53 protein-coding genes, 2 tRNA genes and 1 other RNA gene (1 of these 56 running past the window's edge) are annotated in these 55,017 nt (G+C 69.8%); 26 read left to right on the top strand and 30 right to left on the bottom strand.

Annotation, left to right across the window (positions count from 1 at the left end):
* Nucleotides 1-190: 190 nt before the first annotated feature.
* The gene (locus ACZ6TI_RS06725; RefSeq protein WP_465343997.1) at nt 191-3,541 is read right to left on the bottom strand and encodes a DNA polymerase III subunit gamma and tau; all 3,351 of its coding nucleotides are present in this window, start codon (nt 3,539-3,541) and stop codon (nt 191-193) included.
* A 106-nt stretch (nt 3,542-3,647) separates the two neighbouring features.
* Nucleotides 3,648-3,744, bottom strand: an RNA gene (gene ffs, locus ACZ6TI_RS06720) — signal recognition particle sRNA small type.
* A gap of 82 nt (nt 3,745-3,826) precedes the next feature.
* Between ffs and ACZ6TI_RS06715 the strand changes: the two genes are divergently transcribed.
* Nucleotides 3,827-3,914 (top strand) — tRNA-Ser (locus tag ACZ6TI_RS06715).
* Nucleotides 3,915-3,997: 83 nt separating this feature from the next.
* Here the strand turns inward: ACZ6TI_RS06715 and ACZ6TI_RS06710 are convergent.
* Together ACZ6TI_RS06710 and ACZ6TI_RS06705 are read right to left on the bottom strand one after the other, a co-directional pair.
* Nucleotides 3,998-4,246, bottom strand: coding sequence for a hypothetical protein (locus ACZ6TI_RS06710; RefSeq protein ID WP_465343996.1), 249 nt, complete (start codon nt 4,244-4,246; stop codon nt 3,998-4,000).
* Nucleotides 4,243-4,758 carry a hypothetical protein gene (locus ACZ6TI_RS06705; protein WP_465343995.1) on the bottom strand — a complete coding sequence of 172 codons (516 nt, stop codon included), beginning with the start codon at nt 4,756-4,758 and terminating at the stop codon, nt 4,243-4,245. The genes ACZ6TI_RS06710 and ACZ6TI_RS06705 overlap by 4 nt, the downstream gene beginning before the upstream one ends.
* Before the next feature lie 99 nt (nt 4,759-4,857).
* Between ACZ6TI_RS06705 and ACZ6TI_RS06700 the strand changes: the two genes are divergently transcribed.
* On the top strand, nt 4,858-5,106 hold the full coding sequence (locus ACZ6TI_RS06700; RefSeq protein ID WP_465343994.1) for a hypothetical protein: 249 nt from the start codon (nt 4,858-4,860) through the stop codon (nt 5,104-5,106).
* On the opposite strand, the gene ACZ6TI_RS06695 is transcribed toward ACZ6TI_RS06700, so the two are convergent.
* Nucleotides 5,085-5,759, bottom strand: coding sequence for a TetR/AcrR family transcriptional regulator (locus tag ACZ6TI_RS06695; protein WP_465343993.1), 675 nt, complete (start codon nt 5,757-5,759; stop codon nt 5,085-5,087). The two genes, ACZ6TI_RS06700 and ACZ6TI_RS06695, sit on opposite strands and share 22 nt — an antisense overlap.
* Nucleotides 5,760-5,784: 25 nt before the next feature.
* On the opposite strand from ACZ6TI_RS06695, the gene ACZ6TI_RS06690 reads away from it, so the two are divergent.
* Nucleotides 5,785-6,618 carry an alpha/beta fold hydrolase gene (locus ACZ6TI_RS06690; RefSeq protein ID WP_465343992.1) on the top strand — a complete coding sequence of 278 codons (834 nt, stop codon included), beginning with the start codon at nt 5,785-5,787 and terminating at the stop codon, nt 6,616-6,618.
* Here ACZ6TI_RS06690 and ACZ6TI_RS06685 read toward each other — a convergent pair.
* The 7 genes from ACZ6TI_RS06685 to ACZ6TI_RS06655 form a co-directional block, all read right to left on the bottom strand.
* A complete protein-coding gene (locus ACZ6TI_RS06685) occupies nt 6,595-7,791 on the bottom strand; it encodes an MFS transporter (protein WP_465343991.1) in 1,197 nt (398 codons plus the stop codon). The two genes, ACZ6TI_RS06690 and ACZ6TI_RS06685, sit on opposite strands and share 24 nt — an antisense overlap.
* Entirely contained in the window at nt 7,788-8,363 is a 576-nt protein-coding gene (locus ACZ6TI_RS06680; protein ID WP_465343990.1) for a helix-turn-helix domain-containing protein, read from the bottom strand. Before ACZ6TI_RS06680 ends, ACZ6TI_RS06685 begins: the two co-directional genes overlap by 4 nt.
* Nucleotides 8,364-8,402: 39 nt before the next feature.
* Complete coding sequence (locus ACZ6TI_RS06675) at nt 8,403-8,744, bottom strand: STAS domain-containing protein (RefSeq protein WP_465343989.1); 342 nt, start codon at nt 8,742-8,744, stop codon at nt 8,403-8,405.
* 45 nt (nt 8,745-8,789) lie between these two features.
* Nucleotides 8,790-9,329, bottom strand: coding sequence for a DUF6886 family protein (locus tag ACZ6TI_RS06670; RefSeq protein ID WP_465343988.1), 540 nt, complete (start codon nt 9,327-9,329; stop codon nt 8,790-8,792).
* 706 nt (nt 9,330-10,035) lie between these two features.
* Complete coding sequence (locus ACZ6TI_RS06665) at nt 10,036-10,452, bottom strand: universal stress protein (RefSeq protein WP_465343987.1); 417 nt, start codon at nt 10,450-10,452, stop codon at nt 10,036-10,038.
* Nucleotides 10,449-11,678 carry an SLC13 family permease gene (locus ACZ6TI_RS06660; protein ID WP_465343986.1) on the bottom strand — a complete coding sequence of 410 codons (1,230 nt, stop codon included), beginning with the start codon at nt 11,676-11,678 and terminating at the stop codon, nt 10,449-10,451. Before ACZ6TI_RS06660 ends, ACZ6TI_RS06665 begins: the two co-directional genes overlap by 4 nt.
* Before the next feature lie 18 nt (nt 11,679-11,696).
* On the bottom strand, nt 11,697-12,164 hold the full coding sequence (locus tag ACZ6TI_RS06655) for a GNAT family N-acetyltransferase (protein WP_465343985.1): 468 nt from the start codon (nt 12,162-12,164) through the stop codon (nt 11,697-11,699).
* A gap of 329 nt (nt 12,165-12,493) precedes the next feature.
* Between ACZ6TI_RS06655 and ACZ6TI_RS06650 the strand changes: the two genes are divergently transcribed.
* Nucleotides 12,494-14,152, top strand: coding sequence for a DUF262 domain-containing protein (locus ACZ6TI_RS06650; RefSeq protein WP_465343984.1), 1,659 nt, complete (start codon nt 12,494-12,496; stop codon nt 14,150-14,152).
* A 44-nt stretch (nt 14,153-14,196) separates the two neighbouring features.
* Here the strand turns inward: ACZ6TI_RS06650 and ACZ6TI_RS06645 are convergent.
* Nucleotides 14,197-14,286 (bottom strand) — tRNA-Ser (locus ACZ6TI_RS06645).
* Nucleotides 14,287-14,386: 100 nt separating this feature from the next.
* Between ACZ6TI_RS06645 and deoD the strand changes: the two genes are divergently transcribed.
* Nucleotides 14,387-15,109, top strand: a complete 723-nt coding sequence (deoD, locus tag ACZ6TI_RS06640) for a purine-nucleoside phosphorylase (RefSeq protein ID WP_465343983.1) — start codon at nt 14,387-14,389, stop codon at nt 15,107-15,109.
* Here the strand turns inward: deoD and ACZ6TI_RS06635 are convergent.
* From ACZ6TI_RS06635 to ACZ6TI_RS06620, 4 genes are all read right to left on the bottom strand, one after another.
* Nucleotides 15,087-15,503: a nucleoside deaminase gene (locus ACZ6TI_RS06635; protein ID WP_465344299.1), complete on the bottom strand. Its 417-nt coding sequence runs from the start codon at nt 15,501-15,503 to the stop codon at nt 15,087-15,089. The genes deoD and ACZ6TI_RS06635 overlap by 23 nt on opposite strands.
* Nucleotides 15,504-15,529: 26 nt before the next feature.
* On the bottom strand, nt 15,530-16,057 hold the full coding sequence (locus tag ACZ6TI_RS06630) for a tRNA adenosine deaminase-associated protein (protein WP_465343982.1): 528 nt from the start codon (nt 16,055-16,057) through the stop codon (nt 15,530-15,532).
* Nucleotides 16,058-16,141: 84 nt separating this feature from the next.
* Nucleotides 16,142-16,312, bottom strand: coding sequence for a hypothetical protein (locus tag ACZ6TI_RS06625; RefSeq protein ID WP_465343981.1), 171 nt, complete (start codon nt 16,310-16,312; stop codon nt 16,142-16,144).
* A 103-nt stretch (nt 16,313-16,415) separates the two neighbouring features.
* Nucleotides 16,416-16,781, bottom strand: coding sequence for a hypothetical protein (locus ACZ6TI_RS06620; protein WP_465343980.1), 366 nt, complete (start codon nt 16,779-16,781; stop codon nt 16,416-16,418).
* On the opposite strand from ACZ6TI_RS06620, the gene ACZ6TI_RS06615 reads away from it, so the two are divergent.
* A complete protein-coding gene (locus tag ACZ6TI_RS06615) occupies nt 16,771-17,604 on the top strand; it encodes a M23 family metallopeptidase (RefSeq protein ID WP_465343979.1) in 834 nt (277 codons plus the stop codon). The two genes, ACZ6TI_RS06620 and ACZ6TI_RS06615, sit on opposite strands and share 11 nt — an antisense overlap.
* Before the next feature lie 82 nt (nt 17,605-17,686).
* Here ACZ6TI_RS06615 and ACZ6TI_RS06610 read toward each other — a convergent pair whose 3' ends face one another.
* Nucleotides 17,687-18,841, bottom strand: a complete 1,155-nt coding sequence (locus tag ACZ6TI_RS06610; RefSeq protein ID WP_465343978.1) for an outer membrane protein assembly factor BamB family protein — start codon at nt 18,839-18,841, stop codon at nt 17,687-17,689.
* A gap of 17 nt (nt 18,842-18,858) precedes the next feature.
* On the opposite strand from ACZ6TI_RS06610, the gene ACZ6TI_RS06605 reads away from it, so the two are divergent.
* Both ACZ6TI_RS06605 and ACZ6TI_RS06600 read left to right on the top strand, forming a co-directional pair.
* Complete coding sequence (locus ACZ6TI_RS06605) at nt 18,859-19,938, top strand: prephenate dehydrogenase (protein ID WP_465343977.1); 1,080 nt, start codon at nt 18,859-18,861, stop codon at nt 19,936-19,938.
* Between the two features lie 33 nt (nt 19,939-19,971).
* Nucleotides 19,972-20,547, top strand: coding sequence for a DinB family protein (locus ACZ6TI_RS06600; protein ID WP_465343976.1), 576 nt, complete (start codon nt 19,972-19,974; stop codon nt 20,545-20,547).
* 616 nt (nt 20,548-21,163) lie between these two features.
* Here ACZ6TI_RS06600 and mtnA read toward each other — a convergent pair.
* A complete protein-coding gene (mtnA, locus tag ACZ6TI_RS06595) occupies nt 21,164-22,129 on the bottom strand; it encodes an S-methyl-5-thioribose-1-phosphate isomerase (RefSeq protein ID WP_465343975.1) in 966 nt (321 codons plus the stop codon).
* Between the two features lie 18 nt (nt 22,130-22,147).
* Between mtnA and ACZ6TI_RS06590 the strand changes: the two genes are divergently transcribed.
* From ACZ6TI_RS06590 to ACZ6TI_RS06555, 8 genes are all read left to right on the top strand, one after another.
* Entirely contained in the window at nt 22,148-23,224 is a 1,077-nt protein-coding gene (locus ACZ6TI_RS06590; RefSeq protein WP_465343974.1) for a PHP domain-containing protein, read from the top strand.
* A 26-nt stretch (nt 23,225-23,250) separates the two neighbouring features.
* A complete protein-coding gene (locus ACZ6TI_RS06585) occupies nt 23,251-24,921 on the top strand; it encodes a DUF885 domain-containing protein (RefSeq protein WP_465343973.1) in 1,671 nt (556 codons plus the stop codon).
* Nucleotides 24,922-25,427: 506 nt separating this feature from the next.
* Nucleotides 25,428-26,519, top strand: a complete 1,092-nt coding sequence (locus ACZ6TI_RS06580) for a hypothetical protein (RefSeq protein WP_465344298.1) — start codon at nt 25,428-25,430, stop codon at nt 26,517-26,519.
* Nucleotides 26,506-29,187 carry a sensor histidine kinase gene (locus ACZ6TI_RS06575; RefSeq protein ID WP_465343972.1) on the top strand — a complete coding sequence of 894 codons (2,682 nt, stop codon included), beginning with the start codon at nt 26,506-26,508 and terminating at the stop codon, nt 29,185-29,187. Before ACZ6TI_RS06580 ends, ACZ6TI_RS06575 begins: the two co-directional genes overlap by 14 nt.
* Complete coding sequence (locus ACZ6TI_RS06570) at nt 29,184-29,654, top strand: roadblock/LC7 domain-containing protein (protein ID WP_465343971.1); 471 nt, start codon at nt 29,184-29,186, stop codon at nt 29,652-29,654. The genes ACZ6TI_RS06575 and ACZ6TI_RS06570 overlap by 4 nt, the downstream gene beginning before the upstream one ends.
* A 95-nt stretch (nt 29,655-29,749) precedes the next feature.
* Nucleotides 29,750-30,115, top strand: coding sequence for a DUF742 domain-containing protein (locus ACZ6TI_RS06565; RefSeq protein WP_465343970.1), 366 nt, complete (start codon nt 29,750-29,752; stop codon nt 30,113-30,115).
* The gene (locus tag ACZ6TI_RS06560) at nt 30,093-30,725 is read left to right on the top strand and encodes a GTP-binding protein (RefSeq protein WP_465343969.1); all 633 of its coding nucleotides are present in this window, start codon (nt 30,093-30,095) and stop codon (nt 30,723-30,725) included. Before ACZ6TI_RS06565 ends, ACZ6TI_RS06560 begins: the two co-directional genes overlap by 23 nt.
* Nucleotides 30,726-30,817: 92 nt before the next feature.
* Nucleotides 30,818-31,696: a hypothetical protein gene (locus ACZ6TI_RS06555; protein ID WP_465343968.1), complete on the top strand. Its 879-nt coding sequence runs from the start codon at nt 30,818-30,820 to the stop codon at nt 31,694-31,696.
* Between the two features lie 41 nt (nt 31,697-31,737).
* On the opposite strand, the gene ACZ6TI_RS06550 is transcribed toward ACZ6TI_RS06555, so the two are convergent.
* From ACZ6TI_RS06550 to ACZ6TI_RS06540, 3 genes are read right to left on the bottom strand one after another with little or no spacing between them, the layout of a single operon-like run.
* Nucleotides 31,738-36,594: a DNA repair ATPase gene (locus ACZ6TI_RS06550; RefSeq protein ID WP_465343967.1), complete on the bottom strand. Its 4,857-nt coding sequence runs from the start codon at nt 36,592-36,594 to the stop codon at nt 31,738-31,740.
* Nucleotides 36,591-38,549: a flotillin family protein gene (locus ACZ6TI_RS06545; RefSeq protein ID WP_465343966.1), complete on the bottom strand. Its 1,959-nt coding sequence runs from the start codon at nt 38,547-38,549 to the stop codon at nt 36,591-36,593. The genes ACZ6TI_RS06550 and ACZ6TI_RS06545 overlap by 4 nt, the downstream gene beginning before the upstream one ends.
* A gap of 9 nt (nt 38,550-38,558) precedes the next feature.
* A complete protein-coding gene (locus tag ACZ6TI_RS06540; RefSeq protein WP_465343965.1) occupies nt 38,559-39,167 on the bottom strand; it encodes a hypothetical protein in 609 nt (202 codons plus the stop codon).
* Between the two features lie 274 nt (nt 39,168-39,441).
* Between ACZ6TI_RS06540 and ACZ6TI_RS06535 the strand changes: the two genes are divergently transcribed.
* Together ACZ6TI_RS06535 and ACZ6TI_RS06530 are read left to right on the top strand one after the other, a co-directional pair.
* Nucleotides 39,442-40,050 carry a UDP-N-acetylglucosamine 2-epimerase gene (locus tag ACZ6TI_RS06535; RefSeq protein WP_465343964.1) on the top strand — a complete coding sequence of 203 codons (609 nt, stop codon included), beginning with the start codon at nt 39,442-39,444 and terminating at the stop codon, nt 40,048-40,050.
* 1 nt (nt 40,051) lies between these two features.
* Nucleotides 40,052-40,402, top strand: a complete 351-nt coding sequence (locus ACZ6TI_RS06530; RefSeq protein ID WP_465343963.1) for a hypothetical protein — start codon at nt 40,052-40,054, stop codon at nt 40,400-40,402.
* A 5-nt stretch (nt 40,403-40,407) separates the two neighbouring features.
* On the opposite strand, the gene ACZ6TI_RS06525 is transcribed toward ACZ6TI_RS06530, so the two are convergent.
* A complete protein-coding gene (locus tag ACZ6TI_RS06525) occupies nt 40,408-42,141 on the bottom strand; it encodes a hypothetical protein (RefSeq protein WP_465343962.1) in 1,734 nt (577 codons plus the stop codon).
* Between the two features lie 95 nt (nt 42,142-42,236).
* Nucleotides 42,237-42,977: a dienelactone hydrolase family protein gene (locus tag ACZ6TI_RS06520; protein WP_465343961.1), complete on the bottom strand. Its 741-nt coding sequence runs from the start codon at nt 42,975-42,977 to the stop codon at nt 42,237-42,239.
* 59 nt (nt 42,978-43,036) lie between these two features.
* On the opposite strand from ACZ6TI_RS06520, the gene ACZ6TI_RS06515 reads away from it, so the two are divergent.
* A complete protein-coding gene (locus ACZ6TI_RS06515; RefSeq protein ID WP_465343960.1) occupies nt 43,037-43,597 on the top strand; it encodes a TetR/AcrR family transcriptional regulator in 561 nt (186 codons plus the stop codon).
* 556 nt (nt 43,598-44,153) lie between these two features.
* On the opposite strand, the gene ACZ6TI_RS06510 is transcribed toward ACZ6TI_RS06515, so the two are convergent.
* The gene (locus ACZ6TI_RS06510) at nt 44,154-44,759 is read right to left on the bottom strand and encodes a TetR/AcrR family transcriptional regulator (RefSeq protein WP_465343959.1); all 606 of its coding nucleotides are present in this window, start codon (nt 44,757-44,759) and stop codon (nt 44,154-44,156) included.
* A gap of 105 nt (nt 44,760-44,864) precedes the next feature.
* Here ACZ6TI_RS06510 and ACZ6TI_RS06505 point away from each other — a divergent pair, with 105 nt between their 5' ends.
* The 3 genes from ACZ6TI_RS06505 to ACZ6TI_RS06495 all read left to right on the top strand — a co-directional run bounded on the left by ACZ6TI_RS06505 (nt 44,865) and on the right by ACZ6TI_RS06495 (nt 48,934).
* Nucleotides 44,865-45,389 carry a MarR family winged helix-turn-helix transcriptional regulator gene (locus ACZ6TI_RS06505; protein ID WP_465343958.1) on the top strand — a complete coding sequence of 175 codons (525 nt, stop codon included), beginning with the start codon at nt 44,865-44,867 and terminating at the stop codon, nt 45,387-45,389.
* Nucleotides 45,386-47,047 (top strand): MDR family MFS transporter, encoded by a 1,662-nt coding sequence (locus ACZ6TI_RS06500; RefSeq protein ID WP_465343957.1) that lies wholly within the window; start codon nt 45,386-45,388, stop codon nt 47,045-47,047. Before ACZ6TI_RS06505 ends, ACZ6TI_RS06500 begins: the two co-directional genes overlap by 4 nt.
* A gap of 282 nt (nt 47,048-47,329) precedes the next feature.
* Nucleotides 47,330-48,934 carry a tetratricopeptide repeat-containing diguanylate cyclase gene (locus tag ACZ6TI_RS06495; protein WP_465343956.1) on the top strand — a complete coding sequence of 535 codons (1,605 nt, stop codon included), beginning with the start codon at nt 47,330-47,332 and terminating at the stop codon, nt 48,932-48,934.
* A 185-nt stretch (nt 48,935-49,119) separates the two neighbouring features.
* On the opposite strand, the gene ACZ6TI_RS06490 is transcribed toward ACZ6TI_RS06495, so the two are convergent.
* Together ACZ6TI_RS06490 and ACZ6TI_RS06485 are read right to left on the bottom strand one after the other, a co-directional pair.
* Complete coding sequence (locus ACZ6TI_RS06490) at nt 49,120-49,401, bottom strand: hypothetical protein (protein WP_465343955.1); 282 nt, start codon at nt 49,399-49,401, stop codon at nt 49,120-49,122.
* A gap of 49 nt (nt 49,402-49,450) precedes the next feature.
* Complete coding sequence (locus tag ACZ6TI_RS06485; RefSeq protein WP_465343954.1) at nt 49,451-49,714, bottom strand: hypothetical protein; 264 nt, start codon at nt 49,712-49,714, stop codon at nt 49,451-49,453.
* Between the two features lie 252 nt (nt 49,715-49,966).
* Here ACZ6TI_RS06485 and ACZ6TI_RS06480 point away from each other — a divergent pair, with 252 nt between their 5' ends.
* Nucleotides 49,967-50,203 carry a DUF397 domain-containing protein gene (locus tag ACZ6TI_RS06480; RefSeq protein WP_465343953.1) on the top strand — a complete coding sequence of 79 codons (237 nt, stop codon included), beginning with the start codon at nt 49,967-49,969 and terminating at the stop codon, nt 50,201-50,203.
* 49 nt (nt 50,204-50,252) lie between these two features.
* On the opposite strand, the gene ACZ6TI_RS06475 is transcribed toward ACZ6TI_RS06480, so the two are convergent.
* Nucleotides 50,253-51,134: a helix-turn-helix domain-containing protein gene (locus tag ACZ6TI_RS06475; protein WP_465343952.1), complete on the bottom strand. Its 882-nt coding sequence runs from the start codon at nt 51,132-51,134 to the stop codon at nt 50,253-50,255.
* Nucleotides 51,135-51,412: 278 nt separating this feature from the next.
* On the opposite strand from ACZ6TI_RS06475, the gene ACZ6TI_RS06470 reads away from it, so the two are divergent.
* The 3 genes from ACZ6TI_RS06470 to ACZ6TI_RS06460 all read left to right on the top strand — a co-directional run bounded on the left by ACZ6TI_RS06470 (nt 51,413) and on the right by ACZ6TI_RS06460 (nt 52,440).
* Complete coding sequence (locus tag ACZ6TI_RS06470) at nt 51,413-51,715, top strand: hypothetical protein (protein WP_465343951.1); 303 nt, start codon at nt 51,413-51,415, stop codon at nt 51,713-51,715.
* Nucleotides 51,712-51,894 carry a hypothetical protein gene (locus ACZ6TI_RS06465; RefSeq protein ID WP_465343950.1) on the top strand — a complete coding sequence of 61 codons (183 nt, stop codon included), beginning with the start codon at nt 51,712-51,714 and terminating at the stop codon, nt 51,892-51,894. Before ACZ6TI_RS06470 ends, ACZ6TI_RS06465 begins: the two co-directional genes overlap by 4 nt.
* A gap of 213 nt (nt 51,895-52,107) precedes the next feature.
* On the top strand, nt 52,108-52,440 hold the full coding sequence (locus tag ACZ6TI_RS06460) for a CU044_2847 family protein (protein ID WP_465343949.1): 333 nt from the start codon (nt 52,108-52,110) through the stop codon (nt 52,438-52,440).
* Here ACZ6TI_RS06460 and ACZ6TI_RS06455 read toward each other — a convergent pair.
* Together ACZ6TI_RS06455 and ACZ6TI_RS06450 are read right to left on the bottom strand one after the other, a co-directional pair.
* Nucleotides 52,424-54,646: an LLM class flavin-dependent oxidoreductase gene (locus tag ACZ6TI_RS06455; RefSeq protein ID WP_465343948.1), complete on the bottom strand. Its 2,223-nt coding sequence runs from the start codon at nt 54,644-54,646 to the stop codon at nt 52,424-52,426. The two genes, ACZ6TI_RS06460 and ACZ6TI_RS06455, sit on opposite strands and share 17 nt — an antisense overlap.
* A gap of 42 nt (nt 54,647-54,688) precedes the next feature.
* On the bottom strand, nt 54,689-55,017 hold the 3' end of the coding sequence (locus tag ACZ6TI_RS06450) for a phosphoribosylaminoimidazolesuccinocarboxamide synthase (RefSeq protein WP_465343947.1). Its footprint extends 511 nt past the window's final position; only the last 329 of its 840 coding nucleotides appear in the window; its start codon lies beyond the right edge, outside the window — the gene reads right to left on this strand; the stop codon is at nt 54,689-54,691.

The raw sequence follows: 55,017 nt of genomic DNA, 5'->3' as shown, positions 1-55,017 counted from the left end.
CCGCGCCTCTGACCAAGCCCGCGCCTCTGACCAAGCCCGCGCCTCTGACCAAGCCCGCGCCTCTGACCAAGCCCGCGCCTCTGACCAAGCCCGCGCCTCTGACCAAGCCCGCGCTTCCGACCAAGCCCGCGCCCTGACCAAGCCCGCGCTTCCGACCAAGCCCGCGTCCTGACCGGGGCCCGCGTTTTGATCAGGCTTGGGTTTCGCTGATCTTCTCGGCGCCGAAAGCGTCCCGCAGCAACTGCATGGCTTGCTGCTCGCTGCTCTGCCGCGCGGTCTTCTCGTCGACAACTTCGTCGAGTGGTTCGTCGCCCGGGTCGAAGCCGTCGTAGGCCGCCTTGGCCTGCGGGGCGGGCTTGCCCGACGGCGGCCCATCGAACTCCGGGTCGTAGGGCGCCTCCTCGGGAGGCGAACCGTCCGACCACGCCTTGGCCGGCGCACCGGCCGGAGCGGCGGCTTTGGGCGCTGCCTGGCGTGCGGCACCCGCCGCAGCGGCCGCGCGTGCAGCGGCCAGGCCACGGCTGGCGGCCGGGCGCGCCTCGGCGACCGGACGTTCCTGGGCGGCTGAACGCTCCTGGGCGACCGGACGCTCCTGGGCGACCCGACGCGACTCGGCGGGCGGGCGCACCTCGGCGGGCGGGCGCACCTCGGCGGGCGGCGGCGGTGCCGGAGCCCGATCCGGCGTCGGTGGGGCCGGGACCGGGGCCGCGTTGTTCTGCGCGGCCGCGCCGCCAGGCTGAGCCGGCTGCGCTTTTCCGTCCGTGGTGGTCTCCGTTGCGGTCCCTGCTGAGCGCTCCGACCCCGTGCTGACCGGGTTGCCGCTCGGCGTCGACCCACCCGAACCGATGGAATCGGCGGCGCCGCCCCCGGGGCGAGCAGGCTCCGGCCAGTCGTCGTCGTCCGCATCGGCGGCCTGGGGCACTGCGGCGGTCGCTGAGCCGCCGGGGCGGGCCGGCTCAGGCCAATCGTCGCCGTCGTCCGAGACCGTCGAGGCCGGACGCGGCGCCGCCGCCTCGCGCTGCCGGGCCGGCGCGCCGGATGCAGTGGCCGCGGAGCCCCGCGGAGCCGCGTTCTGCGGAGACGGGCCACCACGCGGCGCGGCCGGGCCGTTGGAGCCGGCCTGAGTTGCCGGGCCAGGCGAAGCCGAACCGCCATGCGAAGCCGGGCCGCCCTGAGGTGCCGGGCCGCCATGCGAAACCGGGCCGCCGTGCGAAACCGGACCGCCGTGCGAAACCGGACCGCCGTGCGAAACCGGACCGTTCTGGGCCGCTGGGCCGCCTTGCGCAGGTGCTGGGCGGCGGGCCGGGGCTGCGGCGGCAGGCATTGAGCCGCCGGCCTCGCCGGCCACCTCGCACCGGACCGCCCACCGGCCGCCGAGCGCCTCGTAGAGCGCGTCCACGAGCAGTTGTGGCTGTTCACTGACCATCTTGGCGTGCGCCGGGAAGCGGAAGGTCAGCACCACGGTCTGCCCGTCCAGGTCACGCACGGTGGCCCCGGAGGCGAGCGCGGCGACCTTCTTGCTCTGCCGCCCGACGGCGGTGATGATCTCCGGCCAGACCTCACGCACCGCTGCGGCGGTCAGCTGTCCGGGCGCGGCCGAGACCGGCTCCACGCCATCATCCGGGGCATCGGGCAGGATCGCCCCGGGGTCCGGGCGCCTTGGCGTTTCAGCAGCCTGGGCCGGCACCGGACGCGATGGCGCCGGCTCGTAGTCATCCATCGGCGGCTCGTCCGGCCAGCCTTCGTCGTCGGGCTCGACCAGACCCACGGCCGGAGGAGATGCGGGCGCCCTTGCCGCGGCGCGGTCCTCCAACGCCTGCTCGTCCGGACCGGATCCGCCGGCCGCAGCGACACCGCTTCTCGACACCGGGGTTGTCCCCCGACCGGCAGCCGGTGCATTGCGGCCCGCGGCCTGGGCAGTGCCTGGTCCGGCAGAGGGCCGTGCCTCGACCTGAGCGCCGTCACCGGCTCGAGCCGCCGGTCGTCCCGCTGAGAGCTGCGCCTCGACCCGAGCGCCGTCACCGGCCCGAGCCGGTCGTCCCGCAATCTCAGCGTCGCCTGGGTCAACTCCACCAGCCACGGCCAGCTCCCCAGCATCGTCTGGGCCGTCACCGGCGTCCCGCTGCTCCATGGCCGCAGGCCGGTCAGCGCCCGCGCCGCCGGCCTGCGGCCCATTGGCACCCGGGCCGGCGGCGGCCGCGCCGCGCGGCGCCGCCATCCCCCCGGCCGGTGCACGTCGCCCCGCCGCGGCGGCCGCGGCCCGAGCTGCGGAGATCCCACCGCCGCCGCCTGCCACCGGGGCGTCATCGGCGGACGCCGGGGCCGATGCTGGGCGGGTGGCGACGGGAGTGCCCTCCTGGCGTACGTCGGAAAAATCGCTCAGCGTGAGCCGCCGCTCCATGCGCTCCAGACGCTGCAGCAGCGCGCCGGTGGAATCTTCCGCGCCGGGCAGCAGCATGCGTGCGGTGATCAGCTCGAGGAGCAGCCGCGGCGCGGTCGTGCCGCGCATCTCGACCAGGCCGTTGTGCACGATGTCGGCGCAGCGGGACAGCATCGCCGGGCCGAGCCGGGTGGCCTGCGCGCCCATCGCCTCGAGCTGGTCGGCCGGGCCGTCGATCAGGCCCTTGGTCACCGCGTCCGGCACCTGCTGCAGGACGATCAGGTCGCGGAAGCGCTCGAGCAGGTCGGAGGCGAACCGGCGCGGGTCGTGGCCGGCCTCGGCCACGCGGTCGATGGTCTGGTAGGCCGCCGCGCCGTCCTCGGCGGCGAGCGCGTCGCACATCTCGTCGATCAGCGCGACGTCCGTGACGCCGAGCAGCGCCACCGCTCGCGGATAACTCACCCCTTCGGGTCCGGCGCCGGCGATGAGCTGGTCGAGCACACTGAGCGAGTCGCGCGCGCTGCCGCCGCCCGCCTTGACCACCAGCGGGAGCACGGCCGGCTCGACGTGCACGCCCTCGGCCTCGGTGAGCTGCTGCAGATAGGGCCGCAGCACCGCGGGCGGGATCAGCCGGAACGGGTAGTGGTGGGTGCGCGAGCGGATGGTGCCGAGCACTTTCTCCGGCTCGGTGGTCGCGAAGATGAACTTCACGTAGTCGGGCGGCTCCTCGACCAGCTTGAGCAGGGCGTTGAAGCCGGCCGACGAGACCATGTGCGCCTCGTCGATGACATAAATCTTGAAGCGACTGCTGGCCGGCGCGAAGAACGCCTTTTCGCGCAGCTCACGGGCGTCGTCGACACCACCGTGGCTGGCCGCGTCGATCTCGATGACGTCGATCGACCCGGTGCCGTCGGTGGCCAGTGACCGGCAGGAGGCGCAGACCCCACACGGGTCGGGGGTGGGGCCCCGCTCGCAGTTCAGCGACCGGGCCAGGATGCGCGCGCTGGACGTCTTGCCGCACCCGCGCGGCCCGGAGAACAGGTATGCGTGATGCAGCCGCCCACTCCGCAGCGCCTGGGACAGCGGCTCGGTGACGTGCTCCTGCCCGATGACCTCGGCGAAGGTCCGCGGACGGTACTTGCGGTAGAGCGCGAGTGCCACGCCTGCTCCCCTCAACGAACACGGTCTCGACGACCGCGCCATTCTCCGTCGAGGGTGTGACAGAAACAAACGACGGTCCGCTCACGGGTGGGCGACGGCCCCGGACATGAAGGACCCCCCGTGCACCCGCCAGAGCTCGCTTATCCTTGCTGCCTTCCGGCCCTGGGGAGGTTCACGAGATGCACGCCGCACGAGGGGCTGTGTCGAAGCGTACCCAACCGGCACCCGCCGCGCCGCAGCCCTCCCGCGAAACCGGACCCGCGCGGGGTCTGTATCCTGTCGGACGGAGGATTCGCCTAGTGGCCTAGGGCGCACGCTTGGAAAGCGTGTTGGGTTAACACCCTCACGAGTTCGAATCTCGTATCCTCCGCCACGCTGATTGATCAGCGAAACGTCGAAGGCCGGACCGTAGGGTCCGGCCTTCCTTTGTTCAGCAAGCGCCTGGGTTGGTGAGGCTCAGTGCTCACCAAGTTCGGCGATCCCAGCGCGCGCCATCTGGCCAGCGGTTTTGAAGTAACGACCGTGGGTGCGGCGGAGGGCCTCGGCTGACTCGGCGCCAAGAATGACCACCTCGATGTCCGCAGTGGCAGCCTTGGATCTCTCCGCCTTGAAACGGGCCCTCAGCGCCGTTGCGCGGTCAGCGAACTCCTCTTGGTGCAGCACCTCACCGCGCGCTCGGTCGAAGACGACGAGATAGTGCCTCATCCGAAACCCGCCTCTCCTTCCACCTGCTCCGCAATCTCAGTCAGCCGCGCACGCAACGCTTGATCGATCTCAGCATCCTGAGCCAGATAATCGAGATACCGCGAGCGTACCTTCCGAAGCTCTTGAGGAGTCTCCTCCTCCGAGGCATCAAGATTGACACCTCGGTCACGCACGTAGGCGGCAACATCTAGAGCGGTATCGGATGCCTGCATGTCTTCGTACTTCGCCAGCAAGCTGCTGATGCTCATCATGTCGGCGACGGACTTGCTCCGTTGCGCGAACACCTCAGGATCGGCCTCATCGGCGCTTGGTGCCCCTCCGTAGCGAATCTGACGTCCCCAAACATCGCCCAGGCGTTCGAAGATCTGAGCCCAGAGGTCCTGCCAGTCGGTACGCACCTGGATCTCGGCTGGAACGTTGTCGACCTTCAGGACGACGTGAACGGCCCGGTAGCCGGCTCTCGGGTCGGCGCGTCGATCGACGATCGTCTTGCTGATCGGCAGGCCCGGCACCGATTGACCGTATCGGACGGACCGGCCGCGGGACCGGCCGCCACCAAAGCGACGGGCCGGTCCGTCGGCGGGTCTGAGGGTCGCTCTAGGGTGGGTGCCGTGACTGATATGGACATCAAGATCGAGGACGAGGTTGTCGCCGAGCCGGCGCCTGAGCTGATCGCCACGCACTACCTGGCGGGCATCGACGAGGTCGTCGAGCACATGCGGGCCGCCGACCAGCTTGGGCTCGGCGTCCGGGTCACCTCCTATCTGGTGGCCGAAGAGGACGGCGCCGGGTTTGCCAGCCGGTGGGAGCTCGAGCTGCTGACCTCGTCCCCGGTGCATCAGGAGGACGAGGCCGAGTAGGGGGCCACCAGCCGCACCGCGGCGGCCACCGCCGCCCGCGGCGCGTCCCGCCAATCCGCCGCGACCGGCCGCAACGACGTCGACCGCGGATAGCGCTCGGCCAGGTCGGGGATCTGCCGCTGGATCTCCGCGGACCGCTCCAGCCAGGCGGCCGTCCCGGCGGCGTCCATGCGCCGATAGGCCGCGTCGGTCTGCGCCGCGGCTCGCACCGTCGCATAGAGCATCGTCACCACGGAAGCGTCGGAGACGAAGCCGAGCAGGGACTCCAGCCAGTCCTGCTCGTTCGGCCCCTGGCTGGCCTGCGACCACGGCAGCTCGGTCAGCCACGGGTGCGCCAGGTAGACGTCGTAGAGCGCGAACGCCCAGTTCGAAAGAGAGGCAGGCGCGGCCTCAAAAGAAACTGCCTGGTCCTGCATCAGGGCCAGCAGCTGTTCCTTCGTGCCCACATAGGGGTACAGCGCCATGGCGGTCTTGCCGAACTGACCGGCCACCGCGCGAGTCGACACCGCCGCGAGCCCGCCCGAGTCGGCGAGTGCGATGGCCGCGGTCAGGATCGCGTCCAGATCCAACTGCTGCGGGGGGCCGCGCCGCGGGGTCGGCAGGGTCGTGCCGCGATGCCGCCACAACCGGCGGATGTGCAGGTCTTCTTCCATAGTCTATACAGTGTATAGTGTTGCCATGGACATCACCACGTTGGGCATCACCACTCTGGGCGACGGGCCCGCGATCCTGCTGCCGGTGAACACGGCCGTCCTCGAGGGCGAGGCGGCCGAGCGGATGCGCGCCTGGGGCGCCGATCCCGGTTTCGGCCACACCCTCGCCACCGCCCTCGCGGACGCCGGCTTCCAGGTCGTCGCCGCCGACTATGAGGGACACCTCGCCGCCCATCCCAAACCCGACACGCTGACCGCCGACCAGGTCGCCGCCGACCTCCTCGCGCTGGCCGACGCGGCCGGCGTCGACCGCTTCGCTTATTACGGCTATTCCTGGCTTGCGCTGGCCGGCCTGCAACTCGCCATCCGCACCGACCGCCTGACCGGCCTGGCCATGGGCGGCTTCCCGCCGCTCGGCGGCCCCTACGCGGCGATGCTCGAGGTGACGAACACGGCCCACCGGATGGCGCGGGAAAACCAGGGCAAGACGCCTCAGGAGCCGGTCCCCGGCGATTGGGACACCGTCGACGTCACCCTCGACCCCGACCAGACCAAGCAGTACGTGACGCTCTACGAGTCGCTGCGGGACTTCGACGAGCGGGCGGCCGTGCAGAAGATCGAGAAGCTGCCGACGCTGGCCTTCGCCGGCTCCGACGACAACATCACCTATGGCGCGAGCTGGGGCAACACCCGCGTCCCGATCGCCGACGGCCTCCGCGAGCACCGCGCCGAGCTGGAGAGCCGGGGCTGGCGGGTGGAGCTGATCCCGGACACCGACCACATGACCGCCATGCAGTCGGGTGCCGTCGTCGACCTGCTGGTCGACTGGATGAGATCAAGCGGCGAGCTCGAGATCTGACAGCGCGGGGATCGGCGACGGCAGCAGCCACAGCACCGCCAGCGCCCCACCCACCGCCGCGACCAGCAGCGTCGGCCGCATCCCGAGCCAGGTCCCGAGAAATCCACCGGCCACCGCACCGAGCGGGCGAGCGCCATAGTTCACGGTGCCGAACACCCCGGCCACCCGGCTGCGTTTGTCGTCGTCGATCACCGCGGTCATCACCGAGTTCAGGTTGATGTCCAACAGCATCACGCCAAACCCGGACAGCGCCTCGGCCAGCAACAACACGGTGAAACTGGCCCACTGCGGCCCACCGGCGAACGCGATCGCCGCGGTTGGCGCCGGGAAGAGCACGGCTCCGGCGACGACCATCCGGCCCACCCCGTACCGATGGGAGAGACGCGGGGCCACGACGGCGCCGAGCAGGCCACCGACGGCGCCGATGCCGAAGGCGAGGCCGATCAGGCCGGCCGAGAGACCGAGGGTGCGGCTGGCGAAGAGGATCACCAACGCCTGGCCGACGAAGCCGAAGAAGTTCACCGTGGTGACACAGGCGAGAGCCGCCCGCAGATAGGGGTGGTGGCGCACATAGGTCAGCGCGGCGAGCGGGCTCGACGACTCGGCCGGCACCGACGGCTCGACCTTGATCCGGCCGATGAACAATGCTGAGGCCAGGAAGGAGATCGCGTCCACCAGCATCGCGACCGGCGCCGTGAGGATCTGGACGAGGAAGCCGCCGAGCGCCGGACCGGCCACGAACGACGCCGATCGACTCGTGCTCAGCTTGCTGTTGGCCGCCACGTATTGATCACGATCAACCAGAGCGACGAAAAACGACGGGTACGAGGCGGAGAACAGCACCTGCCCCGCACCCGCGAGCAACGCCACCACGAAGAGCTGCGCCAGCGTCACCACCCCGACCCAGTGCGCCACCGGCAGGCTGAGCAGCACGACCGCCCGCAGCACGTCGGCGATGATCAGCAGCCGGCGGCGGTGCGCCTGCCCGTCGACCCACGATCCGACCAGGATCGAGAGCAGGTTCGGCGCCCAGACCGCGGCGGTGAGCAGGCCGACCTCGGTCGGTCCGGCGGCGAGCGTGGTGACCGCGATCAGCGGCAGGGCGAGCTCGGAGATCCGGTCGCCGAACTGGGAGACGGTCTGGCCGGCCCAGAGCTTGTTGAATCCGTTCATCGGTCGTCGCCACCGAACGGCAGGTATTGGCGCAGGATGCGGACCTCGCGGGCGCCCTCCGGAGGCGTCGGCCGGTGGAGATAGGGCGCCAGCAGTTCGTCGATCTGGTCGGCGAGCCGTTCCAATTCCTCGGGGGTCAGCGGCACCCGGGTGTTGGAGAGCCCGGACACCCGGAGCCATTCCGGCGGAAGTGTCGGTCGCGTGGTGGAGATCCACTCGTCGGCCTGCCGCCGCGCCACCGCATAGATCTCGTCGGCGAGCAGCTCGGCCGCCGGGTCCTCGCTGGATTCGAAGCGGAAACCGCGGGCCATCGCCTTCCACCACCGCTGCCGCTTGTCGCCCGGCACTTCGGCCGGGTCGGCGTCGGTGACCAGCCCGAAGCCCGCCAGGTGTCGCAGGTGCCAGCTGACCACGGAGGGTGACGCGTCCACGATCGGCGCCAGCATGGTCGCCGTCGCGGGGCTGTTGCGGTGCAGGTGGGACAGGATCGCGAGGCGCACCGGATGGGCCAGGGCACGCATCGCCTGCGGGTCGGTGATCGGCAGGTCGCCCAGCGGATTTGTGAGAGACATGTTTCGAAAGTAGTCTCTCACATATCTGAAAGCAACCTCTCAGGCTTTCGCGGCCTCGATCGCCTGGTCGACATCCGGGAAGATGGCGAAGTAGCGAGACAGTCCGACCGTCTCCATCAGGTTCAGCAGGAACGGGTTCGCGCCGGCGAAGCTCAGCCAGCCGCCGCGCGACGCGATCACCTGCTTGCTCACGATGAAGGCGCTCAGCCCCACCGAGTCGCAGAACTTGAGGTCCGACAGATCCACGACGATCTTCGGAATCGGCCGGTCGAGCAGGGCGGCCATGGTGTTGTGCAGCTTCGCGGCGGTGTCGGCGTCGAGCTCCCCGGAGAGCCGAAGCACGGCGACGTCGGAACGGTCATCGGAAATCGTGGCGTGCATGGAATCGCTTTCGATCCGGTTTGGGTGTGATTCCAGGCTAGAACGTTACAAACGGACGTCGCCGGACATGCGGTCCGTTCTGCCGCGCGCATTGCGCAGGCGAATCCCGCTGAACCGCATGGTGCTCGCCACCACGGCGTCGAAGAACGACCACACATTGTCGAGTACGCGTAACTGAATACCCGCCGCCGCATGCACGGCGAACAGATCTCCGACCTCCTCCGGCGGCCCCAGCGGCTCGACCGTGGACGTGCAGACCATGGCGTGCGGATATGGCTCGCCCAGCGGCTGGAACTGCGCGGCGTCGAAGCGGTAGGCGTAGAGCCGGACGGTGCGGATGCGCTCCAGCCACGCGTACTCCACCGCGTGCACGCGCCGGCCGCCGCCCGGTCCGGCGATCCGCTCGAGATCGGCCGTCGTCGTCTCCGGTCCTGGCCAGGCCATCGCCCGCGGGCAGTCTCTGGGAAACCAGTAGGACGGCGCGTTCTCCGCATCCACCGCCCACACGTAGGTGCTCTGCGGCGCGAAGACGCGCAGAGAAGGGTCTTCGGAGAAATGCAGGACCTGACCGGCAGCGGGGCGCATCTGGAATGTCTAAAGCAATCGGGCCGGACTCCGCAAAGGGAATCCGGCCCGATCAACGAATGCGGCCAAGCCGTGGTGGTCAGCGAATCGGCTCAGCCCGGCTCCTGGCGCCTAGAGCTTGCGCCACTGCCAGCGTGGACCACGCCACGCGTCCGCCAGGATCATGGCCGAAGCCTTTCCTGGACACTGCTGCACCTTGGATTTGCCCTGAGGGCCACCCATCTGGGCTTCCACTTCCCAGCTGTTTCCGTCGGTACGGACGTAGACGTCCCGACGTGCAAGCCGGACGTCACCATTCCACCAGTGATGCTCAACTCTCACGCCCCCAAGCCTAGGCTAGATATCGACGGATCTGCCTGATGCGAGTTGTGAAACTTTCTCACCGTGCGGGCAGCTCACCTCGTCCGATCCGGCGGATTTGGGCCACCCAACTTGCCCCGACCCCTATGTCTTAGGGCGGTCCCCAGATGGCTACGGAAGGTAGTTTCCGCAGGTCCTGGGCGAGCGACAGGATGCATCCGTGACGACGGAACGGCAGCGTCACGTCTAGGACACTTGAGCAGGCAGTTTGATCATGCTGTGTGAAGCCTGAGAACCACTCGTGCGGGTGGGGCCGCGTGATGCTTTTTTTCACAATGCGTGAGGTGAGACGTTCACCACCTCGTGGCGTAACTCAGCGCAGCGTGTTCGGGCGGTCACTGGTAGCTCAATTCGGCCAGACCAGCAGGACAGCGCACGGTGCGTGGTCGACGACGAAGCGCGGCGCGTGCCCCACGCTGCGCGGCCCCGGCCGGCCCCGATCGCCGTCCCGGGCCACCACCAGCACGTCCGTGTCGGCGGCGGCGTGCGTCACCTCGTGCTCCGGGCGGCCCCACCGCATGATCCGCTGCGCCGGTCGCCCGAGCCGGCGACCGGCCGCGTCCAGCACCTCGTTGCCCGCGTCGGCGAGCATCTGCCCGGGGGGCGGCGGACTGTTCCGCCCGAGCAACCCGACCGGCCCGCTCATCGCGGCCACCGTGTCGACGTCCACCACATAGAGCAGCGTGACCTCGCCGTCGAGCGTGCGGGCCGCATCGACGCACGCCTCCCAGGTGCCGTCGGCCAGCCACAAGAGGATCCTCACGAAGCAGACATTCGCAGACTCAGCCACAGGGCCGCCACCCCCACGACCAGGCAGGCCGGCACGGTGATCGCGCCGAGCCGCAGAAACTCGCCGATCGCCGCCGGCTGGCCGCGGCGGTGCAGGATCTGCCGCCAGAGCAGGGCGGCCAGCGACCCGACGAAGGTCAGGTTGGGCCCGATGTTGGCGCCCAGCAGCACGGCCAGCACCAGGCCCGGACTGTGCGCGGTCAGCGGCAACAGCATCAAGGTGGCCGGCAGATTGTTCAGCAGGTTCGCCAGCACCGCCGCCAGGCCGGCCATCGCCAGCAGCTGGACCAGCCCGGATCCGTGCGGCGCGAGGCGGTCGACCAGCCGCCCGAAACCACCCCGGCTCACCGCCACCACGACGATCCCCAGCCCGAAGACGAACAGGCAGAACCACGGATTGGCGGCGCCGAGAGCGGACTTCCAGGTCAACCCCTTCATGGGTACGGCCAGCACGATCGCGCCCAGCGCCGCGACCCAGGCCGGGTGGACGCCGAGGGGCGCCGCCACCACGAAACCGGCGAGCGTGGCGCCCAGCACGATCAGCGCGTAGCGCGGCGCCTCGACCTCCGGCGGCGGCTGGAGCGGGCGTGAGACGCGCAGGTCGTCGGCGAAGAACCAGCGCAGGATCACGTATTCGACCGCGACCACGGCCACCCAGGGCAGCGCCATGAGGCCGGCGAAGTGCACGAACGACAGGCCCGCGACACTCATCGCGAGCAGGTTGGTGAGGTTGGAGACGGGCAGCAGGAGGGAGGCTGAGTTTGCCAGGTGGCTGCAGGCGTACACGTGCGGTTTGGGTCTGATCCGGAGGGCCCCGGCGGTGGCGAAGACGACGGGCGTGAGCAGGACGACCGTCGCGTCCAGGCTGAGCGCGGCGGTGACCACGGCGGCGATCACGAAGACGATGCCGAGCAGGCGTTGCGGCGAGCCGTGGGACCGGCGGGCGGCGAGCGAACCGGCGTACCTGAAGACGCCGGCCCGATCGGCGAGGTGGGCGAGCAGCAGCACGGCGGCGAGGAATCCGACGGTCGGCCCGAGGCTGCGCAGTTCCCGCCCGGCGTCGGCCCACGGCACCAGCCCGGCGAGCACGGCGATCAGCGCGGCCGGCACCGCCGCGACGGCTTCCGGAAGCCCGCGCGGCCGCACCACGGCGAACCCCAGCACCCCGGCGAGCAGCAACAACGAGACCAGGGTGCCCACGTCGCCGAACGCTAGCGGCTAACCGGCCACGGCGCCCATGACGTGATCATCACCATCCTCCCCGGTGCGCACGAAGCCCAGCCGCGCATAGAGCCGCTCGGCGTCCGGGTTCCGTTTGCTGACGTGCAGCTCGACCGGTAATCCCGCCGCCCGGCCCTCCCGCAGCACCCCGGCGACGACCGAACCACCGATCCCGCGCCGCTGAAAGGCGGGGAAGATCTGGATCCCGGCGATGAAGATCCGCTCGGCGGTCCGCACCAGCCGGAGCCGCCCGACCCGCTCACCGTCGAGCTCGACGACATGGACGGTGCTGTCCGGGATCCGCTCGGAGATCTGCGCGATCGAGACGTCGAGCGCGCCCGCCATCCAGCCGGCCCGCTCGGACTCGGGAAAGTCCGGGTGCTCCTGAGAGTGATCGACAAACATGGCCGCGGTCAGAAACTCCGCGTCCCCCATCACTCCGACCCGGACCGTGACTTCGCCCATGCCCTACCGAATCACTCCTGGGCCTCGTAGACCAGGTTGAACGGAGCCTCGGCGACCAGCTGGAAGGTGCCGATGCCGGCCGCCCGGGACCGCGACCTCGATTGGAGCCTCGCCGGCCTGATTGCCCAGCGCGGCGCCGGCGGTTAGCCACGCGGCCAGCCCGTCCTAGGCCAGCACGCGGGCAGGCAGAACGACCGAACGCTACGTCCGTCAACCGCCACCCGATCCGGCCAATGCTCAGGTTCTTGAACTAAGTGGACGGTCGGCTATTCACGAATATGCGATGACCAGCTAGTATCCGCGCCCAAGCGATATTTTGGGGGTTATGGATGACCAAAAGGCTGGATAGCGCGATGCTCCCGTTAGGGCGGCTCTTCTCGCAGGACTTCTTCTTCCGCATTCCCGAATATCAGCGCCCCTTCATGTGGGACCAAGAAGATTTCACGAATCTAATTGATGATCTTGCTGGCACAAATTGGGACGAGCCCTATTTCCTAGGGACGCTGGTTCTCCACAAGCAGCATGGATCAGAATATGACGTGGTTGATGGGCAGCAGCGATTGACAGCGCTGTGCATTCTGACTGCGTGCGTCCGAGATGCACTTCAGAACCGAGGCGAAGTAAAGCTGGCGCACGAGCTACACGCGAAGATTTTCCAGCCGGAGAACACACTTGAAGCGATCCCCGCGAAAAACCGTCTGCAAGTTCGCGACCAAGCCGTCTTCAATTCCATGCTCGGCACTCCAGGCGGCGCCGCAGAGCCGATTTCCGACTTCGACTCGAGCAAGCCCGCTGGAAAGCGATACGAGCTAGCACGGAAGACTTTCTGGGACGAGCTCACGAAGATGAGCGACGAGAAGCTGAAGAGCTTCGCGATATTCGTCAACAAGAACTGCACTTTGATTTACCTTGCGACCGACTCGTTCGAGGATGCGTTCCAGCTCTTCACCGTGGTGAACGACCGAGGCAAGCAGCTCCGCCGCATCGATGTGCTCAAGGCCTACAATCTCGACCCTATACGAATCCCAAACGCGGATGCTCGCGCGAAGTACGCGCATGAGTGGGAGGACATGGAAGTCCAGCTCGGCGAGTCGCGCTTCGAGGACATGTTCAACCTGCTGCGGCTGATCTACATCAAAGGAAAGCCGGTTGCGAACCTACATAGCGAGTTCGTCGACCGCATCCTCGGCCAACCCGGCCAGCCGAAACCGGGTATTGAGTTCATGGACCAACTCACCAGGTACGTCGACCTGTACGACCATCTGTTTGTCGATCGGGACTATCTCGACTGGGGCGAAGGGCAACATGTCGAATACCGGACGTTGATGGCTGCGATGGTGGAGCATTTTCCGGCTTCCGAGTGGAAGGCATGCCTTCTGCTTTTTGCGAGCAGGTTCGGAAGGGAGAACTTCTATCCGTTCACGTTGGCCCTCGAGAAGGTCTATCTCGACCAATGGGTCCAGGCGGTCCGAAAAGATGAGCGATATGGCAGCTACACCAGCATCCTGCGCGATATTGAGAACGCGGAAACCAGCGCCGAGGTGATCGAGGCCACGACCGTTGACACCGGCAAGATCAAAGAAGCGTGTCAAGCGTCGAACTTCTACGGTGCCGGCCATGCCAAGTACCTGCTGGTGCGAGCCGAGATTGTCACCAGTGAGCTGGATCATGCGCACCACTTCCAGGCTCGCTCGATCGAACATGTGATGCCGCAGAATCCCAAGCCAGGAGGCCAGTGGGACATCACATTCAGCCAAGAGGAACATGGCGAGCTGGTCAACACGGCCGGAAATCTGGTCCTGCTCAGCAAAGGCAAGAACTCGGCGGCGGGCCGACGCGAGTTCGCGGAGAAGAAGACCACCTACCTGGAGACGCGGGTGTCTGACTTTCCTCGCAGCATGCAAGTCCTGAAGTACGCCGCGTGGACACCCGAAGTCATCCGTCAGCGCACCGCCGACTTCGCCGACCATGCCTTGGGCAACCCATAACAGCAAACGGGTGGCCGGACTTCGAGAGTCCAGCCACCCGTTGGTGGCGGTGGTGAAGGGATTTGAACCCTTGGAGGGCTTGCACCCTCACACGCTTTCGAGGCGTGCTCCTTAGGCCGCTCGGACACACCACCGCGAAGTAGATTACCCGACGCCCGGATCGGCCCGCCGCCGGGTTGCCGGGGCCCGCGGCCTGGCAGGATCGGGGTGTCGGATCTAGGGAAGGGGCACGGGATGAGCGTGCACATCGGCGCCCAGCCGGGCGACATCGCCGAGCGGGTGCTGCTGCCCGGTGACCCCATGCGGGCCAAGTGGATCGCCGAGACGTTCCTCGACGATCCCAAGTGCTACACCGAGGTGCGCGGCATGCTCGGCTTCACCGGCACCTGGCAGGGCGTGCCGGTCTCGGTGCAGGGGTCCGGCATGGGCATGCCGTCGGCCTCGATCTACACCCACGAGCTGATCAACGAGTACGGCGTGCAGTCGCTGATCCGGATCGGCTCGTGCGGCGCGCTGGCGATGGACCTCGACCTGGGCGACGTGATCGCGGCGATCGGGTCGGCCACCGACTCGAATATGAACCGGGTCCGGTTCGACGGGCTGATCGACTATGCCCCGGTCGCCGACTTCGGGCTGCTGCGCACGTCCGTCGAGGTGGCCGAGCGGCGCGGTGTCGCGATGCGGGTCGGGCCGATCCTGGCCGCCGACGCGTTCTACACCGACCGCCCGGACCTGTACGACTCGCTGGCCGACTACGGCGTGCTGGCGGTCGAGATGGAGTCCGCGGCGATCTACACCATCGCCGCGCGATACAAGGCCAAGGCCTTGACCATCCTGACCGTCAGCGACCACATCAAGCGCGGTGAGGCGATGGAGTCGGCCCAGCGGGAGAAGGGCTTCAGCGCGATGGTGCAGATCGGCCTGGACACCGCGATCAGCGGAAGTAGCCCCGGATGAGCGCCGCGCACTCCTCGGCCAGCACCCCGGAGTAGACGTCCGGCCGGTGGTTCTGCCGCCGGTCCCGCACCACGTCCCAGAGCGAGCCGACCGCGCCGGTCTTCGGTTCCCACGCGCCGAAGACCAGCGTCGACACCCGGGCCAGCACCAGCGCGCCGGCGCACATCGTGCACGGCTCGAGCGTCACCACCAGCGTGCAGCCGTCCAGCCGCCAGCTTCCGGCCAGCAGAGCGGCCCGCCGCAGCACCAGGATCTCGGCGTGCGCGGTCGGGTCGCCGGTGGCCTCGCGTTCGTTGCCGGCCGCCGCGAGCTCGTTGCCCTCGGCGTCGAACACCACCGCCCCCACCGGCACGTCCTCCGGAAACGAGGACGCCACCTCGAGGGCACGGCGCATCCACTCCTCGTGGAGCGGCCGGGTGATCACGCCTCGCGCAGCTCTTCCAGCTCGTCGGCGCAACCCAGGCGCTGAGCGATCTCGGCGGTGATGTCGGCGGGCAGCATGCCTTCGAGCGCGCACAGCGTGAGCAGCCGATGCGCGGTGACCCCGAGGTCGGCCAGGATCTCCGCGTCGCCGATCGGGTCGGCATCGGGATCGGCCGGTTGCTCGTCCTCGCCGTCCCCGTCGCTCTCCTGGGCGGCGGAGGCCTCCAGGTCGTCAATCTCCAGCACCGGCGCCTCGATGTCGCCGAGCAGCAGCGCGCCGGTGCGCGACTCGTCGGCGAACACCGAGTCCGACCCGAAGATGCGCAGGTCATCGCCCTCGTCCAGGCGCAGGATCACCAGGTATTGATCGTCGGCCTCGACGAAGAGCAGGGACACTTCCGCGTCCGGCTCGGCGTCGGCCAGCCGGTCCGCCACTTCGTCGATGTCGGCGAGCCCGGTCAGCTCGAGCTCGGATGCCGTCCAACCGTTCTTGCCCCGTGCGACGGCGGCAGCGAATGTCGACACGATTCCCCCCACGCGGATGTTCTCAGCGACTGACGGTAGCCGCTGAGCGGGCATGCGCGCCGCGCCACGCCACGAAGGAGTGGCTCAGGAGACGACGCGGCGCCTGCGGTTGGCGATCAGCTCACGGAGTCGGGCGCCGCGCAGCCGCTCGGGCTGGGTCAGCTGCCGGGCGGCCTTCGCATCGGCGAGGGCCGCCAGAAGTTCGAGTCGTCGGCGGCGCCGGTCGGGGTCAAGCCGCTGTGGGGAAGAGGCCATGTCGCTGAGGCTGCCGAGCCTGCGAGAGTTCGTCAAGGCCGAGTGCGCTGCGCCACCACGACCACACCAAACGTCAATGAAAAAGGTCACCAGACCTGGACATTCACCACAGCGGCCAGTCGAGGGTCGTGATCCACCGGTACGTGACGAAGCCCATCGCCACGGACAGCCCGAGCCCCGAGACGATCGCCACCCCGACCGCCACCCCGCGGTCCCCGAGCAGTGACAGCACCAGGGCGACGACCCACGCGCTGACCGCCGCTACCACCGTCCACCAGGCATAGCTCATCAGGTTTTGGCCGATGAAGCCGAACAGCGCCAGCCAGATCGCCGCCGCGCCCATCCCGCACAGCAGCGGCGCCGCGCCGATCGGGTGCGGTTCGCGATAGACCGGCCGCGGCGGCAGCCCGGGAGGCAGCGGCATCACCGCATAACCGGGTCGCGGCCAGGGCCCGCGCATGTCCGCCATGCCGGCAAGCCTAGCCGCGCACAGCCGGGCAGCGGTGCTGGACGACTTCTGCCAGGATGGCGCGGTGCTTCGAGTCCGCATCCCCGCCGCAGCGACGGCCCTCACCGTCCTGGCGTTCTCCCTGACCGGCTGCGGCGGTTCTCCGCCCAGCGAGCCGGTCTCGGCCGACACGCCCCAGTTCATGGAGCCCAGTTCGGCCGGGCCGGCGGAGTCGGTGCTGCCCAGCGGGTCGCCGTCCGGATCACCCTCGGCGTCGCCGAGCGCCAGCGCCAAGCCGAAGCCCAAGAAGTCGACGCCGGCGCCGCCGAAGACCGACGTGAACTACGTGTTCCCGGTCAAGTCGTCAAACGTGGCCTACCACCCGACGCACGGCAAATACCCGGCCACGGACATTTTCGCCGACTGCGGTGAGCCGGTGGTGGCCACGACCGACGGCGTGATCCTCGAGATCAGCACCAAGGACACCTATGTGAAGGGTGAGCCCGACGGTCCCGCCAACGGCGGCCTCTCGGTGTCCCTGCTGGGCGACGACGGCGTCCGTTACTACGGCTCGCACCTCACCAAGGTCCAGAGCGGGATCAAGGCCGGCGTACGCGTGAAGGGCGGCCAGCGCCTCGGCGACGTGGGCCGCACCGGAAACGCCAACAACGTCTGCCACCTGCACTTCGGCATCTCGCCGCCGTGCGCGAAGACCGGCGACTGGAAGACCCGCCGCGGCGTGATCTGGCCGGCCACCTTCCTCGACTCGTGGCGCAGTGGCGGCGACAAGAGCCCGGTCGCCAAGGTGCAGGCCTGGCAGCGCGCCAACAACTGCAAGCCGTAACCGGGCACAAGGGAGGGTCGCACCCCCCGCCCGAAAGGGTGCGACCCGTGAAGAAAGCCCTTGGTGTGACTGACTGACCGAGTTAACTGAACTGGGCGACCCGCTTCACCGACTTGCCGTTGATGGTGGTGAAGGCGCCGCCCGCCGCGATGCCGCCGAAGCTCGAGTTGGTGGCCAGCGTGAGCACCCCCTCGATCCCGTTGCCGTTCGCGGTCCAGGACTGCAGGCTGCCGTCCGACGGCGACAGCGCGGCCAGCTTGATCCGCACGTCCGAGCCGTCCAGGCAGACGCCCTGGTCGCCGGTCCGCGCGGTCTTGCACGCCTTGTCGAAGTGGCCGCCGACATAGACCGTGTCGCCGTAGGAGGCGATCGCCTGGGCGTCGCCGTCGAAGGTCGCCGTCCACTTGAGCTCGCCGGCCATGGTGTAGGCGTTGGCCTTGCCGCCCTGACCGCCGTTGGCCGTGTAGATCCGGTCACCGTCCACCGCGATCGAATATGCGATCACCGGCGCCTTCGGCTTGAACCCGGTGACGATCGCACCGCTGGACGGATCGAGCGCGGCCAGCCGGTCGTACCCGGAGGTGCTGTTGACCTTGTGGAATTTGCCACCGACGTAGATCCGGCTGCTGGTCGCGGTGAGCGCCTCGACCTGATCGTCGACGGTCGGCTTCCAGGTGGTGTCGAGGGCGCCGCTGCCCAGGCTGAACGCCGCCAGCCGGCTGCGCGTCTGCCCGTCCACCGCGGTGATCGCGCCGCCGACGTAGAGCTTTCCGGAGCCCGCCGCCAGCGCATAGGGCTTGCCGCTGACGCTGTGCTTGAAGGCGGCCGAGACCGCGCCGGTGCCCGCGTCCAGGCGCACCAGGCTGTCCCGGGTCTGGCCGTTCACCTTGGCGAAGTCCCCGCCGGCATAGATCGCCGATCCGCTCACGGCCAGCGCCTTGACCCGGCCGTCCGCGGCCGGCGCCCAGCTGAGCAACTCTCCGGTGCGGGCGTCCACCGCGGCCAGCCGGTTGCGGGTCACGGTCTTGCCCTTGGCCACGACCGACGTGAAGTCCCCGCCGACGTAGAGGGTGTCGCCCGAGTACGCCACCGCCAGCACGGTCCCGTTGAAGCCGGGCAGCACGTCCGGCGTGGACGAGAAGACCGCCTGAGCGGGCGCGGCGGTTCCGGCGATGAGTGCCGCCACCACGCCCGCGCCGACGATGCCCCGATTGAGAGATTTGCCCCTGTAAGTCACGAGGCAACCGTAACGTGATGCATCTTGCCTATCTAGTGACGAAACGGCCTAAATGTGACAGCGATTCCGGTGGATCACCACCTGGCTGTAAGGATGATCAAAGTGCGTGTGCGAGAGTCAGCCGCGTGAAGGTCGCGGTGCTCGGACTCGGGCTGATCGGTGGCTCTCTGCTGCAGGCCCTGGCCGAGGCGGGACACCGCGTGGTGGGCTTCGACCGCGACCCGGCGACGCGCGGAACAGCGCGCACCGCGGCCGCGCGGGCCCGGTCCGGCGCCCGCTGGCAGGTGGCCGGCACGCAACGGGACGCGATCGCCGACGCCGAACTGGTCGTGCTGGCCGTGCCCGCCCCCGCGCTGCCCGCCGTGATCGCCGGCCTCGGCGACTTCCCGGGCCTGGTCACCGACGTGACGTCGATCAAGGGCCCGGTGCGGGCGCAGGCCGGCGGGCTGCGCTACGTCGGCGGGCACCCGATGGCCGGCAAGGAGACGTCCGGCTTCAAGGCCGCCGATCCGGCGCTGTTCCAGGACTGCGCGTGGGTGCTCTGCCTCGAGCCGGAGACCGAGACCGCGGACTGGCTGCTGCTGGCCGAGCTGATCACCGAACTGGGGGCGCGGGTGGTGCCTGCCACAGCGGCCGAGCACGATCGCGCGGTGGCCGCCGTCAGTCACGTACCCCATCTGCTGGCCGCGGCCCTGACCAGCGTGATCGCCGACGATCCGTTCGCCGCCGCCCTGGCCGCGGGGTCCTTCCGCGACGGCACGCGGGTGGCCGCGACCCGGCCCGAACTGATCGCGGCCATGTGCGGCGGCAATGCGGCCGCCGTCGGAGACTCCCTGGACGAGGTGCTCAAGACCTTGGAGGCGCTGGGCACGGCGTTGCGGGCGCCCGATCCGGTGGCCGCCCTGCGCCCGCTGCTCGCCCCCACCAGCGCCATCCGGGCCGCCTGGCCGCCGATCCCCGGCGACGAGACCGAGCTGCCGGCCCGCCGTGACGTCCTGCTGCGGCTGGGCCTGGTCGGCGGCTGGGTCACCGGCGTCGACCGAAACCGCCGAAAGGTCATCGCGATGCGGCCGGAAACTGACCGCAATAGCTCCTAGCGTTATGGGCATCCCGCGATTGAAGGAGAAACGATGCCCGGTCAGACCCGCCCGGTCCAGGACGAGCGCGACGGCCTGCTGGCCTTCCTCGAGCAGTGCCGCTACCGCCTGAAGCTCACCGGCTACGGCCTCACACCGTCGCAGCTGGCGGCCGCGCCGAGCGCCAGCGAGCACAGCGTCGGCGGCCTGATCAAGCACACCGCCTACACCGAGTCGGGCTGGATCGACACCGTGCTGCAGCGGCCCGCGACCTACCCGCAGGCGCACCCCTACGACCAGCACTTCGACGTGTCCGAGGGCGAGACCTATGAGGACATCGTGAAGTTCTACGACCAGGTGGCCGCGGAAACCGAACGGGTGATCGCCGAGATCCCCGACCTGGGCCGGCTCGTGCCGATCGACAAGAGCGTGCCGTGGAACCCGCAGGAATATGACAACTGGTCGGTGCGCTGGGTGCTGGCCCACCTGATCGAGGAGACCGCCCAGCACACCGGCCACGCCGACATCATCCGCGAAACGGTCGACGGCGCCACGCACTACAGCCTGCTCGCCGCCGCCGAAGGCTGGCCGGAGTCCGACTTCATCAAGCCCTGGAAACCGGCTTCCTGAAAATCAAGATCAGGTCGTAGCGGGGTGGTGGGTGACGGACCGTCGCTCCCGCCGGGGCGGCTCCGGGCGGCTGCACGCTCCGCTCCGCAGCCGTCCTCACCGCGACGTCCGAAGTCGGCGCGCCCCCACGCTGCGCTGGCAAACCCCGCGCCGCGCGGGGTTTTGCAGGTGCGGATCGCGTTGAACGGCAGGCCGCGCCGACCACTGCAGGTGCGGATCGCGTTGAACGCCAGGCCGCACCGGCCGATCCGGGTGCGGTGCGGGATCGTGCCGAACGGCACACCCGGGCCAGACCGCCGGCCGCGCCAGTCGATGCGGATGCAAGTCCCGCTGGACCGCGGATCGCCCTGGACGGCAGGCCGCGCCGGTCGGAGCCGGTGCGGGGCCGCGCTACACGGCAGGCCGCATCAGACCGCAGGCCGCGTTGGACGATGCGGGTGCGGATCGTGCCGGACGGCACACCCTGCCGGATCGCCACCCGCGCCGGCAATGCGAGCGGGGGGTCGCGCTGGATGGTGAGTCGCGCTTGGCGGCGGGTCGCGCTTGGCGGCGGGTCGCGCTTGGCGGCGGGTCGCGCTTGGCGGCGGGTCGCCGATGCCGCGTTGTTCGCGGGCGGTCATCGTCGCTCGGTCAAGGGTTCGCCGTTGGGGCGGATGATGCGGCGGTCCGTCACGATGGCCGTGATCAGGTCGTGTGGGGTGACGTCGAAGGCCGGGTTGGCGGCCGGGTAGCCGGTCGTCACCTCGGCGTCCGCGCGGTCCTCGATCTCGACCGCGGCACCGGTCGGTGTGTCCATGTCGATCGTGGACTCCGGGGCGACTACCAGGAACGGGAGGCCGGCGCGCTGGGCGCCCAGGGCGTGCGCGTAGGTGCCGATCTTGTTGATCGTGTCGCCGTTCGCGCAGATGCGGTCGGCGCCCACCACCACCGCGTCCACCTCGCCGCGGGCCATCAGGAACGGCCCGGCGCCGTCCACCGCCACCCGGAACGTGACGCCGGCCCGGGAGAGTTCCCATGCGGTCAGCCGGGCGCCCTGCAGCAGCGGCCGGGTTTCGCTGGCGATCACGTCCCGCAGGTCACCGCGCCGGTGCAGTTCGAGCACCACGCCGAGGCCGGTGCCGCCGGTCACCGCGGCCAGCGCGCCGGTGTTGCAATGGGTCAGGATCCGCGGTCGCGGCCCGCACAACTCGCTGATCAGGTCGGCGCCTCGGGTGGCCATCGCCGCGGAGGCCGCGATCTCCTCGTCGCGCACCTCCAAAGCCGCTTTCAACACAGCGGCCGGGCCGTCCGGGAGATGCGCGGCGGCGCGTTGGGCGCCGCGGGCCAGGTTCACGGCGGTGGGGCGGGCGCTTGCTATGTCGCGTACCGCTGACTGAAGTTGATCTTGATGGTGGAGCAGGGCCGCCAGCGCCACGCCGAGCGCGCCGGCCACACCCAGCGCGGGCGCGCCGCGCACCGCCAGCGACCGGATCGCGGCGATCAGATCGGGGACCGTGGTGAGCCGCAGGGTGCGCTCGACGCCGGGCAACGCCGTCTGATCGATGATCTCGATGGCGCCGTCCACCCAGTCGATCGTTCGCATGCCTCCTATTCTGCAGGGATGACCGCCCGAGACCCCGTCGCCGATCTGCGCCGCATCGCGTTCCTGCTGGAGCGCGCCAACGAGGCGACCTACCGTGTGCGCGCCTTCCGATCGGCGGCAGCGACCGTGGCCGCGCTCTCCCGCGACGAGCTGGCCGAGCGCGTCGAGCAGGGCACGCTGTCCAAGCTCAAGGGTGTCGGCGACGTGACCGCGCTGGCCGTGGCGGAGTCGCTGCGCGGCGAAGTGCCGGCCTATCTGCGCCGGATGGAGGCGACCGAGGGCACCGACCTGCAGGGTGCCGCGGCCAAGCTGCGCACGGCCCTGCGCGGCGACTGCCACCTGCACTCGGACTGGTCCGACGGCGGCTCGCCGATCGAGGAGATGGCGCTGGCGGCGGTCGAGCTCGGGCACGAGTACATGGTGCTCACCGACCACTCGCCGCGGCTGACCGTGGCCCGCGGCCTGACCCCGGCCCGGCTGCGCCAGCAGCTGAGCCTGGTGGCCAAGCTCAACGACGCGCTGCCGGACGGCTTCCGGATCCTCACCGGCATCGAGGTGGACATCAACGAGGACGGCACCCTCGACCAGGAGGACGAGCTGCTGGAACGACTGGACGTGGTGGTCGGCTCGGTGCACAGCAAGCTGCGTGACGAGGCGCCCCGGATGACCCGGCGGATGCTGCGTGCGATCGAGAACCCGCACCTGGACATCCTCGGCCACATGACCGGCCGCAAGGTGTCCGCGGCGACGGTCGGCGTCAAGGGCGAGGGCGATCGCGGGCACCGCCGCGGCAGCACCCGCCCGCCCAGCGACTTCGACCTGGCCAAGGTGCTGGCCGCGGCGGCCGACCACGGCAAGGCCATCGAGATCAACTCGCGGCCGGACCGGCTGGACCCGCCCAAGCGGATGCTCACCGCGGCGGTCGAGGCCGGCTGCTTGTTCAGCATCGACACCGACGCGCACGCTCCCGGGCAGCTGGACTGGCTGCGGTTCGGCTGCGAACGCGCGGCGATGTGCGGCGTGCCGGTCGAGCGGGTGGTCAACACCTGGCCCACCGAGCGCCTGCTGGAGTGGACGAATACCCACAAGCGCTGATGTCCGGCCTCCCGTAGGGTCGGCGCGTGGGAAACGTGGATGATCTTGCGAACCGGTATGTCGACGACTGGGCGCCGCTGAATCCGACCGGCGCCACCTTCATCGGCATTCCCGGCCATGACGACAAACTGGACGATCTGTCGCCGGAGGGTTACGAGGCCCGCGCCGACTTCACCCGCCGCACGATCGCCGACCTGGACGTCACCGAGCCGGAGACCGAGGCCGAGCAGGTCGCCAAGGACGCGATGCTCGAGCGGCTCGGCCTCGAACTGGCCCGGCACGACGCGGGTTACACGGCGAGCGACCTCAGCGTGATCAGCAGCGGCGTGCACGAGCTGCGGATGGTCTTCGACCTGATGCCGACCGAGGGCGAGGAGGCGGCGGCGAACATCGCGGCCCGGCTCGGCGCCTTTCCGGAAGCCGTCCGGCAATACCAGCGCACCCTGCTGGCCGAGGCCGACCAGGGCCGGATCAGCGCGCGGGCGCAGATGGTGGCGGTCGCCGGCCAGTGCGACGCCTGGACCGACCCGCAGCGCGACAACTTCTTCCACGCCCTGGCCGACCGGGTCGACGCGAGCGGCGCGCTGGACGCCACGCTGCGCCGGGGCGCGACCGCCGCCACCGCCTCGGTCGCCGAGTTCGCCGAGTTCCTGCGCACCGACCTGGCGCCCCGCGGCCGCGACAAGGAAGCGGCCGGCCCGGAGCGCTACGCCCTGGCCTCGCAGTACTTCCTCGGCGCGAAGGTGGACCAGGAGGAGACCTACGCCTGGGGCTTCGAGGAGCTGTTCCGGCTGGAGAACGAGATGCGCACGGTCGCCGCGACGATCGCCGGGCCGGGCGCGAGCATCGAGCAGGCGGTCAGCACGCTCGACGCCGACCCGGCCCGCTGGGTGCCCGGCAAGGAGAACTTCCGCGACTGGATGCAGCAGCTCGCCGAGAAGGCGATCGACGAGCTCGGCGGCACCCACTTCGAGATCGCCGAGCAGATGCGCCGGATGGAGTGCTGCCTCGCGCCGACCAGCGACGGCTCGATCTACTACACCGCGCCGAGCGAGGACTTCTCCCGGCCGGGCCGGATGTGGTGGGCGGTGCCGGAGGGCCAGACCCGGTTCTCCACCTGGCGGGAGACGTCGACCGTCTATCACGAGGGCGTGCCCGGCCATCACCTCCAGGTCGGGCAGACGCAGCTGCGCAGTGACCTGCTCAACCGCTGGCAGCGGCTGCTGGCCTGGTGCTCGGGGCACGGCGAGGGCTGGGCGCTCTATGCCGAGCGCCTGATGGACGACCTCGGCTACCTCTCCGACCCGGGCGACCGCCTGGGCATGCTGGACGGGCAGGCGCTGCGCGCGGTCCGGGTGATCGTGGACATCGGCATGCACCTCGAGCTGGAGATCCCGCGGGACAACCCGTTCGGTTTTCACCCCGGCGAGCGCTGGACGCCGGAACTCGGCTGGGAGTTCATGCGCGCGCACTGCCGGGTGGACGAGGAGGTGCTGCGGTTCGAATGGCGGCGCTATCTCGGCTGGCCGGCGCAGGCGCCGTCGTACAAGATCGGCGAGCGGATCTGGCTGCAGGCGCGTGACGACGCCAAGGCCCGCAAAGGCACCGATTTCAACCTGAAGTCCTTCCACCAGGACGCCCTCAATCTCGGCGTGCTCGGCCTGGATCCGCTGCGGCATGCCCTCGCGCGATTGTGAAATCCGTCCGCCTTTCCACATGCTGAGACAAAGTGCGGCGGACATTGTGTCCGACGCGGCACTCTCGGTAGTTTTCTGGCTCTCCGCGATCGATCGATCACCCTGAGCACGAATTGATCGTGGTAATCGATGGTTGTCCAAGGTGGAACATTTGGCGCCCGCTCACGAGGCAGCGCACCGCAAAGTTCCGGAACCGTATTGACGTGGGGCGCGAAGGCTTGAACGCTCGTTACAACTTTTGCCACCCTCGGGCGTATCCCCCGATCAGACGACTCAAGACTGACCCTCGGGAAGGGGTCGCTTGTTTGTTCTTCGGATAGATTGACCCGGATCGGTGCGCTCGATCGACTACAGAGAGTAGCGGTTGGCCGGGTGCCTGACAGGTGTGCATGGCGGAGCCATCAGACGTGGGCGTGGCGGAGGAAGAAGCAATGGCAGTCTCGGACGGAAATCGACCGTCTCGTCTACGCTCCGCTTTCGCGGCCGTACTGGCGATCTTGATCCTGGTGCCGGCCGGCATCCTCTTCTTGCGGGCCTGGCAGCAGAACGCCGACGAACGCACCGATACCGAGCTGGCGCAGCACGGCGTCGAATACCTGGCCGGCCTCGCCCCGCTGATCAGCGCGCTCACCGAGGCACAGTCCTCGGCGCTGCAGGGCGTCTCCGACTCGCCGCCCTCGCTGACCACCGCGGTGACCCGGATGTCGGCGATCGACCAGCGGCTCGGTGACGACCTCTCCACCCACGAGCGGTGGACCGGGCTGCGCGACCGCATCGGCCGGCTGCCCGCGGTGAACGGTCAGAAGATCCAGGTCTTCCAGGCGCACGTCGAGGTCACCGGCCTGGCGCTGGCGCTGGCCTCCACGGTCGCGGACAACTCCACGCTGAGCCGCGACCCGGACAACGACCTGTCGCACCTGCAGCAGGCGCTCGCCTCGGACCTGCCGCAGACCGTGGTGCAGGTGAGCCGCATGGGCGATCTCAGCCTGCTGGTCGCCGGCATCACCGGCTCGGAGACCGAGCGGGCGCAGGCCCAGGCCCAGCTGGTGCCGCAGTTCGGCGCGGCGGTGGCCTCGGTCAACCAGAGCGTGAACGACCTGACCGACGACCTGCAGGCCGCGGTCGACGACACCGCCAGCGTGACGCTCAGCGGCAGCCTGGTGAGCACGGTGGACGCGTTCCGCCGGGGCGTCGAGTCGTTCATCCGCGGCGCCAGCCCGAGCGGCACCACCCCGCCCAACCCGGCCGCCATGGCGACCGCGCAGAGCCAGCTGCAGACCTCACTGTCCAGCCTCTCCGGCGTCCTCGTACGCGAGATGAACGGCCTGCTCGACGCCCGGATGGACTCGCTCGACACGCGGCGCATCGAGATCATCGTGATGGGCGCCGCGATGGTGCTGCTGATCCTCGGCGTGGTGCTGGTGGTCAGCACCGGCCACCGCCGCGCGGACGGGTCCGCGGTGGATCCGTCCGACAGCGCGATGTCGGTGCTGCCCGATGCGCCCGACCCGTTCGCGCACAGTCCCCACGACCCCGGATCGCCGTACGGCGCCGAGGTCGGCCCCAACCGGCGGGAGCGTTCCGGTGCTCTTCGGTAAGTTCCGCATCCTGGGCAAGCTTGCCCTGCTGGTGCTCGTACCCCTGCTCGGCGTCATCGCACTCAGCGTGCCGATCGTGATCAACCGCGTCGACGCGGCGCGCGACGCGCAACGGATCCAGGACCTGGTCTCGCTGTCCTCCCAGGTGGGCACCACGATCCAGGAGATCCAGGACGAGCGGTTGCTGTCGGTCGGTTACCTGGTCGGGCTGGTGCCCGGCTCCGAACTGGTGGAGCAGAGCGCCCGCGTGCAGGACCGGCTCTCCGCGCTGACCCGCCGTGACGAGCCGCTGACCACCGCGATGACCCGCGCGGTGGCCGGCGCCGCCGCGCTGAACAACACCCGCACCGCGGTGCTCAACCGCAGCGGACGGCCCGACCTGGTGGTGGCCGAGTTCAACCGGGCGGTCGAGCCGCTGATCAACGCGCTCAACCTGCGCCTGAACGCCGACCTGTCCACCACGGTCGGCCGCTCGCTCTATGCGCTCGACCAGGCGCTGCGCAACGACGACCTGATCAACCAGGCCGGTTGCTATCTGACCGTCGCGGTGGTGGCCGACCAGCCGGCGTTCATCGGGTTGTTCTACCAACTGCTGATCCGCCTGCAGGACGACGTGCTGACCGCGCAGCCGTTCTTCACGCCGGCGCAGTACAAGCTCTATCTGTCGGCGCAGGAGGCGTTCTCGTCCCGGGTCGGAGCCCAGTTCCTCACCCAGGCCGCGACCGACCCGCAGGGCGCGGTCAAGCTGCTCAACCGCGACACGATCTTCCCGTCGCTGCGGTCGGTGAACGTGCTCGGTGGCTTCGTGCAGAAGCGGGTCGCCGCCGACGTGCGCGCCGACGTGCTGGACAACAAGAACGCGGCCCTGAGCACGGCGTACAGCATCGGTGGCGCGTCCATCCTGCTGCTGATCCTGGTGTTCGCGCTGAGCATCGGCATGGCCCGCGCGGTCGCCCGGCCGCTGCAGCGCCTCACCCGCTCGGCCGACCGCATCGCCCGCACCGCCGAGTCCGAGCTGGAACGCGTGGCCGACGACGAGGCCGAAGTCGCCAGACCGATTCGCCTGGATCCGGTGGACGTGCAGGCCAAGGATGAGATCGGTGACCTGGCCCGGGCCTTCGACCGGGTGCAGACCACCGCCGTCCGGCTGGTGGAGCGCCAGGTGGTCGGCCGGCGCAACGTGGCGCAGATGTTCGGGCACGTCGGCCGGCGCACGCAGAACCTGGTCGGTCGCCAGCTCGCACTGATCGACAACCTGGAGCGGCGCGAGACCGACAGCGACCGCCTGCGTGAGCTCTACCGCCTCGACCACATGTCCAGCCGGTTGCGCCGCAACGCGTCCAGCCTGGTGGTGCTCTCCGGTGGCGCCGGCGCGAACGAGCACATGGCGCCGCTGCCGCTGAACGACGTGGTCCGCCTGGCCCTCGGTGAGATCGAGGACTACACCCGGGTGGACGTCGAGGTGCCCGAGGAGATCATCGTGGTGCCGGCCCTGGTCGCCGACATCACGCTGCTGCTCGCCGAGCTGATGGAAAACGCCACCTCGTTCTCCCCGCCGCACACCCGGGTCACGGTCACCGCGGCCGAGCTGCGCGGCGGCGCCCGGCTGGCGATCGTCGACCACGGCCTCGGCCTGGCCGCCGAGCGACTGGCCGAGGAAAACGCACGGCTCACCCGCCGCGAGCGCCTCGACCTGGCGCCCAGTGAGGTGCTCGGCCTCTTCGTGGTCGGTCGCCTGGCCCGCCGGCACGGCATCGAGGTCACCCTGACCGACACCCCCGAGGGCGGCCTCACCGCGTGGGTCGACCTGCGCCCGTCGCACCTGGTGGCGCGCGCCGAGACGCTGCCGTTCGGCCAGCCCATCCAGGCCACCGTCACCGGCCCGCACGGCGAGTTCGGCACGTTGCTGGCCGGCGCCTCCAACCGCTCGGCGCCGGGCAGCGCGCAGCCGTTCGACGCGAACATGCTCGACCGGGCCACCCGCACGCTGCAGAGCGCGGAGGCCTGGGACGCGTTCTCGCCGCTGCGGCCGGTGCCGCCGGAGATCGCCGCCGCGCCATATCAAGAGGCCGAGATCGTTTACGACGAGCCGGTGCGCTCCTACGACATGGGCACCCCGGTCGCCGGCCGGCACCCCGAGGCGATCATGCCGCCGGCCGTCGTCGAGCCGGCCACGCCCGCCGCGCCCGCCGAACCCGTCCAGCTTCCCCGCCAGCGCACGGGTGCGGACCCGCGCTACGGCGGGGACCCGAAGCGCGGCGTCAACGAGCCGCCGCGCTCGGGCAACGGTGGCCTGCGCCGCCGAGTACCCGGCACCCAGCTTCCCCTGGAGACCGGGGCGCAGATGCCGGTCGCGCCGCCGTCCACGGACGACGCGCTCGCCGCCCGCGAGGCGTTCGAGGCGTTCGAGGCCGGCGTCAACCGCGCACAGTGGGATGTCATCGAGGCCGAGATGACCTCGCCGCAACCTGCGGGGAACTCCCCGCTGGCCCGGCGCGTGCCCGGCGCATCCCTGCCGGTCACCGAACCGATGAGCGCCACACCTCCGGCCTCACCGAGCGCGCCGTTGGACCCGGACGCCGCACGCGCACTGGTCGAGCAATTCGAGTACGGAGTCGCACTCGCCTTGAATGAGACGCAGAGCCAACACGAGGGACAATCGCGATGACTTCCCCCTACAGCACCGACACCAATAGCGGTCGGGACTACGCGCACTCGCAGCTGAGCGCTGAGGCGAAGACCTTCAACTGGTTACTGGACTCCTTCACGTCCGGGACCGCCGGTGTGATCGAAGCCATTGCCGTCTCCTCGGACGGTCTGCTGATGGCCATGTCCGCGATCAAGGACCGGCCGAACGCCGAGCGGCTGGCCGCCGTGGTGTCCGGCCTGACCAGCCTCTCCGGTGGCGCCGCGAGCTGGTACAACCTGGGCAGCCTGAACCGCGTGATCATCGACATGCAGGACGGCTATCTGCTGGTCACCGCGATCAGCGCCGGTTCGGTGCTGGGCGTGATCGCCGACCGGTCGGCCAACCTCGGCACGCTGGCATATGAGATGACCCTCTTCGCCACGCGCGCCGGCGGTGCGCTCAGCCCCCGACTCATCGCGGAATTGAAAAACGCCGTCCAGCAATGAGTCACCCGGGCGGCCCAGACGATGCCGGACGCAGCGCGTCCGGCATCCGGCCGTTCCTGCGAAGCCCACAGGCACCGGTGCCGTTCGCGCCTCAGATGCCGGTCGAGAGGGACTTCGCGCCGCCGGGCGAGCACACCACGACCCTGCGCCCGTTCGTCATCACCGCCGGACGGGTGGACGGTCCGGACCCGGACATCCAGATGGAGACCCAGGTCACGGTCCACCCCGGTGCCGCGCCGACCCGGTTGCCACCGGAGAAACGCGCCATCGTGACCCTCTGCGTCGAGCCGTTGTCGGTGGCGGAGATCTCCGCTCGGCTGCGCCTGCATCTGGGCGTCACCCGCATCCTCGTGGGGGATCTGCGGGCGGCGGGCCAACTCGAGGTGCACGTGCTGGACCACGACTTCCCCGACCCCGAGACCATCATGCGAGTGATCCGTGGACTTCGATCAATATCCTGATCAGCGCATCGTCGGCACCGCGCGGGTGCCCGAGGAGCAGCGACCGGCCACGCCGCCGGTCCCTGTCAAGATCATCGTGGCCGGCGGCTTCGGCGTCGGCAAGACCACCACGGTCGGAGCCATCTCCGAGATCTCGCCGCTGACCACCGAGGCCGAGATGACCATGGAGTCGATCGGCGTGGACGATCCGGGTCCGGCGTCCTCGAAGACCACGACCACGATCGCGATGGACTTCGGCTGCGTGACCATCGACCGCACGCTGAAGCTCTACCTGTTCGGAACGCCCGGCCAGTCCCGGTTCGCGTTCATGTGGGACGATTTGATCCGCGGCGCCCTGGGCGCCCTTGTGGTGGTCGACACCAATCGGATAGACGACTGTTATCCGGCGGTGGATTACTTCGAACGGGCCGGCCTGCCGTTCGTGGTCGGGATCAACACGTTCAACGGGCAGCTCGGCTATCACCTCGACGAAGTGCGCTGGGCTCTCGCAGTGCGGGATGACGTGCCCGTTCTCTCATTCGACGCACGCTTTCGTGGCTCCGTGCGAGATGCCCTGCTGGTAGTGCTCGACCAGGCATTGCACAAGTCGATCAAAATGAATTCACACTGAGTGAGTTCACGGACCACAGGTTCGCGGTTCCGATTCGGCCCTCGAGCGGGCAGAGTTGTGTGGGGAAGCTTCCGGGGCGGAGGGACGGTGCTGTGCGAGGCGGATTGGACGATGCGCTCGACAAGCTCGCGCGTCGTGACGAGTTGCGCCGGCGCGCTGCCGGCGAGGCTTCCGGCACGCCCGCCGCGGTCCAGGAGCTCGTCGAGGCGATCGCCGGGGTGGTCGGGCGCAATCAGGGCCTCGAGGTAACCGTCGGCGTCGAGGGCGCCGGCGACCCGACGCTGCTGCACTTCTTCGTCGAGGACGGCATGGTCCGGGTGACCGCCGACTCGTCGGTGGCGGCGCGGGCCACCGACGCCCCCAAGCACGCCGACTTCGACCTCGAGCCGGACGACCAGGCCGACGGCCCGTTCGTCGCCCGCCCGATGTCGCCGCCGGCGCCCGAGCCGGTGAGCTTTGACGATCGCGACCGCTACGACCCGGGCACGGGTTACGACCATGCGGAGTACGACGCCCAGCACGTCGTCAACAACGACCTGACCGAGGACTTCGACGCCTCGCGTTTCCGCAGCCCGTTCGCCGCCGAGCCGCCCCCGCCGGTGCCACCGCAGACCACCCGCCCGGCCGCGGCGCACTCCTCCCGCCCCGACCCGGGCCAGCCGATCTTCATCGACGCCCGGCCGGGCCGAAACGCCCCGACGTCCCCCGCCCCACCGCGACGCGCGCCCGCCGGCAGCGACTTCCCCGGCAGCGAGTTCTTCGGCGGCGAGGAGACGACCAGGCTGGCCTACCCCGAGCAGCCCCTCCCGGACCCGCGCCCGGCCCCGGAGCCAGATCGCGGCATGCCGACGCCGCTGCCGGAGCCGATCCCGCTGGGCCGGGTGGACACCGCAGAGACCGAGCAGGCAGCCAAGCGGCTGGCCGCCCTCCTGCGCGACGACCCCACCCTGCTGCGCCAAGACCGCCAGTAGCCTCCCCAGCAGCTCGATCCCCCACCCGGCGGCGGGGTCGCCTAGGGCGAGCGGAGCTTTCCGATCGCGGCCTCGATGCCGCCGACCCGGTCGGCGAGCAGGCCGACCGCGCCCACCGCTCGCGTCATCGGGTCGTCCTCCGCGCCGCCCAGCGCCAGCTCCCGCACGAACCCGGCCTTGACCTCCGCCCACCGCGCGGCCTGCTCGGGCGTCTGCCGCCCGCGGATCTCGGCCAGCTTGAGCAGGTTTGCCTCCGCGCCGGTGGTCAGCGTCTGCGCCTCGCCGAGGTAGTGGTCGTCGACCATCGACTCCAGCTCGGCGTCGTTCATCACCGGCACGATCCGCTCGGCCAGCTTGGTCATGTTGCGATAGGAACCCTGCAGGCGGAACGGCGGCTCGGTGCGGGACGACTCGGCCTGCCCGGCCGACGCGATGTAGGCCTGGTTGACCCGCAGCACGATCCGCTGCACCCGGCGCATCTTCCGCAGCACCGAGAGGATCTGCTCCAGCTCGGCCGCCGAATAGGCGTAGGACAGCCGGTCCGGCCGCACCGTGTCGTCGCCCTCGGCCAGCCGGATCAGCATCGGCAGGTCGCCGCGGTCGCGGGCGGACAGCGGCGCCAGCACCGGGTTCGAGGTCAGGGCGTTTTCCAGGTAGGACAGCTCGAACAGGTCCTCGCGCCCGGCCAGCACGTCGCCCAGGTTCCACACGTCGGCCCGGTTGGCCAGCATGTCTGGCACCCGGAAGCGCTGCCCGGTCTCCGTATATGGATTGCCGGCCATGCACACCGCGAACCGCTTGCCCCGCAGGTCATAGGTGCGCGTGCGCCCCTCCCAGACCCCTTCCATCCGCCGCTGCGCGTCACAGAGCGAGATGAACTTCTGCAGCAGCTCCGGCGACGTGTGCTGGATGTCGTCGAGATAGAGCAGCACGTTGTTGCCCATCTCCAGCGCGAAGGTGATCTTCTCGACCTCCTGCCGCGCGGTCGCGTTGGGCGCCTCCGCGGGGTCGAGCGAGGTCACGCCGTGCCCCAGCGCCGGCCCGTTGACCTTGACGAAGACCAGCCCGAGCCGATCCGCGACGTATTCCATCAGCGTGGTCTTGCCGTAGCCGGGCGGCGAGATCAGCAGCAGCAACCCGGACTGGTCCGTGCGCTTGGCATCACCCGAGGCGCCGACCTGCCGGGCCAGGTTGTCGCCGATCAGCGGCAGATAGACCTCGTCGAGCAGCCGGTTGCGGACGAACGACGTCATCACCCGCGGCTTGTATTCGCTCAGCCGCAGCCGGTCCCGCTCGGCGGCGGCCAGCGCGGCCCGCCGGCGCTGGTAGTCGCGGTAGGCCGGCATCCGCTGCTCGCGGAACTCTCGCGAGGCGGCCAGCAGGTCCTCGAGCCGCAGCGGGTAGCTGCCGCCGACGATCGTCGGGTGCACGCCGAGCAGCCCGGTCACCGTCTCGGTGAGCGCCGCCGAGGACTCGTATCGCGTCAGGGCGGTGCCGGTCAGCTCGATCGCGACGGCCTCCACCAGGTCGGGTGTCGTGCCCGCGTCCGGTTTCGCCGACAGGAATGCGGACAGCCAGGCGTGCACGAGCTGCCGCCGCGCCGCCAGGTCACCATCGAGCGCCCGCAGATCTTCCGCGAACTGCCGTGCCGCCGGCGCCTGCCCGCCGCCCAACTCGCGGTGGAAGCGGTCGAGCAGCGTGCGCGCCGCGGCGCTGGTCACGAAGCCGGCCGGCTCGGCGGCGAGCTCCTCGATCAGGTAGTCACCGACCGCCGCACCGGCCGCCGCGTCGAGCTCCGCGCACAGGTCGGTCAGCGCCGACCCGGCGGAGCCGAACATCGACCGCGCCCGCACCAGCGACGTCGCCCGCAGGCTCCACGAGGTCCGCTGCTCGTCGGTGGCGCCGAAGGCCCAGAACACCTGCGCCGCCGCGCGCACCGACGGTTGATAACGCAGCAGTCCGGCGCCCGCGTGCAGCCGGATCAGCGCGCCCAAGATCAGCTCGGCGTCGGCGTCGTGCACGCCGCGCTCGTACCCCTCGTCGTAGCGCGCCTCGGCCGCCCGCCGCACCAGATCGCGCAGCGTGCCCTGGGGCAACGCGGCCGCGGCCGCCGCCGGATCCGCGGCGAACACCGCGGCGGCCAGGTGCGCCGCGCGGTACATGGTGGTGGTCTCGGAGATCAGCGACTGGTCCCAGAACGGCCGGGTCTCGGCGAAGGCCGCGTCGCGGATGGCCGCGCGGTAGTCCGTGCCGGTGACCGCGAACGCCAGCTGGTCGCCGTCCGGCACCAGGGTCAGGTCGATCTCCTGGGTGTTCACCGCGAACGCGTGCCGGCCGAGCCGGATCGTCTTGCCGCCGTCGGCATAGAGGTCGAGCCGGTCCCGCAGTGATCGTCCGGCCTCCTGCCGTGCGGCCTTGACCTGTCCGTCCAGCTCCTCGGCCCGCACCGAGTCGCCGAGCGCCCGCAGGTCGGCGCTGAGCGACCGCAGCTTGGCCACCATCGGGTCGCTCGCGAAGTACGTGTTGACGTCGTCCGCGCTGTCCAGCGACGCGACCCGGCGCTGCACCCCGGAGAGGATGCGGCGGGCCGAGTCGACCAGCCGGTCGGCGCGGCGGGCACGGTCGTCGAGCAGCTGCTGCCGGCGGCCGGCGATCGCCTCGTAGACCTCGGTGCGTTTGGTGCCGAGCTGCTCCAAGAAGTCGTCGAAATCGCCGAACCGCGTCTCCAGCGCCTCCACCTGCAGCATCAGGCGGGCGAGCTGCTCGTCGCACTTCTCCGGGGTGTCGGCGACCGCCAGCGCGCTGCCGACCGCCTGGCCGAGCAGCGCGAACTCGGCGGCGAACTCGGCCCGGCCCTCGACCGCGGACAGTTCGCGGCGGCGCGCGTCGAGCGTGGCCCGGGCGCGGTTGAGCCCGCCCAGCACCTCGCCGACGCGTTCCAGGATGGCCACCCGGGCGGTGGCGTCGGCGATCTCCAGCCCGCCGATCACCTCGGTGACGACCTGCAGCCCGTCGGACTGCTGGGTGAGCTTCTCGGTGACCGGGGCGGCCTCGGCGACCGTGGCGATGCCGGCCGCGGACGCCGCCAGCTCGTCGACGACGCGCTGGTAGCCGGTGAACGCGTCGGGCTGCTGGAAGAACTCGACCGCGCGCTGGGCCGTCTCGTCCACCGCCGTGGCGACCTGCTGGGCCAGCTCGTCGAGCCGGGCCAGGTCGGCGTAGCGCAGCTCGCGCAGCCCGGCCAGCTTGCCCTGGTGCCCGCGCAGCTCGGCGAGCTGGGTCACCCAGCCGTCGCTGCTGGTCGGCGTCTCGGCGCGGACCCGGCGGACCAGCGCCTCGACGTCGGTCGCCTCGGCCTGCACCGCCTGGGCGGCCTGCGCGGTGAGCTCCTGGACCGTCTCGAACTCGTCCAGCACCTGCGCCGCGGTGGCCCGCACCTCGGCCAGCGGGGTGCGCAGATCGCCCAGGTCGGCCTCGCCGAGCCAGTGGTAGTGGTCGAAGATCCGGGCGCAGGCGGCGACCATCGCTTCGAACACCGGACCGGACGGCGCCATCTCCTGGGCCATCCGCGCCACCGACAGGCACTCGGAGATGCCGCGGACCAGCTCGGCGTTGCCGATCCGCTCGAGCGGCCCGGTGCCGATCGGCTGGGCGGCGGCGAACGTGTCCGACACGAACGGCGTGCCCCAGACCTGCATCGGGTGCACCCGGGACGGCTCTTCGGACATCTCACGGAACGCCACCAGCGTGCCGTCGTCGAACAGCGAATAGCCATGGCACGGGATCGGCGTGGCGACGACCTTGCGAATCATGTTGTACGGCAGCAGCAGGTAGGACCCGGCCGCCCGGGCGTGGAAGACGTAGAGCACATCCTCGCCGTTCACCGACCGGATGGTGCGCTCGAACTCCAGATCGGACACGTCGGCGTCGAACGTCTTCGCGACACCGGTGGCCAGGTAGTAACCGCCCGGGAAGATGATGCCGTGGTCCTCGGGCAGCCGCTGGCAGGCCTGCCCGATGCCGTCCAGGCGCACCACGTCGCGCGTGCGCGTGTTGAACACCAGGTAGCGCCAGGTGTCCTCCTTGTAGGGCAGCACTTTGAGCAGGATCAGCGGCCCGATGCGCGCGTAGCGGATGTCCGCGTCGGCCAGGCTCTGCAGCGGCTCGTCCACCGGCTCGGAATAGACACCCTCGCCGTCCGAGGTGTTGTTCTCCACCTTGATGGTGAGCGTGCCGCCGACCGTCTCGACGAACACCGCGTCCTCGATCGACACGTGCGGGTGCTTGCCCTGCACGTGCTGGTCGCGGGTGGTCTCGGTCCACTCGAAGTCGTGCGCCGGCGGGAACACGTGGTCGCGCTCGCCGCGATTGTCCACATAGCTCACCGCGCCGGAGGTCTCCACCCGCCAGCGCAGCACCCGCAGGTCGTCCACCCGCGGCCCGGTCTGGAAGACGGCCAGCAGCAGGCCCTCCACCCGGCGCAGCTGCAGCAGCTTCGCCTCTTGGTAATAGCGGTACATCTCCGCGAAGTCGCGCTGGAAACCGGTGTCCGTGAGCAGCCCGGGGATGTCGACCGACGGTTCGAAGCGGAACGCGTCGCCGTCGCGGCTGAGCCCGTGCACGGCGAACACATCGTCCACAGTGGTCTCCTTGCGGAGACCGATGAACACGTTGTATCCGAACAACATCGCGCCGCCGACCTGCGCGATGTCGCGCGGCACGCAGTTGTTCTCGGTGCGGAACCGCTCGGTGCCGAGCAGTCGCAGCTCGGCGCCGCCGAAGGTGGTGACCCGGCGCTCGTTGAGCGCATCGGCCCGGCGGCCCAGCTCGGCGCACTGCTCGCCGAGCCGGGCCCGGAGGACCTCGTAGGTCCCCGCGTCCAGCGTCGTCTCGGTCACTGGTGCGTGCCGTTGACGGGCTTCTTGTTGTCGTCACCCTCTGACTGCGCCTTGAGCTGCTGCATCAGATAGGCCGAGACGGTCATGTTGCTGACGTCGGAGGTGCTTACCGAGCCGAGCAGCTTGGCCAGGTCGCCCGGCAGCGACTGGGAACCGTCCACATAGGGCGCGGCGAGACCCTGCGCCACGGTCGAGTGGCCGACGAAGCCGTCGACGCTCTTGCCCAGCGTGATCGAGCCGATCAGCTTGTCGAAGAAGACGCTCTCGCCACCGACGATGTCGATGTTCGCCTTCTCCAGGCCGGCCGCGACCACCATGGCCTGCGCCTCGGCGATCTCCTTGTGCACGCTGATGCCGGCCAGCCGGATCTCCTTCTCCGCCTCCAGCCGCAGGCGGTATTCCTCGTGCTCGCGCGAGGCCTCGTCCAGCGCTGCCATCGCGGCCGCCTTCTCAGTCAGACCCTCGGCCTCGCCCTTCAGCTTCTCGCGCATGCCGTCCGCAGCGGCCAGCGCCTTCTCGCGGGCCACGACGGCCTCCGCCCGGCCGACCTTCTCGATCGCCTCGGCGTTGCGCTCGTTGACCTGCACCTCGGCCAGGCCGCGGGCGGCCTCCTCGGCCTGGGTGCCCTCGGCCAGCCGGATCTTGGAGCGGGCGTCCAGCTCCGCGGCCTGCTGCCGGGCCTCGGCCAGCACGATCGACTCACGCGCCCGGAAGCCGGCCGCGGTCTCCGCCGCCTCGGCCGCCTTGATGTCCTTTACCAGGCCCTCCTGCGCCTCGGCCTCGGCCGCGATGATCACCTGCTGGCGGGTGCGCTCGGCCTCCTCGACCACGCGCAGCCGCTTGATGTTCTCCTCCTGCTCGGCGACCGTCTTCTCCACCGCGATCCGCTCGCGCACGACCTCGGCCATGGCGCGCTTCTCGGTCTCCATCTCCTTGTCCTTGGAGATCGTGGAGAGAGCGACCTCGCGGTCTCGGGAGACCACCTCGAGCATGCGGTCCTTCTCGATCCGCTCGGTCTCGATCGCGATCACCCGCTCGCGGTTCTTCGCCGCGACCGCGACCTCACGAGCCGTGTTCTCGCGCTGGATGTTCAGCTGCTCGTCGGTGCGCAGCCCGGCGGAGTGTGCCTTGAGCCGCTCCTGCGCCTGCACCATCTCGATCTCCGCGGCCTCACGCGCGCGCATCGTCTCGATCTCGCGATTCTGCTTGATCTCCGCGTCCGCCTGCCGGCGCTGAAGCTCGAGGATCGTCTCCTTGGCGTCGACGTCCTGCCGGGTGATCTCCTTCTCCTCGTTGCGCCGGAAGTCGTTGGTCTTGACCGCCTCGATCGCGGTCAGCTCGGTGATCTTTCGGATGCCCTGCGCGTCCAGGATGTTCTTCGGGTCGAGCGAGCTCAGCGGCGTCTGCTCGAGGAAGTCGATCGCCGCGTCCTCCAGGCTGTAACCGTTGAGGTCGGTGCCGATCACCTCGATGATCTGGTCACGGAAGTCGTTGCGCCGCGTGTAGAGGTCGACGAAGTCGAGCTGCTTGCCGACCGTCTTGAGCGCCTCGGAGAACTTCGCGTTGAACAGCTCCTGCAGCGTGGTCTCGCTGCTGGCCCGCTCGGTGCCGATCGCCTGGGCCACCTTGATGACGTCCTCGGTGGTCTTGTTGACCCGCACGAAGAACGTGATCCGGATGTCCGCCCGGATGTTGTCCTTACAGATCAGGCCCTCTCGCCCGGTGCGGGTGATCTCGATCGTCTTGACCGAGATGTCCATCGTCTCGGCCTTGTGCAGCACGGGCAGCACGACCGCGCCGGTGAACGTGACGTCGACTCGGCGCACCTTGGAGACGATCAGCGCCTTGCCCTGCTCGACCTTGCGGAACATCCGGCTCAGGAAGAACACCACACCGAGAACGATCAGAACGATGACGGCGACGAGGATGCCGAGGCCGGTGGAGATGACGTCCATCCACTTTCCTTACTGCTGAGTGTCCGATGGGTCCTGGCGCAGGGCGACGTCGGTGGGGACGACCCAGAAGAACTCGCCCTCCTGGTCGACGTCGTAGAGCAGGGCGGTGTCGCCCGCCGCGAGCTTGTCGGTGCCGGTCTGGCGCACCTGCACGATCGCCGAGGAGCCGTCCGGCGAGTGCACCTCCGCCTGGCCGAACGTGCGGGTCACGGTGCCGGTGCGGATCACGCAGGTGAGCCCGATGAAGTCGGCGCGCGACGGCACCGGCCCGGCCGGCCAGACCTTGGCCAGCACGATGACCAGCAACCGGGTGATCACCCAGGCGACCACGAGCGCCGCGATCAGCGTCAGCCAGAGCGGCCAGAAGGTGATCAGCTCGGCCCCGGCCAGGCTCCCGAACCAGGCGAAGACAACGAGCAGAGACAAAATCACCGACATGGGTACGCCGGTCAGCCCCACAAACGCAAGCGGCCCCGACTCGGCTCCGCCGCTGTCGCCATCACCCTCGGGGTCGGCGCCTCCGACGATCACCACGATCCAATAACCGATGACCACGACCAGCAGAGGGGTGAACACGACCGTGGGGAAGCTGAGCACAGCCTCGACGAACCCACCCATCGTGAAACCCGCCCCCGCCTGGTGTGATGTCCCCACAGCCGCCCGCTGATGAGGTGGCTTTGATGATGGCAGCAACGGTCAACGACGCGCTGCCCCGCTTTAGACCACGCTTTGTCATCTAAACGGACTATTAACTACTTCTAGTTACCGCCCGAAGATCCCTTCTCGCCCGCTCAGAGCCATCTGACCTGGGCCGTTAGGTCGATTTCAAGGCAGCGGCCTTGCGTCACTCAGCGTAGCGACCTACGGTTCTCAGGTCAGTGAGCGCGACATCGTGAGTCGCAGATTCTCCGAAGGGCTGGTCGCGATGCCGCTCCCCGAAGTCCATGTCGTCGCCGGCGACCCCGAGGCGGCCGCGGCGCTCTTACCGGTGGTCGAGGCGATGCGCCAGGCCGGTCTCGTGGAGCCGGTGTTTCTGGGTGCCGGCCATGCGTACCGGGGAGAGAAGCCGGACCTGGTCCTCGAAGAGGGACCACTGACCGGGTTGATCCCCGCGCTGGACGCGTTGTGGGCGACCCGGCCGCCGGCCGCGGTGCTGGTGGCCGACGCCGATCCGGCCGGGATGGCGGCGGCGCTCGCGGCGGCCTGGCGCGGGCTGCCGATCGCGCACCTCGGCGCCGGCGAGCGGGTGGACGAGACCGAGGACGACGCCGACGGCCGCCTGATCACCCAGGTCGCCTCGCTGCACCTGGTGGCACTGCCGGTGTCCGCGATGAACCTCCTCGACGAAGGCGTGCCGGCCGGCGACCTGCTGATCACCGGCGACGACACGCTGGCGCCGCGCCGGGCCGCGCAGGCCGTCGCCGCGCTGGCCGGACTGACCCTGCCGCCGGCCCCGATGCCGGTCACCGTGACGCCGGCGACGGCGCGATTCGGTGGCTGACGTGGATGTAGTCGATTTCTACACCGAGTCCTGGATCGGCGACGACCGCGACGGCGTGCGCCGGGTGCTGAGCCCCGACGTCGAGGTGGAGTGGAACCTGGACGCCCCGGTCGACGAGGAGGAGCTGGTGCAGACGCTGCACCGGGTCGCGGTCTTCGCCGACTCGGTGACCGTGGTGTCGCAGGCCCGGCGCGCCGACGACACGCTGCTGGTCTATGACCTGGTGGCGCCGTTCGGCACCGCCCGGGTGGCCGAGTTCCTGACCGTGCGGGCCGGCCGGATCACCGAGATCCGGCAGATCTACGACGTGGTCGCGATCGACCGCTACTTCCCCGGGCTCTACGAGAACTGAGGTGCTCACCGCTCCTGGATCGACTTGAGCGGAGCCAGCTTCGGGTCGGTCGGCGCGTTCCACTTCTGCTCGGCCTTGCCGGTGCAGTCGGTGGCGATGATGTAGCTCCACTTGCCGGCGAAGACGTAGTCCGCGCCGCGATGCTCGGCCGCCTCCAGACAGTGCCCGTAGTTGTCCTTCACCTGGTAGGCCTCGTTGATCAGCGTGGTGGCGCCGAAAACCGTCCACTGCTGCTTGATGTTCGCGGCGTCGCACGCGGCCACCCAGACCCAGCCGCCGTTGACGCCGGGGCTGAGCATGCACCACTTCTTGTTGGACTTGTCGGTGGAGTAGACCTGGCCGACCGCCGAGGTGACGTTGTCCTTGATCATCTGCGCGGAGAGCGGGCCGACCCAGACGTGGTTCCAGTAGGGCAGGCCGTTCAGGCTCTGCTTGCAGGGGTACGAGATCAGCGCCGGCGCATGCGGGATCGCCTTGGCCCAGTTGCCGTCCGGCGCCTCGTTGGTGAGGTCCAGGCAACGGCCGACCTCGTCCTTGTTCACGTACTGGCTGGACTCGATGCCGGCGCCGCCCGCGCCGACCGTGTTGTCCGGCACGAACGACTTGCCGAACACGTTGGCGTTGCCGCAGTCGCCGCCGGTCTTCAGCACGATGTTGCCGCCCGGCGTCACGGCCGGCGTGGCCATGCCCAGGCAGAAGTTGCTGCGCTGCGGGGTCAGCACGCCGCCGACCAGCTTCAGGGTGGCGCCGTAGTAGGTCTGCTTGTTCACGTCGTAGTCCCACTGCTGCAGCGGGTCGCTGGTCGGGCTGCACGCCTCGAACGTGGTGCTGAGGCCGGCCGCCTGCACCTCCGGCGCGGTGACGCACAGGCCGTAGGGATAGGTGGCCGAGCGGGTGTTGGACAGCTGCAGGCTCAGGTTCTTCGGGTAGATGAACGTGGTCTGCGGGTCGGTCGGGTTGTTGAAGTTGCACTTGACCGCCTTGACCGTCTTGAGGGCCGCCGGCGGGTTCTCGGTCGTGCCGACGCAGAGCCCCTTGTTGGTGCCGTTGACGATCAGCTTGCCGCCGGGGATGGTTTCGTTCAGGTTCCGGAACGTGTAGGTCGCGTAGAGCGTCCGGGAGACGCCGCCGACCGTGCCCACCGAGCGCAACAGGCCGAAGAGCGGCACCTGGGTGAGCACGCCGCTGACGCAGCCGACCGCGCTGTTGACCGCGTTCTTCAGCGGCTCGGTGAGCGTGACGGCGAGGCCGTCGGTGAGCGTGAGCGTGTTGCCCACGAGGTTGCCGAGCGGCGTGGCGAGGTTGGTGCTGACCAGCCCGGTGAGGTTGGTGAGGTCGCCGATCGGCCGGACCGTCTCGATCAGGCTGGACGGGTCGATCAGGAAATATCCGATCGACGCCGAGTAGGTCGGGGTGACCGCGCCGGCGCCGGTCAGTGAGCCCTGCGGCAGCGTCGTGCAGGGCAGCTTGTCGAGTCGCCCGCCGGTGGCGTCGAAGGCGGAGCGGATCTTCGCCAGCCCGGCGTCCAGACCGGCCTGTGCGGCGTTCACCGCGGACACCCGGTCGGCCTCGCGCTTGCTCTCGCTGATCTGGCCCACCACCAGGCTGGTGAGCCCGGCGCTGAGCGTCACGCTGACCAGCGTCACGAGCAAGGCCAGCGGCATCGAGCCGGCGTCGTTGCGGCGCGCGCGCCGACGCATGCGCCACGTGCGGGCGAATCTGCCACGGCCGGCGAACATGTGGCCTCCTGGGGCCCGGGGTCGGATGGTGTCCGACTCGCCATTCGGCAGCCAGCCCCAGATCTTGAGGTAAGTCCCCCCGCGGCTTGCCCCGGTCAGGCCGGGTGCACCCGGCCGAGCAGGTCGAAGAGCGCGGTCCAGTGCCGCTTCTCGCCCTCCTCGTGATAGGCCGCCGTGTCCGCCATGGTGAAGCCGTGCCGCGCGCCCGGATAGACCTCGGACGTGTACGTGACGCCGGCCTCGTCGAGTGCCGCCTCGAGCGTCTTGATCTGGTCGGCGGACATCGAGTGGTCCTGGTCGGCGTTCGCGAACAGCAGCTCACCGGTGACCGCGCCGACCCGCAGGTGCGGACTGTCCGGCTGGTCGGTGGCGAGCCGGCCGCCGTGGAAGCTGGCGATCGCCCTGACCCGGTCGGGATAGGCGGTGACCACCCGCAGCGCGTTCGTGCCGCCCATGCAGTAGCCGACGATGACCACCTGCTGGTCGGTGCCGAAGAAGTCCAGATAGGACTGGGCGTCGCTGGTGATCTTCTCGGTGTCGAGGTCCTGCACGCGCGGCATGATCTGGCCGATCACCTCGCCGCGCCGCTCGGGGTCGGCCAGGCCGGAGAGGTCGAACTGCGGCGAGCGCCCGAAGCGGTAGAGCAGGTTGGGCACCAGCACCGCGTAACCCCGCGCGGCGATCCGGTCGGCCATCTCTTCGAGCCGCGGCCGCAGCCCGAACGCGTCCTGGAAGATCAGCACGCCGGGGAACGGCCCGTCGCCGTCCGGCCGGACCAGATAGGAGTCCGCGACACCGTCGCGCGTCGGGATGTCCACCGAGATCCGCTGCGTCACGACCGCGAACCTACACCAGATCCGGGGATGACCCCCCGATCCCCCGGTACGCTGTGCACATGGCCGCCGTTCGATTGCGCGCCGATGCGGAGCGCAACCGCATCGCGCTGCTCGCCGCCGCCCGGGAAGTCTTCAGCGAGCAGGGCCTGGAAGCGTCCCTCGACGAGATCGCCCGCCGGGCCGGCGTCGGCAACGCGACGCTCTACCGCCGCTTTCCCACTCGACAGGATCTCATCGCCGCAGTCTTCGCGGACCGCAAGACGACTCAGGTCGAGCTCGCCGACCGGGCGCTGGCCCAGCCGGATCCGTGGCAGGCGTTCGCCTCCTATGTCACCGGGCTCTGCGAGCTGCAGGCGGAGAACAGGGGCCTGGGCGAGCTGCTGGTGACGGTCAACTTCGACGGCGACGACCGGCTGACCCAGCTGCGCGCCACCTCGCAGCGCCGGGCCCGCGAGGTCATCAAGCGCGCGCAGGACGCGGGCGCCCTGCGCGCCGACTTCGACCTGGACGACCTCTGGCGCCTGCTGATGGCCAACGCCGGCGTCATCGAACGCTCCCAGGATCCGAACGCGTGGCGCCGCCAGCTCACCCTGGTCCTGGAGGGCCTCTCCCCTCGCTGACCCGCATCACGCAGAGTGGCGAGACACCCATCTCCGCAACCTGCGGTCGGCGGCCCGTTACGTTGCGGTTTTTCAGGGAAAATTAAGCCGCAACACTCGCCGAAAGCGCTCTCCGCAGGGCACGATTCCAACTCCGTCGTAACCCCCCGCGATCGGAGCACCCGTGCCCACCGAACACTCTGAGCCGTCGTCGACCCGAAGACCGCACCCTGACCCCGTCGCCGACCCGCGCCGCGTTCCACAGCCGCCGGTCGAGCCGCCGCCGGTCCTGCGGTGGACCCGCCGGATCGCCCTCTTTCGCAAGCCGCACTGTGCTCCGCCGACTTGGCACCCCCGCGGCGCCTCGCCGTTCGCCATCCGCCGCACCCGGCTGACGGCGCCGCAGCAGACCCGCCGGCCCCGCTCCGGCCCGCGGATCCGCCGGCACCGCACCGGCCCGCCCCGCTAGCTTTCCTCTCCACGCGCGGCGCCGGGATTGCCCCCTCCCGGCGCCGCGCACCCCGAAGAGTCGCCGCGCACCCCGAAAGGCCCGCGCACCCCGAAGCGTCCACTGTGGTCAGCCGAAGCCCCGGCCCGCTTCGGCCAGGGAGCGCGACACCACCTCGGGCAGGCGCACGCCGGACGGCTGGTCCAGCCACACGTCCAGGGACACCCGCAGCGAGGTCATGAACGCCGCCGCGGTCAGCCGGGCGCGCACGCCCATCGGGTCCGGCTCGGGCAGCCGAGCCGCCACCTCGGCGCTCAACGCGCGCTCCAACCCGGCGAACGTGTTCACGTGCTGCGCCGCCAGCGCCGGGTGCTTGCGCATCAGCCGCCACCGCTGCACCACCTGCGGGTCGAGGTCGCCGAGCCGGCGATAGAACTCCTCGGCCGCAGCGGTCAGCGCCGCCCACGCGGGCTGCTCGGCCGGCCGCTCGCGGACGATCTCGATCAGCCGGCCCATCCGCTCGAAATCGCCATAGAGCAGCGCCTGCTCCTTGTTGGCGAAGTAGTTCGAGAACGTCCGCCGGGACACTCCGGCCTCGTCCGCGATGGCCTCGACGGTCACCCCACCGGCGCCCTGGGCGAGCGCCAGCCGGACCGCGGCCTCGTGCAGCGCCAGCCGGGTCGCCGCCTTCTTGCGCTCCCGCAGGCCGACCGTTTCCGTCGCGCCGACAGTCATGCCGGAAAGGCTAACCGGTGTGTGATCCGGTTCCCATCGAGGAATATTGCGCACTGAGCAACGTTGGACGATAGTTGTATGTGCCAACCAAACCGGAGGTGCGCCATGGCCGACAACGCCGCCGCCCGGCACGAGCTCCTGACCCGGGTGCAGGACGTGCTGAAGGCGGTGCGGCTGTTCAAGAACCAGATGCCGCCACGGCCGGCCGCGGTGCCGTACGGCGCGATCAGCGTGCTGGCCGCGATCGACAGTGTGGCCGCGCCGAACGGCTGCCACAGCAAGGAGCTGGCCGCCCGCTGCGCCCTCGATCCCTCGACGATCAGCCGGGCGGTCGCCGCCCTGGTGCGCTCGGGGCTCGTGCAGCGCACCGCCGACCCGGCGGACGGCCGAGCCAGCGTCCTCGCCGTCACCTCGCACGGACGAGAGGTGCTCGGCGACATCTTCGGCTGGTATGAGCAGCGCCTCTCCGACGCCCTCACCGACTGGAGCAACGACGACCTGCGCACGCTCGCCGCGCTGCTCCAACGCTTCTCCGCTGACCTGCGCACCCGCTTCGACGACCGGCAGACCGGCGCCGCGGGACCGCGTGCCGACACCGAAACCCCCACGATCCTGGAGGCCGCGCGATGAGCGCCCCAACCCTGACCACCCGAGCCGAACCGGGTGCGATGAACCACCGCGAGATCATGGAGGCCCTCAGCGGCCTGCTGCTCGTGCTCTTCGTCGCGATGTCCAGCGCCACCATCGTCTCGACCGCCCTGCCGAAGATCATCGGATCGCTGAACGGCAGCCAGACCCAGTACACCTGGGTGGTCACCGCGACCCTGCTGACCGCCACCGCGTCCACCCCGATCTGGGGCAAGCTGGCCGACCTCTACAGCAAGAAGCTGCTGGTCCAGATCTCCATCGTGATCTTCGTGCTGGGCTCGCTGGTGGCCGGGCTTTCGCAGAGCGCGGGCCAGCTGATCGCCGCCCGGGCCTTCCAGGGCATCGGCATGGGTGGCCTGCAGGCGCTGGTGCAGGTGGCCATCGCCGCGATGATCCCGCCGCGTGAGCGCGGCCGCTACAACGGTTACCTCGGCGGCGTCATGGCGCTGGCCACGGTCGGCGGACCGCTGCTCGGCGGGCTGATCGTGGACACCTCGTGGCTGGGCTGGCGCTGGTGCTTCTTCATCGGCGCGCCGGTCGCGGTGGTCGCCCTGGTGGTGCTGCAGCGGACGCTGCACCTGCCGGTCATCCGCCGGGACCACGTGAAGATCGACTACGTCGGCGCCACGCTGATCGCGGCCGGGGTCAGCACGTTGCTGATCTGGGTCTCCTTCGTCGACAGTTCGTTCGACTGGCTGTCCTGGCAGACCGCCGCCTTCGTCGGTGCCGGGCTGGTGCTGCTCGGTGTCGCGGTGTGGGTCGAATCGCGGGTCGCCGAGCCGGTGGTCCCGCTCTCGATCGTGCGCCGGCGCACCACCGCCCTCGCCATCCTCGCCAGCCTCGCGGTCGGCATGGCCATGTTCGGCGGCTCGGTCTTCCTGGGTCAGTACTTCCAGATCGGCCGCGGTTACTCGCCCACCGAGGCGGGCCTGCTCACCATCCCGCTGATGGCCGGCGTGCTGGTCTCCTCGACCATCTCCGGCCGGATGATCAGCAAGAGCGGCCGGATCAAGCCCTATCTGATCGCCGGCACCGCGGTGCTGGTGGCCGGCTTCGCCGTGCTGTCGGTGATCGATCACGAGACCCCTCTCTGGTACGTCGGACTCGGCATGGCGCTGGTCGGCATCGGTGTCGGCATGTCGATGCAGAACCTGGTGCTCGCCGTGCAGAACACGGTGGCGCTGAAGGACATCGGCGCGGCCAGCTCGACGGTGGCCTTCTTCCGGTCGCTGGGCGGCACGATCGGCGTCTCGGTGCTGGGCGCGGTGCTCGCCCACCGGGTCACCGCATCGATCACCGGCCAGCTGCAGGCCGCGGGCGTGCCGGCCGGCTCCTCCTCGGGTGGCACCAGCAGCCTGAACCTGGCCGAGCTGCCGCCCGCCATGCAGCACATCGTCCGGGCCGCCTATGGCGACGCGACCGGGCACATCTTTCTGATCTCGGCCGCGATCGCGGTGGTCGGCGTGCTGGCCACGGTCTTTCTCAAGCCCACCTCGCTGCGCACGACGGTGGATCTGGAGACGCCCGGCCCGGTCGGCGAAGGCCACCGCCCACACCACGCGGCTCCGGCCCACGCGGCGGTGGCCGAGGCGCCGGCTTCGCACGCCGCGCACGTGCCGGTGCACTCTCACGCCGACTGACGCGAGGAGTCCGAGCCCACTCAGGGGCGTCCCGATGCGGGGCGCCCCTGATCGCTGTCCAGGGTCGTCTGCCATGGCCGAGAAGGTGCCAGAGATTCCGTCGGGATGCGGCCTGACCTGTGGATAACCCCCGGCTGTGGATAACTCGGGGCGACCTGGATCACGCGTGGGAAGCTGGTTCGCGACATCTACGGAGCGCTAACGTTCACAAACGCTCCGCATTTGTCCTCACCCCGGGCCCGGCGGTGTCGATGAAACCCGGTGAGTGGAAAGGGGTGGCAGGTGACGCAGCGCGCGACGGACGCGGAGCAACTCTCCGCCGCCCTTTCGGCGATCGAAGACGAGTTGCTCTGGGATGCCCTGGACGCACTCGAGGTCACCGCTCAGCTCGAGCGGGAGGCCGCCGAGATCGGCGACGAGCTGCTGGTGCACCGCGCCCGGCTCTGCCACATCAACATGATGATGCGCACCGGCGACCTGGCCGGCGCCGCCCGCAGCATCTGGGCGGTGCACCGCTGGGCGGTCGAGCACGACGAGACCGAGCTCCGCTCCCGCTCGCACATGGTCTGGTCCAACATCCACCGGCTGCTGGGCGACTCCGCGCAGTGCCTGGAGCACTGCGTGCTCGCCGTCGAGCTGCTCAACGACCGCTCGACGACCTACATGCAGATCTGGTTCCGCGCCAAGCTGGCGGACGCGCTCGGCTCGACCGGTTCGATGGAGGCCGCCCGCCAGCGCTATGCGCAGACCGAGGACCTCTGCATCCGCCTGGACCAGCCCTACATGCTGCTCTGGGTGCTGAACAACTACGCATACACCGAGTTCTCGCTCGGCGACCCCGAGCGCGCGCAGCAGGTCACCCGCCGGCTGCAGGGGCTGGCCAAGGTGCACGACTTCGACCTGCACCCGGCGGTGCTCGACACGATCGGCTCGATCGAGATCGAAAACGGGCAGTTCGCCGAGGCGGAGCAGACCCTGCAGGAGTGCATCCGGCGGTTCGGCGACGGCCGGTTCGAGGACGCCGACTCGATGGCGGAATACCTCCTCACCCTGGCCCGCGCCCAGCGCGGACTGGGCGCCACCGACCGCGCGCAGGCAAGTCTCGACGAGTCGCGCCGGCACTGCGAGGAGCGTGATCTCGGCGACGTCCTGGTGCGCGTGCATCAGGAGCAGGCCGAGCTGCACGCGGTCCGGGGCGAGTTCGCCGAGGCGTTCGCCATGCACAAGGTCTTCTTCGCGGCGCACCTGGCGCTGGGCTCGACCGAGCTCGAGGCCCAAGCCCGCACCCGGCAGGCGATGTTCGAGACCGCCGAGGCCCGGCAGGAGGCCGAGCGGTTCCGCGAGCAGGCCCGCCGCGACCCGCTGACCGGCCTGCGCAACCGGCGATACGTGGACGAGCAGCTGCCCGGCCTGATCGACGACGACTCGCTGCTCACCGTGGCGATCGTCGACCTCGACCACTTCAAGCGGATCAACGACCACCTGTCGCACGACGTCGGCGACCAGGTGCTCGTGCAGGTGGCAAAGCTGCTGGAGACCGAGCTCGCGGCGATCCGTCCGGACGGCTTCGTGGCCCGGATGGGTGGCGAGGAGTTCCTGATGGTGCTGCCGCGCACCTCGGTCACGTCGGCGGCCCGGATGCTCGACACCATCCGGGTGCGGGTCAAGGCGCACGGGTGGGACGAGACCACCGGCGGCCTTCCGGTGACGGTGAGCATCGGCGTCGCGGGACTGGCGGATGCCTCCGCGCGCACCCAGCCGAGCCTGTTGTCCACTGCGGACCGCAACCTCTATGCGGCCAAGCACGGCGGTCGCGATCGGGTGGTGTTCGGCACGGCCCGTGACGGGCTGAACCGGTCATACCGCAACAGCGTGACCGCCGCTTGATCCTTTTCGTAGCTTTGCAGAGCCGGACCGGCCGGGGCGGCCCGGCTGCGGCGCGCGGAGGTCTCGCCGCGCCTGGCCCGGGCGTGTGCCACTGGGGTCTTCGGCGCGCGTAACCATCGGAATTTGATCTTTTGAAGCCGGTCGAGCGGCCTGGCACGGGGGAACCCGACCGCCCGACCGGGGCATCAGGGCCGCGATCGCGGCCGTTTCTTCGTCGGGCGCAGCGGCAGTCGCCGGGCCCGCACCAACGCCTGCCGGCGGGCGCCCTCGTGGCCGAGTTCGTCGATCACCGTGCCCTCGACCTCGAGCCAGGTGTCGCCCTCATAGGGCACCGGGCGGTCCCACTCGATGCGGTCCAGCCGGAGGGTGAGCGTGCCGACGCCGTAGCAGTAGTCCTGCTCGGCGAACGCGTGCAGCGGGCGATGCGGCAGCGCGGTCTGGAGCCGGCCGCGGCGGATCGCCAGCACCCCGGACACCCAATATTGCGGGCGGCTGCGGTGGCCGCACCGGACGGCCTCAAGCGTGCGGATCGGACTCACCACCCTCGGGCGCGGCGGATGCATCCGGCAGTTGGACGCCGCCGGCGAGCGGCCGACTCAGTGCGTAACGTACGCCGCCAAAACGCTGAGTAACGGCGCTGGCACGGCTCGACGCCGCGACGACGTCGTCGGTGGGAAGGTGATCGCGATACACGAGGGCCGGGTTACCTCTCCGCGAGTTGTCCTGAGCATGCACGTCCGACGGGTCGGGAAGCTCCGGACCAATGTTCGGCACCCACATGCGCTGTTACCTCCGGCTCGGACGCCCCCGCCAAGGGACCTCGCTTGAGGCCGTTCTGCGACCGTATGGTCACTTAAAGATGTCACCCTAAGTGACCTTTATTTGCGTTGCCCGTGCGTTATCATGCTCATAATCCCGTGAGAGCGCAAGGCCAAATGCACGTGCATCTGCACAGCCTGCAGTCTGGCGGGGCCAGAGGGTTAGCAACAGATCGGCCGATCCCGGCCGATTGGGCAACGTAGGGAGTAAGAGATGTCGCGCATGGTCAACGGCATGTCGGCCAGCCAGTTGCAGGGAGTCACCTGGCAGAAGAGTGGCCGTAGCAACCCCAGCGGCAACTGCGTCGAGTGCGCTGCGCTTCCGGAGGGCGAAGTCGCCGTGCGGAACTCCCGGGACCCTGAGGGCCCGGCGCTGATCTACACGCCCGCCGAGATCGAGGCTTTCATCCTCGGCGTGCGGGACGGCGATTTCGACAACCTGCTGTCCTGAGCGGACCAGGCGTTCCAGTCGCGGGCCGGGCGAGGCCCGTGAGGCATGACTATGCCGGCCTGCCGACCTCATGCAGGAGCTTCTCGAGAATCTCCGGTGTGTGGTTCGGCGGGTCGGCATCGATGCAGACCCGTTCCATCGCGATGGCGTAGTGATCCACGTCTTCGCGCTTGTCCAGATAGATCGCACTGGTGAGCTGCTCGACATAGACCACGTCGGGCAGCTCCGGCTCCGGGAACCGCAGGATCGCGAAGGGCCCGCCCGCCGCGGCATGGCCGCCGGCGTGGAACGGGATGATCTGCAGCCGCACGTTGGGCAGCTTGGCCGCCAGGATGAGGGCCTCGATCTGTGCCTTCATCACCTCGACGCCGCCGATCGGGCGACGCAGCACCGCCTCGTCGATGACCGCCCACAGTTGCGGCGGATCCGGGCGGTTCAACACTTGCTGGCGCTGCCGGCGCAACTCCACCCGGCGGTCGATCTCGTCGCCGTTCGCCCCCGCGTGGCCGAGCATGATGACGGCTCGCGCGTATTCGGGCGTCTGCAGCAGACCCGGGACAAACTGGATCTCATAGGTGCGGATCAGCGTCGCCGCCGCCTCGAGCCCCAGATAGGACTGGAACCAGCCGGGCAGGATGTCGCCGAAGTGGTGCCACCATCCCGGGTTGTTCGCCTGCCGGGCGAGGCTCAGCAGAGCCTCGCGCTCCTTGGGGTCCGCGACCCCGTAAAGACTGAGGAGATCGGCGACGTCGCGCTCCTTGAAGCTGACGCGACCGAGCTCCATCCTGCTGATCTTCGAACCGGACGCGCGAATCTCCCACCCGGCGTCTTCACGGGTGATCGCCTTGCTCTCGCGGAGCTTCCGCAACTGTGCACCCAAGAGGATGCGCAGCACGGTGGGCCCGCTGCCCGGCGCCTCCTCCGCACTCACCTGACTCCCCAAAGGTCGCTTGTCGAGGGCTGCCGGTACGCAGTCCCGGTCATCCTACGGGTGTGATCGTCCGGCTGAAAACCGTCCGATGCATCCGAACTTGCATGCACGCACAAGCCATATGCACGTGCATCCGGCCTTGCGAACGCCCTTGTCAGCGAGCATGATAGCTGACAGACACGTACTTGCTTGCTGACACAGCGTGCTGAAATGTTCGGCTTCTCGGCCGACGTGGTCGGCTACCCCGGCCGACACACGGGATCTTGGAGGCTTCCCCGATGTCCACTCCGACCATCGCCCCGCCGGAGCGCGACCCGGCGGACGTGGCACCGACCGACAGCTACCGCAAGGCCGACCCGGTCTGGGTCTACCGAGCGCAGGGCTGGCGGCCGGGAGTGATCGAGGCCGCGTCCCCGCGCGCCGTAACGGTCACCTATCGCCCCGGCGCCGCTCTCGGCACCGGCGTCGACACGTTCACCGCCGACTGCGTGACCACCCGCGCCGACGAAGATCCGGCGCTCGACGACCGCACGGCACTGGTCAGGCGAGTTCCCGCGACCGAGTCGAGGAACGCGGCGTGACCGGCGCGGTGGCGCTGGCCGCACTGGTCGGTCTGGCCAGTCTGCTGGCCGGCGTCGCCCTGGGTTGGTATCTACGCCGCACCAACGACTGGTGCGCGCACTGCGGCGATCAGCTGAGCTGCGATGGTTGCGGCAGCCGCGCCGCCTGGCCCAAGCCCCGCGTCACCGAGAACGCCTGACCGCCGATCTCGACGCTGAGCGGGAGAGTGCGTCCGCCGCCGGCCTTCGCCGCGCACCGCGAACACGTCACCGGTCTGTCCACGCTCGACATTCACCACGCGCAGCCGCGTGCTCGCTCGCGGCAGGCACGATCCGCTTCTCCACGCCCATGCGACGCAACTACCATCCCGGAGCGAACGATGTGTTCGTCCATCCCTCACTCTGGAGTCGCCGTGGCCGCCTATGTGGAATTGCCGATCGACGAGGACGGCGACGACCTGATCAAGGTCGAGGTCACCTATGAGGGCCTGCAGCGGGCCGGCGCGGGTGATGTGGTGGCGCGCACCACCGAGCGCTTCGACCAGGCCGTGGCCCAGATCGTGCGGCTCGGGCAGGATGCCGTGCGCAAGGCCCGGGCGGCCGCGACGCCGCCGGACGCGATCGAGGTCGAGCTCGGCCTGAAGCTGACCGCCAAGACCGGCTTCGTGATCGCCGAGTCGAGTGGCGAGGCCAACTTCAAGGTGACCCTGCACTGGGCCGCCGCACCGGCTACTCGTCAACCGTGATGTTGAAGTTGTCGCGGAACACGTTCGCCGGGTCGTAGCGGCGTTTCAGTGTGCGCAGCCGCTCCAGCGTCGCCGGCGGCCAGGCCTCGGTGATCCGCTCGGGTCGCTGGTCCGTCTCGAAACTCAGGTAGAGGCCGGTCGAATGGGCCGCCATTTGCTCCCACGCTTCGTCCAGCTTGTCCTTGGACGCACCGAATGCCACCACTGAGAAGTTTGCCGATCGGTGCGCATAGGCCGTCGCGTCGGACAGGAGGTCGGCGACCGCGCCGCCCACCGAGCGGATCTGGAAGAAGTAGACGGCGCCGGATCGGATCAGCTGCTCGGCATCAGCCGCGAATTCGGGCGTCAAATGTGCGACCAGCGCCGAGCGCGCCACCGGGTCGCCCTGGCCGTCGTGCGCGGCGTCCGGCACGTTCATCACGCCGGCATAGGGCGTCAGCTGCACCGATTGGTCGAGCAGCGGCGCCACGCCGGCCACCCGCTGGAACCGGTCGATGATCACGTCGGGCTCGGACGAGTCGACCACCCCGTAGATCTGGGCCAGCATCTGGCCGCGCCGGGGCGGACCCATGATCAGGTTGGTGGTCACGTCACGCGGCGCCGACTCCATCGCGGCGCCCCACCGCTGCAGGAAGCCGGCCGGGTCCGAGGCGTCCAGCACGAACTGCCCGAAGCCCACGTCACCGACCTCATCCACGGCGAAGTCGAAGGACAGCGCGATGCCGAAGTTGGCGCCGGCTCCGCGTACCGCCCAGAAGAGGTCTTGATTCTCGGTTTCGGAGACCGTCGTCACGGAGCCGTCGGCCAGCACGAGGCGGGCCGCACGCAGGTGGTCGATGGTGAGGCCGTGCTCGCGCACCAGCCATCCGATGCCGCCCGCGGTGGCCAGCCCGCCGACGCCGACACCGCCGTAGTCGCCGCTGCTCAGCGCCCAGCCGTGCGGCGAGAGCGCGGCGGCGACATCCTTCCAGCGCGCGCCGGCCTCCACCCGGACCAGTCGCCGATCCTCGTCGAGCACCGTGATCCGGTTGAGTTTCTGCAGGTCGATGACGATGCCACCGTCGTTTGTGGAGCGGCCGCTGATGCCGTGCCCGCCGCTGCGCACGGCCAGCGGCACGTCCTGCTCGCGGGCGAACGCCAGGGCCTCGACGACCTGCGCCTCGTCACGCGGCTGCAGCACAAGACCCGGAGAGCCACCCCTCATGTACGTGGAGCGCACCTTCGCGTACCCGAAATCGCCTGGCTCGATGGCCGAGCCGACCAATCCTGGCGGGAGTCCGTCGTAATCGATGTCGTCGCGCCGCGCTCTCAGCGCCGTGGCGCTGCGCACGTCGCCGACTTTTACGGTCCGTTCCTTGGTTATCGCTGCCCGCACCTCTGGGATGACCTCGGTGGCGAATCGCTGCAACTCGGCGGGGTCGTCGCTGCCCAGGATGAAAGTGCCGATGCCGTGCTGAAGCGCGAGCGAAAGCAGCTCCTCGACCCATTTGTCCTTTGTTTTGGCCGGATCGCCGACGACGTTGAGCAGGCGCCGGATCTCACGCGGATCGCGGCCCGCCTCCTTGGCCGCCGCGTCGATGATGTCGTTGCCGCGCTCCAGGTCACCGGGCTTGAGATAGGAGAGCGTGGGCAGCCAGCCGTCCGCCTTGGCGCCGACCAGCCGCAGCATCCGAGGCTTGTAGGCGCCCACCCAGATCGGGATGTCGTGCGCCGGCCGCGGACCACGCTTGGCACCCTTGAGCTGGTAGTACTTCCCGTCGAACCGGGTCGCCTTGCGCTCGTCGGCGCGCCACAGCTCACGGATCACGTCGATCGCCTCGGCGAGCTGCTCGACCGACTCGGCCGGCGTGCGCCGGGTGACGCCCATGCCCTCCATCGCATCCCAGAACCCGCCGGCGCCCAAGCCGAGCTCGAACCGGCCACCGGAGAGCAGATCGAGCGAGGCGGCGGCGCGGGCGAGCTGGGGGGCCGGGCGCATCGGGATGTTGAGCACGTTGCCGGCCAGCCGGATGCGCTCGGTCTGCGCGGCCACCCAGGTCAGCAGCGTCCACGTGTCGTGGAAGGCCGGCTGATAGAGGTGGTCCTGGAAGGTCACCAGGTCATAGCCGAGATCCTCGCTGAGCTGGGCTCTCTCGACCGCGGCCAGCGGCGGGTCGTTGGCCGGCGTGATGAAGGCGCCGAACTCGAGCTGGTGACCGTAGTCCATGATTTTGATCGTAGGTCGACGCTCTCGGCGGTGAGGTGTGACTTACCGCCACTTCTCGCCGGTCAGCTTCTCGTAGACCTCCACGTAGCGGTTGCGGGTCGCTTCGACGACCCGCTCGGGGATCTCCGGGCCTGGTGAGGTGCGGTCCCAGTCGGCCTTTTCGGTGGTCGCCCAGTCGCGCAGGAACTGCTTGTCGAGGTAGCGGGGCGGGCTGCCGTCGCACCATTCGTCGGCCTGGAGGAAGCGGCTCGAGTCGGGGGTGAGGAGCTCGTCGGCGAGGGTGATGCCGCGCTCGCCGAAACCCAGCTCGATCTTGGTGTCGGCGATGATGATGCCGTGTTTCTTTGCGACCTCCGCCCCCCGACGGTAGG

The organism is Actinoplanes sp. NPDC051388 (genome assembly GCF_055586225.1).
The sequence above is the reverse complement of the archived record's forward strand: the minus strand, read 5'-3'. Positions and strand labels throughout refer to the sequence as shown.

Excerpts from the sequence above, each read along its gene's own strand:
- ACZ6TI_RS06565 (WP_465343970.1), top strand. The coding sequence starts at position 29,750 with ATGCCGGTCGAGAGGGACTTCGCGCCGCCGGGCGAGCACACCACGACC.
- ACZ6TI_RS06620 (WP_465343980.1), bottom strand. The coding sequence starts at position 16,781 with ATGGCGGACATGCGCGGGCCCTGGCCGCGACCCGGTTATGCGGTGATG.
- ACZ6TI_RS06635 (WP_465344299.1), bottom strand. The coding sequence starts at position 15,503 with ATGCGCCGTGCCCTCGAGGTGGCGTCCTCGTTTCCGGAGGACGTGCCG.
- ACZ6TI_RS06670 (WP_465343988.1), bottom strand. The coding sequence starts at position 9,329 with ATGCGCCCCGCTGCCGGTCAGGTCCTGCATTTCTCCGAAGACCCTTCT.
- ACZ6TI_RS06615 (WP_465343979.1), top strand. The coding sequence starts at position 16,771 with ATGTCCGCCATGCCGGCAAGCCTAGCCGCGCACAGCCGGGCAGCGGTG.
- ACZ6TI_RS06605 (WP_465343977.1), top strand. The coding sequence starts at position 18,859 with ATGCATCTTGCCTATCTAGTGACGAAACGGCCTAAATGTGACAGCGAT.
- ACZ6TI_RS06515 (WP_465343960.1), top strand. The coding sequence starts at position 43,037 with ATGGCCGCCGTTCGATTGCGCGCCGATGCGGAGCGCAACCGCATCGCG.
- ACZ6TI_RS06510 (WP_465343959.1), bottom strand. The coding sequence starts at position 44,759 with ATGACTGTCGGCGCGACGGAAACGGTCGGCCTGCGGGAGCGCAAGAAG.
- ACZ6TI_RS06695 (WP_465343993.1), bottom strand. The coding sequence starts at position 5,759 with ATGGAAGAAGACCTGCACATCCGCCGGTTGTGGCGGCATCGCGGCACG.
- ACZ6TI_RS06455 (WP_465343948.1), bottom strand. The coding sequence starts at position 54,646 with ATGGACTACGGTCACCAGCTCGAGTTCGGCGCCTTCATCACGCCGGCC.
- ACZ6TI_RS06485 (WP_465343954.1), bottom strand. The coding sequence starts at position 49,714 with ATGTGGGTGCCGAACATTGGTCCGGAGCTTCCCGACCCGTCGGACGTG.
- deoD (WP_465343983.1), top strand. The coding sequence starts at position 14,387 with ATGAGCGTGCACATCGGCGCCCAGCCGGGCGACATCGCCGAGCGGGTG.
- mtnA (WP_465343975.1), bottom strand. The coding sequence starts at position 22,129 with ATGCGAACGATCGACTGGGTGGACGGCGCCATCGAGATCATCGATCAG.
- ACZ6TI_RS06655 (WP_465343985.1), bottom strand. The coding sequence starts at position 12,164 with ATGGGCGAAGTCACGGTCCGGGTCGGAGTGATGGGGGACGCGGAGTTT.
- ACZ6TI_RS06470 (WP_465343951.1), top strand. The coding sequence starts at position 51,413 with ATGTCCACTCCGACCATCGCCCCGCCGGAGCGCGACCCGGCGGACGTG.
- ACZ6TI_RS06710 (WP_465343996.1), bottom strand. The coding sequence starts at position 4,246 with ATGAGGCACTATCTCGTCGTCTTCGACCGAGCGCGCGGTGAGGTGCTG.
- ACZ6TI_RS06680 (WP_465343990.1), bottom strand. The coding sequence starts at position 8,363 with ATGTCTCTCACAAATCCGCTGGGCGACCTGCCGATCACCGACCCGCAG.
- ACZ6TI_RS06690 (WP_465343992.1), top strand. The coding sequence starts at position 5,785 with ATGGACATCACCACGTTGGGCATCACCACTCTGGGCGACGGGCCCGCG.
- ACZ6TI_RS06505 (WP_465343958.1), top strand. The coding sequence starts at position 44,865 with ATGGCCGACAACGCCGCCGCCCGGCACGAGCTCCTGACCCGGGTGCAG.
- ACZ6TI_RS06570 (WP_465343971.1), top strand. The coding sequence starts at position 29,184 with ATGACTTCCCCCTACAGCACCGACACCAATAGCGGTCGGGACTACGCG.
- ACZ6TI_RS06685 (WP_465343991.1), bottom strand. The coding sequence starts at position 7,791 with ATGAACGGATTCAACAAGCTCTGGGCCGGCCAGACCGTCTCCCAGTTC.
- ACZ6TI_RS06590 (WP_465343974.1), top strand. The coding sequence starts at position 22,148 with ATGACCGCCCGAGACCCCGTCGCCGATCTGCGCCGCATCGCGTTCCTG.
- ACZ6TI_RS06675 (WP_465343989.1), bottom strand. The coding sequence starts at position 8,744 with ATGCACGCCACGATTTCCGATGACCGTTCCGACGTCGCCGTGCTTCGG.
- ACZ6TI_RS06525 (WP_465343962.1), bottom strand. The coding sequence starts at position 42,141 with ATGTTCGCCGGCCGTGGCAGATTCGCCCGCACGTGGCGCATGCGTCGG.
- ACZ6TI_RS06545 (WP_465343966.1), bottom strand. The coding sequence starts at position 38,549 with ATGGACGTCATCTCCACCGGCCTCGGCATCCTCGTCGCCGTCATCGTT.
- ACZ6TI_RS06650 (WP_465343984.1), top strand. The coding sequence starts at position 12,494 with ATGACCAAAAGGCTGGATAGCGCGATGCTCCCGTTAGGGCGGCTCTTC.
- ACZ6TI_RS06600 (WP_465343976.1), top strand. The coding sequence starts at position 19,972 with ATGCCCGGTCAGACCCGCCCGGTCCAGGACGAGCGCGACGGCCTGCTG.
- ACZ6TI_RS06540 (WP_465343965.1), bottom strand. The coding sequence starts at position 39,167 with ATGGGTGGGTTCGTCGAGGCTGTGCTCAGCTTCCCCACGGTCGTGTTC.
- ACZ6TI_RS06625 (WP_465343981.1), bottom strand. The coding sequence starts at position 16,312 with ATGGCCTCTTCCCCACAGCGGCTTGACCCCGACCGGCGCCGCCGACGA.
- ACZ6TI_RS06480 (WP_465343953.1), top strand. The coding sequence starts at position 49,967 with ATGTCGCGCATGGTCAACGGCATGTCGGCCAGCCAGTTGCAGGGAGTC.
- ACZ6TI_RS06500 (WP_465343957.1), top strand. The coding sequence starts at position 45,386 with ATGAGCGCCCCAACCCTGACCACCCGAGCCGAACCGGGTGCGATGAAC.